This is a genomic window from Streptomyces griseochromogenes, from assembly GCF_001542625.1.
GTDB lineage: Bacteria > Actinomycetota > Actinomycetes > Streptomycetales > Streptomycetaceae > Streptomyces > Streptomyces griseochromogenes.
On the sequence record NZ_CP016279.1, the window covers coordinates 4,569,437 to 4,627,107 of the forward strand.

Genomic DNA, 57,671 nt, shown 5'->3' on the forward strand with positions numbered 1-57,671 from the left:
CCGCGGCCCAGGGCCCCGGGATCGACGACGGCCCGGTAGCCGGCGATGACGCCTGCCTCTTCCAGTCGCTTGACCCGGCGCAGGCACGGCGGCGGCGTCAGCCCCACCCGCTGGGCCAGCTCGACGTTGGTCAGCCGCCCGTCCTGACGCAGGTGAAACAGAATGTCCCGATCGATGGCGTCGAGTTTCACTTCATTGCGCACCAAGCCATCGTACGGACATTATCGGCAACCATATGACATGACATTCTTCCTAAAATGTCTCCATGCGAACATCCCTCGCCGTCGCCGACAACCCGGTCCGGACCGAGCCCACCCCTCCACATGGAAGACTCTCCGAGGCGCGGGCCGCGTTCAGGGACTCGGCCTCCGTGGGGCTCGGCTTCGTCCCGCTCGGCATCGCCTTCGGGGTGCTCGTCACCCACTCCGGTGTCGACTGGTGGTGGGCGAGTCTGTCCAGCGCGCTGGTCTACGGCGGGTCGTTCGAGTTCCTGCTGATAGGCCTGGTCACGGCGGCCACGCCGCTGGTCTTCGTCGCCGTCTCCGCGCTCCTGGTGAACCTGCGGCACGTCTTCTACGCCCTGTCCTTCCCGCTCGACCGGGTGAAGGGGCGGCTCGGGAAGACGTACAGCACGTTCGCGCTGTGCGACGAGGCGTACGCCCTGACTGTCGGGCACCGGGCCCGTTCCTGGTCCGGTGCGCGCATCCTCTGGCTGCAGCTCTTCATGCAGCTGTACTGGGCCGGGGGAGCCACCGCGGGAGCGCTGCTCGGGTCCGTCGTCCCCCGGAGCGTCACCGGGCTGGATTTCGCGCTGACCGCTCTGTTCACGGTGCTGGCCCTCGACGCCGTCCGTGACCGGCGGGGCGATCTGCCCACACCGCTGCTCGCGCTGCTGAGCGCCCTCGCCGCCCGGCTGCTGTTCCCGAGTCAGCTGCTGCCGGTCGCTTTCGCCCTGTTCACCGCCGGGCTCCTGGCCCGGTACCGCACCGCCCGCAGGAGGCCGAGCCATGTCTGAGACGACCTACCTCGTCGCCGCGATCCTCGTCTCCGCCGCGGTGACCTGGGCCCTGCGCGCCCTGCCGTTCGCGGCTCTCGCCCCGCTGCGCGCGAGCGGGACCGTCCAGTACCTCAGCACACGCATGCCCGCCGGGATCATGGTGATCCTGGTCGTCTACTGCCTGCGTGACGTGCCGCCGGACCACGCGCGCGCCCTGGCCCCGTTCGCGGCCCTGACCGTCACCGTCGGGCTGCACCTGTGGCGCCGCAACGCCCTGCTGAGCATCCTCGGCGGCACAGCGGTCCACGTGGCCCTGGCCAGCACGGTCTTCGCCCACTGAAGAGTCGACGCCCGGTGACACAGCCGGTCAGGAGTGGACCGACCGGTGTCGTCACCGGGCGTTGTCGTCACCCGCTGTGCGCGGGCGAGCGTCGGTCAGACGGTGCCGCTCTTGGCGATCGAGACCTTCGCGCTGGTCTTGCCGCTCTGGCTGCCCAGCTTCTCGATGGCGTCGACGACGTCCTGGCCCTCGACGACCTCACCGAAGACGACGTGCTTGCCGTCCAGCCAGTTGGTGACGATCGTGGTGATGAAGAACTGCGAGCCGTTGGTGTTCTTGCCCGCGTTCGCCATGCTCAGCAGGTACGGGCGGGTGTGCTTGAGCTCGAAGTTCTCGTCGGCGAACTTCTCGCCGTAGATGCTCTTGCCGCCGGTGCCGTCGCCCCGGGTGAAGTCACCGCCCTGCAGCATGAACTGCGGGATGACGCGGTGGAAGGAGGAACCCTCGTATCCGAAGCCGTGCTTGCCGGTGGCCAGCTCACGGAAGTTCTTCGCGGTCTTGGGGACCACGTCGTCGTACAGCTTGAAGACGATCCGGCCGGCCGGCTGGTCGTTGATGGTGATGTCGAAGTACACGTTGTCACTCATGGCGATCAACTTACCGTTGACCAGTGCCGCGATGTACAGAAGGGTCGGTTTGGACGTCTGTGTCGTGCGGTGGGCCCGGGAACGAAGAGGAGGAGCCCGGCGTGATCGAGGGCTGGGAGTGGGACGAGACCCTGTTCGAGGGGACGGCCGCCCACTACGCGAGAAGCCGGCTGCCGTACGCTCCCGGCCTGGTGCCCAAGCTCGCCGACGTGCTCGGCCCGGACGGGACCGGGCGCCTCATCGACGTGGGCTGCGGCCCCGGCACCCTGACCCTGCCCCTCTCCCGTCTGTTCGACGAGGTCGTCGGTGTGGATCCCGACCCCGGGATGCTGGAAGAGGCCGCACGCCGGGCCGCCGCGACAGGGGCGGGGAAGACGCGCTGGGTGGGGATCCGTGCCGAGGATCTCCCCGCGGACCTGGGCACCTTCACCGCGGCCGTCTTCGCCCAGTCCTTCCACTGGACGGACCGCGACCTCGTGGCGGCCACCGTGTACGACATGCTCCGGCCGGGTGGCGCGCTGGTGCACGTCTCCGACCTGAAGGGTGAACGGCTCGACACCGAGGGCCTGTCGTGTCCGGTCGCGCCGTACCCGGCCATCCGTGAACTGATCCGGAAGTACCTGGGGCCGGTGCGCCGCGCCGGGCGCGGAGTGCTGGTGAACGGGACGCCCGGCGGCGAGGCGGCGGTGTTCCTCCGGGCCGGATTCCTGGGTCCCGAGCGGTATGTGGTCCCCGGCGGGCAGGCGCTGGAACGCGGTGAGGACGATGTCGTCGCCTGGGTCTTCTCGATGTCGTCCTCGGCTCCCGGCCTGTTCGGGCCGCGCCTCGCGGCCTTCGAGGCCGACCTGCGCGGGCTGCTGCGCGCGGCGTCCCCTACGGGCCGGTTCAGCGAACGCGGGCCCAGCACCGAGGTGTTCGTGTGGCGCAAGCCGTCCGCGTCCATCCCGGCCGACCTGCCGGACAGGCTCTGACCGGACCGGGCCGCGATTCCCCCCCCAGCGGGCAATCGGGCCCGGTTCGACCTGTGTTCCCGTCGAGCGGCGCCGCTTCGGCCGACAGGAGACAGGGAGTGCTGGACGATGGACGGCGTCGCCGTCAGGTGGTCTTGCGGGCCACGCCTCCGTAGAAGCCGATCTCGTGCGACCTCGGCGGTGGCGTGGTGTCCGGGCGCCAGAACGGGACCTGGGCCAGGCCGGGTTCGATGAGTTCGAATCCGTCGAAGAAGCGCTCGACCTCGGCGCGGGAACGCAGGTTCAGGGTGGCGGTGGCCTTGTTGTAGACCGCCTGGGCCGCGCTGCGGTCGGCGAAGTCGCCGGTGGCGTGGGAGAGCACCAGGAAGCTGCCGGCCGGCAGCGCGTCGCGCAGCGCGGCGACGGCCTGCGCGGGCTGTTCCGCGTCGGTGAGGAAGTGCAGCACGGCGACGAGGAGCAGGGCGACCGGCTCGTCGAAGTCGATGGTGCGACGGACATCGGGGTGGTCCACGACGGCCCGCGGGTCACGCAGGTCGCCGAGCACGACACTGGTCGCCCCGGAGCTGCTGAGCAGCGCGTTGGCGTGAGCGGCCACGATCGGATCGTTGTCGACGTACGCGACACGCACGTCCGGCGCCGTCTCGTGGGCGATCTCGTGCACGTTCGGAGAGGTGGGCAGCCCGGTGCCGATGTCGAGGATCTGGCGTACGCCGCCGGCGACGACGTCGCGGACGGCACGTTGCAGGAAGGCGCGGTTGGCCCGCACGCCGATGCGCACCTCGGGTGCGGCGGCGGCGAGTTCGTCACCGGCCAGCTGGTCCACCTCGTAGTTGTCCTTGCCGCCCAGCAGGTAGTCGTAGATGCGCGCGGGGTGCGGCCTGCTGGTGTCGATCTCCGCGGCCCGGAAGCCGTCCTGTGCCACGCTCTGCTCCTCTCGGCGGCCGTGACGGACCCATCCGAGACCGGCCGACGACAGCTTCTCACATCAACTTCCATGCTTTGGCCAGAAGTTGCCGATGCCGGGGCGGCGTCGGCGCCTGCGATGCCTCCACTCCGTGACCGCCCATGCGCCGAGTGTCGTGTCGCGTTGCGTCACCGGTCCGCGCTGACCCGCCCGGACGCAAGGGACTGCCTTGGCAATGATCCACATCGGGCATATCGTCCCGATATGGGCATCTCTGAGTCGCCCGGTCGGCTCTCTGGCGACGGTGGGTCACTGGACGACGCCCTGGGGGCGGGCCTGACGGACGTCGTGCGCTGTACCGGGGCGTCGATCGGCGGCCTGTACCTGATCGAGGAGCGGAGACCGGTGCTGCGCCTGGTGGCTCTGTGCGGTCTGCCGGTCGAATTCTCCGCGCCGTGGCAGCGGCTGCCGCTCACCGCTCCCGTTCCGGTCGCCGACGCGATCCGGCAGGACCGCCTGGTATGGATCGGAAGCCATGACGAAATGGCGCGCCGCTACCCGCGCACCGCGGCCGTCCTGCCCTACCGGTTCGCTCTCGCCGCGATCGCGTTGACCGGCGTGAGCCGGTGCTGGGGAGGCATCGTACTGATGTGGCCCGCCGGCCATCCGCGGGAGGCGTCCTCGCGTGAACGCGGGAACCTCACCGCCAGCGCACATCGCCTGGCGCGGCTGCTGGACGAATCGCCCCGGCCGCTCAGCCTGCCCGAACAGCCCCGCCTCTTCGCCGTCGGCAGGCCAAGCCATCCCGTCCAGACCGGTATGGCCGCCGCCGACTACCTCGAACGCCTGCCCGAGGGTGCCGTCGCCCTTGATCTGGAAGGCAGGATCACCTTCGTCAGCACCGCCGCCGCGCGGATGCTCGGGCGTGAACCGGAAGGGCTGCTCGGTACGCGGCCCTGGCAGGCGCTGCCGTGGCTGGACGATCCCGTGTACGAGGACCAGTACCGCACGGCGGTCATCAGCCGGGCGCCCGCCGCCTTCGACGTCCTCCGACCCCCCGACCAGTGGCTGACCTTCCGGATCCACCCGGACAGCAGCGGCATCAGCGTCCGCATCACCTCACGGGGAGAGCAGGCCGCTCCCTCGGCGGCGCCCGCCGGACCGCGAGCCTCGCAGGCCCCGACAGGGCGCCTTTACCAGTTGGTCCACCTCGCGGCCGCGCTCACCGAAACGGTCACCGTACGTGACCTCGTCGCGCTCGTGGCCGACCAGGTTCTGCCCGCCTTCGGCGCCCAGGGTCTGGTCCTCTCGGCCGTCGACGCCGGCCGGCTGATGATCACCGGGCACCACGGCTATCCCGCCGACGTCATGGAACGCCTGGACGCGCTGCCGTTCGACACCTCCCTCACCCCTGCCGGAGACGTCCTGGCCAGGGGCACCCCCGCCTTCTTCGCCAGCCGGGCCCAACTCGCGGACGCCTACCCCGAAGCGCCCCGGATGAGCGACAAGCAGGCCTGGGCCTTCCTGCCGCTGCTCATCACCGGCCGCCCCGTCGGCTGCTGCATCCTCTCCTACGACCGCCCGCACGCCTTCACCGCCGACGAGCGCGCGATCATGACCTCGCTGGCCGGCCTCTTGGCCCAGGCGCTGGACCGCGCCCGCCTGTACGACACCCAGCACCGCCTCGTCCACGAACTGCAACGGGCACTCCTGCCGCGCACCTTGCGCACCGTGCCGGGTCTGGACGTCACCGCGCTGAGTCTGCCGGCCGGGCACGGCGTCGAGGTGGGCGGAGACTTCTACGACCTGCTGAGACTGGACGACAGCACCGCCGCCGCCGTCATCGGCGACGTGGAGGGCCACAGCGTCGCCTCGGCGGCACTCATGGGACAGGTCCGCACCGCCATCCACGCCCACGCGAGCGCCGGGGCGACACCGGATCTGGTCCTGGCCCGCACCAATCAGCTCCTGGTGGACCTGGACTGCGAACTGCTCGTCGCCTGCCTCTACGCACAAGTCGACCTGATCGGGCACCGGGTGACGCTCGCCAGCGCCGGTCATGTACCGCCGTTGCTCCGGGTGGCTCCGCACCACGCGCACGTCCTGGACGTCGAACCGGGGCCGCTGCTGGGCATCGGGGCGGCCGTCCGCTACCCCGTCACCGCCGCCACACTCCCGGACCAGGCCATCCTCGCCCTCCACACCGACGGGCTGGTGGAACTGCCCGGATCCGATGTCGCCCGAGCCACGTCCGCACTGGTCGGACACCTCGCGGACGCGGACGACCGCGACCTCCGGCGCCTCGCCGACAGCCTCGTCCGGCACGCCTGGCCCACCGGCCAGCACACCGACGACATCACCGTCCTGCTGCTGCGCGCCATGCGGGAGCGGACCTAGGGACGCCCGAGTCCCTTCCCCGCCCTCAGGGCAGTGTGCGGCACAGCAGTGCGTCGGGCCCCGGACGGCTGCCCACCCGGGTGGTGAAGGCGATCCCGGCGGCGTACTCGTTCGCCGCGCACTGGCCCTTGTAGTCGCCGTAGGCGAAGTCCCCGCCCGCCGCGTCGACGGGACGGTTGTCGGACCGGTCGAACCACACGGTGCGCCCGGCCCCGGACAACGGGACGCGACCCGGCACGCACAAGGCCGCCGACAGCCGCTCCCCGCGTACGCTGTAGCCGATGAGGAAACCTCCTGGCGGACACTGGAGTTTGGTGTAGCCGGACGCCCAGTCGCCCCCTGCCGGGACATGGCGCTCGTCGACGACTACCGTCTGATCCGCACCCGAGGTCCGCAGGTCCGGCGCGCCGCCGTCGGTGCACAGACCCCGACCGGCGGTGTGGCTCAGGCCGGCCAGACGCAATCCGTCGGGGCAGACGGCCTTGTGGGCCCCGGGATCCCAGTCTCCCGTCTCTCGTACGCGCAGCGACTCCACCGCGTCGCCGTGGTCGGTGCTGAGCATGCGCCAAGTGGCAACGTCCGGCACGGGACCGGCGGCGCTCGGTGCGGTCATGAGGTGCTGCCATGCCGCGGCGCGCCAGTCGCCGGAGTCGAGGATGCCGGTGCGGTGCCCTGCGCTGTCATAGCGCAGCAGAGCCCAGTCGTCGTGGCCCTCGAAGCCGACGAGCGGCCAGTAGGCGAAGTCGGCGTCATGGCCGGCGAAATAGTCGGTGATGTCGCCGAACCAGGCACGGGCGGCCGCGTTCGTCTCAGCGGCCCCGATACCGAACTCGCTGACCCAGACGGGTGCGGTGAAGTGCCGACCGCTCTCCTCGACGAAGAACGCCTCGTCGTCCAGAGCCGTGGCCAACTGGTCGCGGGTCAGGTCCTGGTAGCGCGGATCGTGGGTCTCGCCGATACCGGTGGCGCCGCTGTGGTGCGGGCCGGTGTAGCCGTAGAAGTGGGCGGAGTACACCAGTTTGTGGGCATCGACGATGGTGTGCGAGAGGGTGCGTACGGGCGTGAGCATCGGCCGGCCGTGCGGAAGCCCGTCCACCGGCACGCCAGTCCAGTTGATGCCCTCGACGACGATGAGCAGACGGGGGTTGGCCTCGGTGAGGATGCGGTCGGCGGCGAGCTGGGCCGCGGCGTACCAGTCGTGGTCGTCTCCGAGGCCCCAGTTGGGGTCGTCCAGGACGTCGCGCCGTACCTCGTTGTACAGGTCGGCCCCGACCACACGGGGGACAGCGGCATAGCGGCGGGCCATGAAGACCCAGTCGTCGGCCCACTGCCGCGTGGACATGCCGCTGTTCCAGCGCTCGTTGCCGTCGATGCCGCAGCACCATCGGGAGGTATGGGTGTGGTTGTTGAGGATGACGGCGAAACCGCTCCGGCTGAGCGCGTCGACCACGGCGTCGAAGATCTGCAGGGGTGTGTGGCCCCGCAGCTGGCGGTTGGCCCCCACCGCGATGTCGGGGACGGGGGTCGTGCTGTGGATCATGTCGTTGGAGAACGGCAGCCGGACGGTGTTGATGCCCAGTCGGTGGAAGTCGGCGAGCAGCCCGTCCAGTGGGACGCGGTCCAGACCGAGGGGTATGCCGTAGGAGTTCTGACCGGCGTGATGGTCGGCGGGGTCGGTGACGCTGCCGCTGCCCGTCCACGATCCTTGTGCTCCGTCCCAGTTGGCCGCCTTCAACCGGAAGCGGTCGCCGTGGGCGTCGACGATGTAGCGGCCTCGCGTCGACAGGGGCGCGGACCAGGTGTCCGCGGCCGGGACCGGGTCCGTGGTTGCGACGGCTCGCGACGGGAGGGGAGGAGCGGCGGACGCCGTTGTGGTCTGTGCGGCCAGGAGCAGGAGACACACGGCCGTTCCGGTCAGACGCAGCGCGGCTGGTGCGATCGACATGGGGGAGCCCTCGGTTGTCGGGGGAGTTCGGGTGACGGTGGAGATGAGCCGCGCTGGGCGGGCGGTGTGTCTCCGGATCAGTACCGTGCACGGTGGGGCTGAGAAGATCCAGCCTTTCGGCAAGAATCGGTAGAACAGGAGCTGACGGCCGAACAGGCGGGCTGACGGCCACCGTTCGATTTCCAACGAGTCGCATTGTCCATGTCCTCCGCGCCCTCGGCACGCCCTCTCGTCGCCCTCTGCTCACCGGAAGCGCCGACTTGGCGCCGGCGGCATCCGCCGGGGCATGGGCTTCCGCGTCCCCGGCGGTCGCTGCCGGCAGGCGACCGCCTCTTCAGGAGGACACGATGGGTGGGCCCGCAGCAGGGTTGTGGCTACCGCGGGAGCAAAGCGCGCTCGATGCCCTGCCCTGGCTGGAGAGCTTCTGCGAGGTGCGGATCGAGAGCGGCGATTCCCTGGAATTCCACGTGCGCGACCCCGCGGTGCTGGGCCTTCCTCGCCCGCGACGGGACCGATCCTGCGCGTTCAGTCTCGGACCGGAGTCCCTGGAGGACTACCGAGAACTGGGTTTCCCGGGACTCGGCCGGTGGCCGGCCGCCGAGCTGTGTCTGCTGGCCCATTGTTCGGGGAAGGACGATCACCTGCTGTTGGGCCGTCTCGCCCTGTCGCTTGCCGAGCGTTTCGGTGCACTGATCGATTTCGGCGGCCTGCTCGGGTATCGATACTCGCTGTACGGGGTCACCGATGAGGAGCGGGCCGTCTGCCTTGCCCGGTCGCGCGGTCTGGTCGCCTCGCTGCCGGGCCGCGTCTGGGAGATGCCCTATGCCACCGGTGACGGAGTCTGCGGCTACAGCCACGTCGCTGATCGCGAGTTCCTTGCCGCCTGGCTGGGCCACCGGGAGTTCCGGATGATCAAATAGGGGTGGCTGACAGGTGGTGGCATGATCCGAGGGTCTGTCAGCGCCTCCGTCAGTGCCTGTCCCCTAGGGGACGACTCAGGTCTGAACGAGGGATGATCCCGATGGTGCGGGCGCGAGCTCGGCTTGCAGCATGGGGCTATGACAAAGGCACAGCCGATCGAGCACCGAGTCGGGCGGAAACGCGGCCTGCGGGCCGTGGCCGTCGGCGCGGCCCTGCTCATGAACTTCCTGATCGCCGCTCTTCCCGCTCAAGCCGCACCGTCCGGGTTACCGGCCGCACATCCGGCCCGGATGCGGCTGCCGGTCCCGACGGGCAGGTTCCCTGTCGGAGAGGTGACGCTGCACCTCGCCGACACCTCCCGCCACGACCCGTGGCACCCCGCCCAGGACGACCGCGAGTTGATGGTCAGCGTGTACTACCCCACGACACGCGCGGCCGGCCGCCCCACCGCGCCCTACATGCTGCCCCGAGCCGCGGCGCACTTCGACTCGGTGACCGCCAACGACTACCTCGGCATGGACGTGCCGAGGGGGCGGGCCGACTGGGCGGCCACCGTCACGCACGCCGCGCAGGGTGCCCCGGTCGCCCACGGACACCGGAAGCGGCCGGTGCTGCTCTACGCCCCGGGGCTGGGCGAACCCCGGACCTGGGGCACCACACTGGTGTCGGACCTGGCGAGCCGAGGCTACGTCGTGGTCACCGTCGACAACACCTACGAATCCCCGGAAGTGGAGTTCCCCGACGGTTCGCTGGCCACCATGGTCACTCCCGGCGGTCCCGATGCCTTCATCAGGAAGGCCCTCACGATCCGGGACGCCGACACCAGCTTCGTGCTGGACCAGTTGGGCTCGGTCGACTCCGGACGGAATCCGGACGTGGACGGCCGCCCCCTGCCCCGCGGCCTCGTCGGCACGCTCGATCTGTCCAGGGTCGGCATGTTCGGCCACTCGCTCGGCGGCACGGCCACCGCCACGGCCATGGACGCCGACCCACGGATCAGCGCCGGCATCAACATGGACGGCAACCTCACCAACTACGACGGCACACCGATGCCCGTGGCCGAGCACGGGCTCACCCGCCCGTTTCTGCTGATGGGGAAAGACGGACAGACGGACACGGGCCCCGGCTGGGCCGCGTTCCGGGCCCACACGCCCGGCTGGAACCGCCAGCTCAGACTGCGCGGCTCCGAGCACGCGTCCTTCACGGACGCGGAGTCCCTGCTGCCGCAGCTGGGCCTGGCGCCGGTCACCCTGAAGCACGACATCGGCACGATCGCTCCGGCCGCCGCCGTTCGCACCAACGAGGCCTATGTGTCGGCGTTCTTCGACCACTGGTTGCGCGGTACCCGCGGCCACTTGCTGGACGGCCCTTCGCCCAGGTACCCGGACATGGAGTTCGTCGACTGATCCACCGGGTGGCTCATCCCGACGGGGCTCACTTGAAGTAGACGAGGATGCGCCCGGTGTTGCCGGAGTCGACCTCCCGGCGGACGTACAGCTTCCGGATGTGCTTCTGGTCGAGGAACGCGAGGACACGAGCCTTGAGCCGCCCGGACCCCTTGCCCGGAATGATCTCCGCGACGGACTCGCCCGAGTTGTTGGCCCGGAAGAGGAACTGACGCAGCGCCAGTTCGATGTCGCGGTTGTTGCGGAAGATCGGGTGGAGGTCGAGCGACATCATGCGGCGCCTCCGATCGGCGCGGCCTGCGCCCGCTCTCTGCGGGCGCGGCAGGCGGCCGCCTTGATCCTTTGCCCGCAGGACTCCATGTCGCACCACTGTAGGCGCATGCCGCGGGAGCGGTCGATGCCGATCCGGGTGCATTCGGGGTTGCCGCACGCCTTGAGCGGTCACGCGTCCGGCCCGCTCGGCGGTGCCAGGGCTTCGTCGTCGCACGGCCCGCCGAGGCGGCGGGCGGTGATCAGCCGGTGCGGGGCCTCGCGCACGGCGATGGCCTGCCGGACGTCGCTGTCCTGGCTGAGGGGGACGGCGTCGACGATGCCGGACTCCACGTACCACGCGTCCAGACGCTCGGGCGAGATGAACATCTCGAAGCCCACGGTGCGATGTGCACGGAGGGGCGCGGCGAAGGTCAGGGCCGGAGTCCCGCGGACGAAGACATGCCCCGGGTTCGCGTCACCACCTTGACGGCTGACGATTGGGGCTCGCGAGAACCGTCAGAGGCGGTCGGCGTCGACCACGGCCTGTGCGAAGGCCGCGGGTGCCTCCTGAGGCAGGTTGTGGCCGATGCTTGTGAGAGTGCGATGGTCGTACGCGCCCGTGAACCTGTCCCGGTACGCCGCACCGTTTCCCGGAGCCGTGAACGGATCACGGTCGGCGTCGAGGGTGATGGTCGGCACCTCGATGACCGGCTGTGCGGCAAGCCGCTTATCGATGCCGTCGTAGCGTCGCTCGCCCTCGGCGAGGCTCAGCCGCCACCGGTAGTTGTGGATGACGATGTCGGCGTAGTCGGGGTTCTCGAAGGCCGCTGCCGTGCGCTCGAACGTGGCATCGTCGAAGGGCCAGGTCGGGGAGACGGTGTCCCAGACGAGCCTGGTCAGCTCGTGGCGCTTGGTCCTGTCCTGCATGGCGAGCCGGCCCCGCTCCGTGGCGAAGTAGTACTGGTACCACCAGGCGTACTCGACCTTGGGTGCCAGCGGCCGCAGATTCGCCTCCCGGTCGGTGATGAGGTATCCGCCCACCGAGACCAGGGCGTTGCAGCGCCGGGGCCAGAGAACCGCGACGATGGCGGCGGTCCGTGCGCCCCAGTCGAAGCCCGCCAGAACGGCCTTCTCGATCTTCAGGGCATCCATCAGGGCGACGATGTCGAGCGCGAACACCGCCTGCTGGGCGTTCCGGAACGTCCGGGCGGACACGAACCGCGTCGAGCCGTGCCCCCTCAGATAAGGCACGATCACCCGATAGCCCTCGGACCCCAGCAGGGGAGCCACGTCCACGAAGCTGTGGATGTCGTACGGCCAGCCGTGCAGGCAGATCACCACGGGGCCGTGCGCGGGGCCCGCCTCGGCGTAACCGACGTCCAGCAGCCCGGCCCTGACCTGCTTCAGCGAGTCGAACGACGTGTGTGTGCCCGGGGCGACCGTGGGCATCGTCGGTGTCGCGGATCCGTCGTGCGCGGCGGCGGAGGCGGCGGGGAGTCCCTGCCGGCCGCCCAGTGAGGCGGCGGTCGCGCTCGTCCCCACGCCGAGGAGCTTGCTGAAAGTACGCCTGTTGATCATGCGAAGCCCTCCCGTGTCTCCGTTCACCAGCCTGCGCGCAGCAGGGCATGCCGGCCATTCGACGGTGCGCGTGCTTGTCATGGTGTGCGTGCGTGACGACTGCGCCACATGAGTCGTTGCTGGTCAAACGGGCGATTCTGGCCGGCTGACGGCTGCGGCTGGTCGTCGCCGCCCCGCATTCTGTGTGTCCTGGGGTCAAGTCGCCGGTCAGCGCCCTGTCCTCAGGCACCGGGGGATGTCCGGTGCCTATGGTGAAGTGTGATCAACAGCGACAGGGAGCCTCGGCTGGAGCGCCGGCGGCGGCCGGGATACAAGGCCGCAGCGGGCGTGTTCGCCGTCGGGATGATGGGGACCACCCTGCCCACACCGCTGTACGGGCTGTACCGGCAGCAGCTCGGGTTCTCCGAACTGATCGTGACGGTCGTGTTCGCCGTCTACGCGGTGGGTGTCATCGCCGCCCTCCTGGTCGCCGGCGGGTTCTCGGACGTGCTGGGGCGGCGACCGGTGCTGCTGGCGGCGCTCGGCCTGGCCGCGCTCAGTGCGGTCTGTTTCCTGGCCGAGGGCGGCCTGCCGCTGCTGTACACGGGCCGGGTGCTCTCGGGCTTCTCGGCCGGCCTGCTGAGCGGCACGGGCACCGCAGCCGTCCTCGAGCTCGCGCCGCCCGAAAGGCGAGGCCGTGCCGGACTGGCGGCGACCGCGGCCAACATGGGCGGGCTGGGCCTCGGCCCGCTCGTCTCCGGCCTTCTGGCCGAGTACGCGCCCTGGCCGCTCGAACTGCCCTTCGTCGTCCATCTGGTGCTCTTGGCGGCCGCCGTGTCGGTCGTCTGCCTGCTGTCCGAGACGGTGCCCCGCTCCGACCCGCGACCGCCGCTGCGGCCGCAGGGCATGAGGATTCCGCCGCAGGTGCGTGGAGTGTTCGGGCCCTGCGCCCTCGCCGCCTTCGCGGGCTTCTCCATGCTCGGCCTGTTCACGGCCGTGGCCCCCGCCTTCCTCACGCAGACACTCGGGGAGCGCAACCTGGCGGTCGCCGGTGCCGTCGTCTTCTGCGTGTTCTGTGCCTCGACCTGCGGGCAGGTGCTCATGGGACGGATCGGCCCGCGCCGAGCCCTGCTCCTCGGATGTGCGGTGCTCGTCGCCGGACTTCTCCTCATCGGGGCCTCGTTGCTCCTGAAGGCCTTTCCCGTCCTGCTGGCCGGTGCGCTGACCGGTGGAGCCGGCCAGGGGATGGCGCTTCGCGCGGGGCTGACCGAAGTGAGCGACGCGGCGCCCGGGGCGCACCGGGGCGCCACCATCTCGGCGTTCTTCGTCGTCGCGTATGTCGGGATCTCCCTGCCGGTCGTCGGGGTGGGCGCCCTGACGGTGGCACTGGGGCTGCGCACCGCCGGTGTGGTGTTCACGGCGTGTGCGGTCCTGCTCGTGACGGCGGTGGGCGTGCGCGTGAGACGGAACCTCTCCGAGGCAGCTGCCCGTTCGTGAGCGACGAAGACCGTCCTCGTCCGGCTCCCTGAACGTCCGGCCGCACTCCGGCGTCGAAGGACTGACAGCCGGCGAAGGCGAAAGGTCCGCACATGACATCCGTACGATCCGTTCCGCGTCCGCGCTCCCCGCTGCCGCGCATCGCACTGCTGGCAGGGCTGGTGTGGGCTGTCGCGGCCTGCGGAGACGAGTCCTGGTCGGGCAGAGCCGCGCAGTCGAGCAGCACCGCTTGGAAGGAGCCGTCCGCATACACGTACACCCTGGACTCGACCGGGGGAGAGCGGCTCTTGACCGGTACGTTCCGGGTGAGCGTACGGGACGGGAAGGTGACCCACGCGGTGGGGCTGGACGAGGAGAGCCGCAGGGTGGTCCAGCGGTCACCCGGAGCCGTGCCGACCATCGGCCGGCTGGTGAAAGAGCTGGAGCAGGCGCGACATGACGGCGCGGACACGGCCGAGGCGGAGTACTCGACCGTCGGCCACCCGCTGCGGATCACCCTGGATCCGGATGCCAACGCCGTTGACGAAGAAGCCCGTTACGTGATCCGCGACTACACGCCCGGACCTGCCTAGCACCGCAGGTGCCGACCCGGTCGGTGCCTGACGCTGAGCGGAGAGGGCAGGATTCGAACCTGCGTGGGCCTTGTGGGGCCCGACCTCGAGGCGTGCTCGCTGGTCCCCGATCAACCACTCCGGGCACCTCTCCCAGCTCCCGGCTTCCGGTTTCCCGTGCCGTTCACATGCACAACAGTGACAGCCGCTGCTGATACGGGCCTGACGCGCCGCTGACACGCCGTCGGGCGGGGCCGCCCCGAGGGCACGCCCGTGCGCCTTCCGCGCGCGGGCGAAGTGATGTGAGCCGGGACAATCATCGCCATGAGCGATGACATGGACGACGCCGAGAGCCGCTTGGTCAGGATCGAGCGGCTGCTGCAGAGCAGGGAGCATGAACTCGTCCCGGCGTGGCGGCGGGCGACGCACGGCGAGCCGCGCTGGGCGGTGACCGCCGTGATCCTGGTGGCGGTGGCCCTCCAGCTGACGCTGCCGCACCGGCTCTCGCTCCTGCCGTACTGGGCGCTTCCGGCACTGGAGTTGGTGTTGCTGGCCGGCCTGACCGCCGCGAACCCGCGCCGGGTCGAGCCCCGGACACGTCGGCTGAGGTTGCTGGGGCTGGGCCTGATCTTCGTCATCAGCGTGGCCAACGGCCTGGCGGCCATCCGGCTGGTGGCGGACCTGGTGAACGGCAGCGCGGGGTCCGACGCGGTCCCGTTGCTGCTGGCCGGCGGAGGCGTCTGGCTGACGAACGTCATCGTGTTCGCCCTGTGGTACTGGGAGTGGGATCGTGGCGGCCCGATGGCGCGGGCCCTGGGCGAGAGGCAGTTCGCCGACTTCCTCTTCATGCAGATGCAGAGCCCGGAGGTCGCCCCGCCGGACTGGGAACCGTCGTTCCTGGACTACTTGTACCTGTCGTTCACCAACTCCACGGCCTTCAGCCCGACCGACGTGATGCCACTGTCGCGGTGGGCCAAAATGCTGATGATGCTGCAGTCCTCGGTGTCCTTGGTGACCGTTGTCCTGGTGGTCGCCCGGGCCGTCAACATCCTGAAGTAGCGGGGCGAGCCGGGGGAGTTGCGGCCGGTCCTGATCCCAGTGCCCCTGCAAATGACATGTCTTCACTTCTCATGATGCCCTGTGGAATGATGAGTGGTATGGAGATGGACGGGCAATCGTACCCCGGGACAGGATGGAAATGACCGTAGTTTTCGATCCGCGAGATCCATCAGTACGCACCGACCCCTACCCGATCTATCGACGCCTGCGTGAGGCGGATCCCATCCACCGATCGAACTTCGGTTACTGGGTTCTTTCGCGTTACGCAGATGTGGATGCCGTACTGCGCGCCCCCGAAGCGTCGAGCGAGTTCTATCGGAACACCACCTGGGCCAACCGCCGTGGCGGCCCCGAGAGTCCGCTCGTCCAGAGCGTGCAGAATTGGATGCTGATGCTCGACGGGCCCGCCCATCGGCGGATCCGCAGCGTGATCAGCAAGGTTTTCACCCGTGCCTCGGTCGAACGATTGAGGCCGCGCATCGCCGCGGAGACCGAGCGGCTGCTCGACGCCGTGGGTGAGGGTGACACCGACCTGATCCAGAGTCTCGCTCTCCCCCTCCCCGTGACCGTGACCTGCGAACTTCTCGGCCTGCCCACGCGTGACCGGGACCAGTGCCGACGCTGGACGGAGCACATCAGCCGTGTCATCGACCCCTCGATAACCGACGAGGACGCGGCCGACATGAATGCTGCGGAAGTGGAGTTCAGGGAATACGTATCCGGTCACATCAAAGAGCGCAGGGCCACGCCACGCGAAGACATCCTGTCGCTCCTGGTGCACGCCGACGTCGACGGGGAGCGGCTGACCGACGCGGAGATCATCGCCAATATTCAATTCCTGTTCGTCGCCGGACACGAGACAACGGTCAACCTGATCGGAAACGGCCTCCTGGCCTTGCTCCGGCACCCCGAACAGCTGCGGATCCTGCGCGAGAATCCGGAATTGATCGCCAACTCCGTCGATGAGATATCCCGCTACGACACTCCGGTGCAGATCGTCTCAAGAATTCTGGGCGGAAGCGTCGAACTCGGTGACGTCACGCTCCCCGAGGGAGCCAAGGTAATGCTCCTCTTCGGGGCGGCCGGCCGTGACCCGGAGCGTTATCCCGATCCCGACCGAATCGATGTGACGCGCACCGGAACGAAAACGCTGGCTTTCAGCGGTGGCCCCCACTATTGCCTGGGCGCCGGGCTCGGAAAGATGGAAACCGCCATCGTGCTGACCGAACTGCTGCGCCGGTACTCGAAGATCGAACTCACCGGCGAGGACCTGGTCTGGCGACCCAACGTCAGCTTCCGGGGGCTGCGGGAACTGCCCCTCAGACTCATCCGCTGACCTGCGCCGGCGAACGAGGACCGGCCGGGGGACGGTGCACCGGACCCCGGCCGACCGGCATCAGTCGAAGGTCCCCCGCAACCAGTCGCGCATCAGGCCCGCCGTGTACGGGGCCTCGTCCTCCATCATGGTGAAGTGGTTGCCGCGAGTGACCACGGCGGAGTGGTCGAACGGCCAGACGGGTGCCCAGTCGGCGGGCCAGCCCTCCAACGGGGAACCCGCGCGCACGAACAGCACCGGGACCGGCACGTCGTGGAACGGCCAGTCGAACGTGGCGTAGTGCAGCATCGCCGTGATCCAGGCGTCGTCGGCGGGTATCGCCACGTTCGGGTCGTCGGCCCGATCCTGCAACTCGCCCCGCAGGCCGGGGGCCAGAAAGGCGAGCCGCTCGTCATCACCGGGGGAGTAGCTGTCCAGCAGGACGACACCGGCGGGCGGAGAGCCCTGGTCGTACAGGTATCGGGCGAGCATATGAGCGATCAGCCCGCCGGAGGACAGGCCGGCGAGGACGAAGGGGCGCTCGCCCAGCTCAGCCCGCAGAACGGCGGCGTGCGTCTCCAGCAGCACTGCCGGGTCCTTCGGGAGCGCATCGCCGCCGCGGAAGCCCACTTGGCGCAGCGCCCAGACGTCCCGCTCACCCTGGAACGCCTTCGCCACACGCGCGTACTGCACCGGATCCGAGGTGCCCACGGCCGACGTGACACACACCAGGGCCGGCCCGTCCGGGCCGCCGGCGAGTCGGGCCAGCCGTGGGAGGTCCGGCAGCTCGTCCAGCGAGGTGTAGTAGGTGCGCCGGCGTGCCCAGTCGGTGGCGGCGATCCGGACGAGCATCTGGCTGATGGTCTCGCGCGCCTCCTCCTCCGCGGCGTCGTCCTGCGGCCGGGCCAGCGCCTCCGTCAGATGCCTGACCAGCGACACCGGATTCTGATGGTCGAAGACGACGGTCGGCCGCAGCCGCACATCGAGTGCCTCGCTCAGATGGTTGCGGATACGGACGGCGGCCAGTGAGTCCACGCCCATCTCCAGGAACCCGGCGTGCGCGCCGAGTTCGTCCGTGCCGTCGTGTCCGAGGGCCAGCGCGGTCTTGCTCAGTACCAGGTCGAGCAGTGCCTGGTGCCGCTCCGGTTCGCCGAGGCGGCCGAGCAGTTGACGCAGACCGGTGTCCGGGGTTTCCGGCCGGGTCACCAACTCCCGCAGCAGTGGCCTGTCCTGGGCGTGCAGGTCGAGCCGGGCCGGAACCAGCACCGGATCGCCGAGCGCGAGCGCGGCGTCGAAGAGCGCCAGCGCCTCCTGCGTGGACAGGGAGTGCGCCGTCGTGTCGAGATGACGGGTCATGTCACTGCGTTCCGCCCACAGCCCCCAGGCGAGCGAGAGCGCGGGCAGCCCCCGCGCGCGCCGGTGGTGTGCCAGCGCGTCGAGTACGGCGTTGGCGGCGGCGTAGTTCGACTGGCCCGCGCTGCCCGCGGTGGCGGCAGCCGAGGAGAACAGCACGAACGCCTTCAGCCGCAGGTCCTCGGTCAGCTCGTGCAGGGCAAGCGCGGCCTCCGCCTTCGGGCGCAGGACAGCGTCGATACGGTCCTGCGTCATGGTCGTCACCACGCCGTCGTCGAGCACCCCAGCGGCATGGACGACAACCGTCGGCCGGTGCGCGGCGAGGAGTCCGGCCAGCTCGGTCCGGTCCGCGATGTCGCAGGCGGCCACCGTGACGGCGGCGCCCAGCGAGGCGAGTTCGTCCGGCAGCCCGGACGCCTGTCCGCGGCGGCTCACCAGGACCAGGCGCCGCACCCCGTGTGCGGTGACCAGATGGCGCGCCAGCAGCCGGCCGAGCGTGCCGGTGCCGCCGGTGATCAGCACGGTGTCCTCGGGCCCGCCGATCGTCCTGGCGCTCCGCGGGGTGGCCCGAACCAGCCTGCGGGCCAGCACTTGACCGCCCCGCAGCGCGACCTCCGGTTCGTCCGCCGCCAGGGCGGCGGCCACCGTCTGCGGGGTGATCTCGTCGGCGTCCAGCAGGACGAACCGCCCCGGTTCCTCGGTCTGCGCGGACCGGACCAGACCGATGACGGCCGCACCGGCCAGGTCGGGCACGTCCTCGCCGGACCTGGCGGCCACGGCGCCCGAGGTGAGGAACACCAGCCTGGAATCGGCGAACTCCGGGCTCGCGATCCATCCCTGGACCAGACTCAGCGCGCGGTGCGCGGATTCCCGTACCGTACCGGCGGAGCCGGCCACGAGCACCGCGCCAGGCGCCGGCAGACCCGAGGACATGGCCTTCTCCAGGGCGCGCAGATCCGGGAAGGCGGGGAACCGGTCGGTCTCGAATCCCACGGCCGCGACGCTCTCCGACGCGACACCGCTCGCGGGGTGCACCTCGACCCACTTGTTCCGGAAGAGCGCGTCCTTCGGGGCGTCCATCCGAACCGATGCCGGACGCAGCACCAGTGAGTCCGCCGACAGCACCGGCACACCCTCGCCGTCGGTGACGGTCAGTCGTACGCCGTCGTCGAATGATCCCCTCAACCGCACCCGCAGCAGGGACGGCTCCGCCGCCCGCGCGCTCACACCGGTCCACGCGAACGGGAGCAACGGGCCGTCGGAGGCCGGGGTCCCGGCACCGAATCCCAGAGCGTGCAGAGCGGAGTCCAGCAGCGCCGGATGGACCACGAAACCGCGGGTGTCCACCGGGCAGGCCACCTCGGCGAAGACCGTGTCGCCGCGCCGCCACACCGCCCGCAGCCCCTGGAACGCCGGGCCGTAACGCAATCCGCGGTCCACGAGCGAGGAATAGAGACCGGCGTGCGCGACCGGCTCCGCACCGGCAGGCGGCCACTCCTCGAGAACCTCCGGCGCCGCGGACGCCGGGCTCAGCACCCCTTGACCATGACGCACCCAGTCCGCGCCGTCCACGCGCGCATGGAGGTCCAGGCGGCGCCGCCCGGTGCGATCCGGTGCGCCGACGCGCAGCTGTACCGTCGCGGAGCCGTCGTCGTCGGGCAGGACCAGCGGCCGTTCCAGGGTCAGTTCCTCGACCGTGGCACAGTTCGCCGCCGCCCCCGCGTGCAGCGCGAAGTCGAGCCAGGCGGTACCGGGCAGGATCACCTCGTCCAGCACCCGGTGGTCGGCCAGCCACGGGGACGCGGCCACCGACAGACGGCCGGTCAGCACGAACTCGTCGCTCTCCGCCAGCTCGACGGCCGTTCCCAGGACGGGATGACCGGCACTCCTGGCCTCACCCGGCATCAGCCAGTACCGCTTGCGCTCGAACGGATACGTCGGCAGCTCGGCGAACATCGGTGTGCCCGGCGCGGCCCATGCCGTCCAGCGCGGGCCGAGACCGCGGACGTACAGCTCGGCCAGGGACGCGAGCAGCGCCCTGCGACCGTCCTCCTGGCGACGCAGCGATCCGACGGCCAGGGCCTTGTCGCCGACGGCCTCCAGCACGGCCGGGACCAGCACGGGATGCGGGCCGACCTCCACGAAGAACGAGTGCTCGGGCACCGCCAGCCCCGCGACGGCGTCGTAGAACCGTACGGGCAGACGCAGGTTCCGGTACCAGTACCCGGCGTCCAGCTCCGTCCCGGCGAGCACACCGCCGGTCACCGCGGAGTGGAAGGGGATGTCCGTGGCCTTCGGCGACACCGGCGCCAGCTCGGCGAGGACACGCTCGCGGACGAGCTCCACCTCCGGCGAATGGGACGCGTAGTCCACCGCCAGCCTGCGCACCCGCACACCCGCCTCGGCCAGGTCGGCGAGCAGCGCGTCGAGCGCGTCGACGGCTCCGGCGACCACCGTCGATCCCGGCCCGTTGACCGTCGCGACCGACAGCCGCTCGTCCAGCCGGGACCGCAGCTCCGCCTCGGGGAGTTCCACCGAAGCCATGCCGCCGCGGCCGGACAGCTCCGTCAGCGCCTTCGCGCGCCGGGCGACCACCAACGCGGCATCCTCCAGGGACAACGCGCCCGCGACATGCGCCGCCGCGATCTCCCCCTGGCTGTGGCCCACCACCGCGTCCGGCTCGACACCGCAGGCGCGCCAGAGGCCGGCGAGGGAGACCATGACCGCGAACAGCGCCGGCTGCACCACGTCCACGCGCTCCAGCGAGGGCGCCCCCGGCCGCTGCCGCAGCACCTCCGTCAGATCCCAGCCGACATGCGGGGCCAGCGCTCGTGCGCAGCGGCCGATGTGTTCGCGGAACACCGGCGACGACTCCAGCAGGTCGGCCGCCATCCCCTCCCACTGACCGCCCTGGCCGGGAAAGACGAACACCACCTTGCCCGTCAGGTCGGCCGTGCCCGTGACGAGGCCCGGCGTCGTGCCACCCCGGCTCAGCGCGGTCAGACCGGTCAGGGGATCGGCGTCGAGTACGACCGCACGGTGATCGAACGTGCTGCGGGAGGTCACCAGCGCATGCGCGAGAGCGGCGGGTTCCCCGCCGCCCAGGTGCGACAGCAGCTGTCTGGCCCGGGCGCGCAGCGCGGAGTCGGTCCGTGCCGACAGCACCCACGGCAGCGGCTGAACGTCGACGGCCTCCGGCGCCTCGACGGGCTGCGCCTCTTCGAGGATCACATGGGCGTTGGTGCCGCTGATCCCGAACGCGGACACCCCGGCGCGCCGGGGCCGGTCCGCGCTCGCCGGCCAGGGGCGGCTCTCGGTGAGCAGCTCCAGCGCGCCCGAGTCCCAGTCCACCTGTGACGACGGGCTGTCCACGTGCAGCGTCCTGGGGAGGGTCCGGTGCCGCAGCGCCAGTACCGTCTTGATGACTCCGGCGATGCCGGCCGCGGCCTGGGTGTGCCCGATGTTCGACTTCACCGACCCGAGGGCGAGCGGGGTCTGCCGGTCGCGGCCGTAGACGGCCTGCAAGGCCGATGCCTCGATCGGGTCGCCGAGCCGGGTCCCCGTGCCGTGCGCCTCCACGGCATCCACGTCCTGGCCGCGCAGCCCGGCGTCGGCCAGCGCGTCGCGGATGACCCGCTGCTGCGAGAGTCCGTTCGGCGCGGTCAGCCCGTTGGACGCGCCGTCGGAGTTGATCGCGGTACCCCGAATGACCGCCAGCACCGGGTGACCGTGGGCGAGGGCGTCCGTCAGCCGCTCGACGAGCACGACCCCGGCGCCCTCGCCCCAGCCGACCCCGTCCGCGGCCTCGGCGAACGCCTTGCAGCGGCCGTCCGCGGCCAGCCCGCCGTTGCCGTGGAAGGCGGCGAACACACCCGGCGTGGACATCACCAGGACGCCCCCGGCCAGGGCGAGATCGCACTCCCCGGAGCGCAGCGACCGCACGGCCAGGTGCAGGGCCACCAGCGAGGAGGAACAAGCGGTGTCGATCGAGAGCGAAGGGCCCCGCAGACCGAGCAGGTAGGAGACCCGCCCGGACAGCACGCTCGCCGCGGTGGCCGTCGCCAGATGGTCACCGTGCTCGTTGTGGTTGCTGACCTCGCCCAGCAGCCTGCGGTAGTCGTGGTCGCTGGTGCCGGTGAACACCCCCGTACGGGAGTCGCGCAGGGACACCGGATCGATTCCGGCCCGCTCCACCGCCTCCCACGAGATCTCCAGCATCAGCCGCTGCTGCGGGTCCATCGACAGGGCCTCACGTGGACCGATCCCGAAGAAACGGGCGTCGAACCAGGCCGGATCCGACAGGAACGCCGCCGCGCCGGTGAACTCGTCCGGCCATCCCCGGTCGGCGGGGAACTCCGTCACCGCGTCGCGACCCTCGCTCAGCAGCCGCCACAGCCCCTCCGGGTCGCTCACGCCGCCGGCGTACCTGCAGCCCATGCCCACCACGGCGATCGGCTCGTGTGCGCTCGCCTCGGCCACCCGCAGCCGCTCCCGGGTCTCCCGCAGCGCGGTGGTCAGGCGCTGCAGGGTGTCGAGCACCTTGCCGTCATCAGTCATCGACGCGGTCCTTCAGCATCAAGGAGAGCTCTTGTTCGGCGTGGTTCAGCAGGGTGTCGAGATCCGCCGTCTCGGACTCCGGCTCCGCGGTGTGCTCGGGCTCCTCGGAGGCCGGGGCGAGCGCCGTGTCGAGATAGCCGGCCAGCGCGGTGGGCGTGGGATGGTCGAACAGCGCGTTCGCGGGCACCCGCAGCCCGGTCTCCGTGCTGAGCTGGTTGCGCAGCTCCACGACGCCCAGGGAGTTGAGCCCCTGTTCGTGGAAGGGCCTGCCCGGCCGTATCTGCGCGGAGGAGTCGTGCCCGAGCACCCGGGCGGCGTGCCGGCACACCAGGTCGCGCAGCGCGCGGGCCCGCTCGGCCGAGGACATCCCGGCAAGCCGCCGCACGAGCGAGGAGACCTCCTCGGGCGGCGTGGCCTCCTTGCTGTGCTGCACTTCGGGCAGGTTCGCGAGCAGGGGGCTGTGCCGGGTGGTGGCGAACACCGACAGGAAACGCGCCCAGTCCACGTCGGCGATCACCAGGCCGGACTCGTCCTGTGCGAAGGCCAGCTCCAGAGCGTCGATCGCCAGGTCCGGGTCGAGCACCGTCATGCCGTTGCGGCGCAGCCGCGCGCCGACGACGTCCGCGTCCGCCCCGTCCACCGCCATCCCGCCGGCTCCCCACGGCCCCCAGGCCACCGACGTGGCCGCGAGTCCGTCGGCGCGCCGCTGTTCGGCCAGCGCGTCGAGGTACGTGTTCGCGGCCGCGTAGTTGGCCTGGCCCGCGTTGCCCACAGCGCCGGTGGCCGAGGAGAACAGCACGAACGCCGCGAGGTCGCCCGCGAGTTCGTGGAGGTGCGCGGCGCCACCGACCTTGGCGTGCAGGACGCGCTCCAGCCGCTGCGGATCCAGCGCGTCGATCACGCCGTCGTCCAGGACCCCGGCCGCGTGCGCGACCGCGGTCAGCGGACGGTCCTCGGGGATCCGGGCGAGCAGGGCCGCCACCTGTTCCCGGTCGCCCACGTCACAGGCGGCCACGTCGACCTCGGCGCCGAGCGCGGTCAGTTCGGCCACCAGCTCGGGATCACGCGCGTTCCTGCCCGTCAGGAGCAGCCGCTCGACGCCCGCCCGGGCGAGCCAGAGGGCGACCCGCCTGCCCAGCGCGCCGAACGCACCGGTGATCAGCGTCGTACCGCGCACGGGCCAGTCGCGGCTGGAGCCCGCGCCGACCGGTGCGTGCAGCAGACGCCGCACGAACACTCCCGAGGCGCGCACGGCGACCTGGTCCTCCGCGTGGGACAGCGCCCCGGCCAGCCGTTCGGCCGCCCGTGCGTCCACCGTGGCCGGGAGATCGATCAGCCCGCCCCACCGCTGGGGGTGCTCCAGTGCCGCGACCCGGCCGAGGCCCCACACCATGGCCTGCGCCGGGCTGCCGAGCCGGTCGCCGTGGCCCGTGGACACCGCCTGCTGCGTCGCGCACCACAACGGCACTTCGAGTTCGGCATCCCCCATGGCCTGGACCAGTGCCGTGGTCAGCGCGAGCCCCGCCGGTACCCCGGCGGTTCCGGGACGCTCTCGCTCGTCCAGCGCCAGCAGGGACAGCACCCCGTCGACGGCGCCGCCCTCGCCGTTCGCCAGGGCGGCCAGCCGCTCGGCGATCTCCGCGCGGTCCGCTCCGGTGCCGAGGGGCAGCGTCCGGTCGCCGAGCGCGGCCCTGAGCGGCTCCGGTACGGGCAGGTCAGCGCTGTGGACGAGCAGCCAGTTCCGCCGGTCGGCGACCTGGTCCACGGCCGGCTGCCAGCTGATCCGGTACCGCAGCCCGTTCATCGCCGCTTCCCGGTCACGGGTGCGCCACCACTGCGCCAGCGCCGGCACCAGCTCGCTGAACTTCCGGTCGGTGCTCGTGCCCAGCAGTTCGGCCAGCAGCTTCAGGTCATGGCTCTCCACGGCCGCCCAGAACGCCGAGTCCGGCTGCCGGGATCGCCCGTCCACCGCGTCGGGCAGCAGCCAGAACCGCTTGCGCTGGAAGGCGTACGTGGGCAGATCCACCCGGCGCGCCCCGCTCCCGGCGTACCACAGCCGCCAGTCGGGTCCGTGGCCACGGACCTGCAGCGCCGCGACGGTGTCCAGCACGTCGTCCTGCCGCAGGACGGGGATCACCGTCGCCTCGACGGTCTCGCCGAGACAGTCCGCGGCCATCTCGGTGAGCGTCGTCTCCGGTCCCAGCTCCAGGAACGTGGTGACGCCCTCGTCCTGCAGTGTCCGCATCCCGTCGAAGAACCTGACCGTGCCGCGCACATGCCGCACCCAGTACTCGGGGGAACACAGCTCGTCGGCGGTGGCCGGACGCCCCGTCACATCGGACACCACGGGGATCTCGGGCGGCTGGTAGGCCAGGCTCTCGGCGACCGCGCGGAACTCGTCCAACAGCGGGTCCATCAGGGACGAATGGAACGCGTGGCTGACCCGCAGGCGCTTGGTCCGCCGCCCTTGCGCACGCAGGCGCTCGGCCAGCGCGACGACCGCCTCCTCGACACCGGAGAGCACCACGGAACGGGGCCCGTTCACCGCGGCCAACGACACCCCGGCAGGCAGTGGTTCGACCTCCTCCGGCGCCGCCGCCACCGCGTACATCGCGCCTTCCTCGGGCAACGCCTGCATGAGCGAGCCCCGCGCCGCGACCAGTCGACACGCGTCCGGCAGGGACAGCACCCCGGCCAGATGGGCGGCGGTCAGCCCACCGATCGAGTGCCCCAGCAGCAGGTCAGGGCGGATGCCCCAGCTGTCGAGCAGCCGGAACAGCGCCACCTCGAAGGCGAACAGTCCGGTCTGTGCGAACTCGGTGCGGTCGAGGGCCGCCTGATCCGCGCCGAACACGGTCTCCTTCACCGGCAGGCCCAGCTCGGCGCACACCTCGTCGAAAGCCTCGGCGAAGACCGGGTAGGCCGCGTGCAGGGCGCGCCCCATGCCCAGACGCTGGCTTCCCTGACCGGTCAGCAGGAAGGCCAAGCCTCCCTCGGCCACCGCGCCGACGGTGAGCGCGGGGTCGGACCGGCCCGCCGCCAGCGCGGTCAGCGAGTGCCGCAGCCGATCCGGGTCACCGGTGAGTACGGCCCGATGGGTCAGCGCGGACCGGGTCGTGGCCAGTGAGAACCCCAGGTCGTGCGCGGTGAGACCGGCATGGGCGTCCCAGTGCGCGGCGAGCCGTCCGGCCTGGGCGCGCAGAGCCGTTTCCGAGCCGCCGGAGACCGTCAGCACAGGCGGTACGGTCTTCGTGGGCTCGGCCGCACCCGCCGCCCCGGCGGGCGGCTGCTGAAGGATCACGTGCGCGTTGGTTCCGCCGATCCCGAACGAGGAGACGCCCGCCCGTCGCAAGGGGCCGGCATCGGGCCACGCGGTCCGCTCGGTCACCAGCCGCAGCCCCGCGTCCCAGTCCACATGCGGGCTGGGCCGGTCGACGTTGAGGGTCGCCGGGATCACCCCGTGCCGCATGGCCAGCACCATCTTCATCACACCCGCCGCGCCGGCCGCGGCCTGAGTGTGCCCCAGGTTGGACTTCACGGAGCCCACGAGCAGCGGCCGGGCCGGCGGCCGGTGCGCCCCGTACGCCTCCAGCAGGGCGCCTGCCTCGATCGGATCGCCGAGCTTCGTGCCGGTACCGTGCGCCTCCACCACGTCCACGTCGGACGGCTGCAGCCGGGCGTCGGCGAGCGCGGAGACCAGCAGCCGGTGCTGCGCGGCCCCGTTGGGCGCGGTGAGCCCGTTGCTCGCTCCGTCGGAGTTGACCGCCGAGCCCGCGATCAGGGCGAGCACCGGATGGCCGTTGCGGCGTGCGTCGGAATACCGCTCCACCAGGAACATCCCACCGCCCTCCGCCCAGACGGTGCCGTCGGCATCCTCCGCGAACGGCTTCAGCCGCGCGTCCGGTGCGAGCCCGCCCTGGCGGCTGAACTCGATGAACACCTTGGGCGACGACAACACGGTCACCGCGCCCGCCAGAGCGAGCGAACATTCGCCACGGCGCAGCGCGGCGGCGGCCAGGTGCAGGGCGACCAGCGAGGACGAACACGCCGTGTCGATCGAGAGATTGGGCCCCTCCAACCCGAACGCGAACGAGATCCGGCCGGAGGCCACACTGGCCACGGTCCCGATCGCCAGATGCGGCCGTACGGCGCTGTCACCGTGCCCGGGTCCGGTGCCGTAGTCACCGTGGGACAGGCCCGCGTAGACCCCGGTGTCGCTGCCGCGCAGCGTGGCCGGGTCGATCCCGGCCCGTTCGCACGCCTCCCAGGACAGTTCGAGCAGCAACCGCTGCTGCGGGTCCATGTCGAGCGCCTCGTGTCCGCCGATGCCGAAGAACGCGGGGTCGAAGTCCGCGGCGTCGTGGAGGAACCCGCCCCGGCGGACGTAGCTCGTGCCCGGCCGTTCCCGTTCCGGGTCGTACAGATCGGCCAGATCCCAGCCGCGGTCCTCCGGCATCGCCGAGATGGCGTCACGGCCCGAGACGATCAACCGCCACAGATCCTCCGGCGAGTGCACCCCGCCGGGGAAGCGGCAGCTCATCCCGACGATGGCGATCGGCTCGTCCGTACCGGTGCGGCGGGGGAGCGCGGGCACCGGGCGGGGCGTGCGGTTCTCCAGGTGTGCGGCCAGCCGGTTCGGGGTGGGGTGGTCGAAGAGCGCGGCAGTGGCGATCTTGAGCCCGGTCCGTTTCCGCAGTCGTTTCACCAGTTCCACGGCGGCGAGGGAGTCGAGCCCGAGCTCGAAGAACGACCGGTCCGGACCGTAGCCGCCCGCGATCATCGACTCGGTCTCGGTCCGGATCACCCGCCGCAGGTCCGCCGGCCGGGACGAGGAGCGGGAGGGCGGCTCGGCCACGTCGGCCGGCAGATGGGTGCGCCGGCCGCCCCAGCCCCGGAAGACCGAGGGCCACCGCACCGGGACGCCATGGGTGTGCAACTCGCCCAGCGTGCCGAGGACGGCGTGCAGGTCAGACTGCTCGGCGCCGCCGCGCAGGGCGGCGGTGACCAGCGCGGTCGCGGCGGCCGGCTCGGGCAGTGTCTCCTCGACCAGCGCGGCCAGCACCCCGTTGGTGCTCATGTCCACGTAGGTGTCCACGCCCGCCGCGTGGAGACCGGTCACACAGCCGAGGAAATGCCCGGTACCGCGCACCTGCGCGCCCCAGTACTCGGGCAGGCCGACGACCCCGGGATCCGATCCGAGCCCGTTGTGGACGGGCACGAGGGGGATGTCCGGCGGCCGCCGGGACAGACCGCGGGCGAACTGCTCGAACTCCTCGGCCATGGCGGCCATGTGCGGCGAGTGGAAGGCCCGGTCGACCGGCAGCCGCTTCACCTTGCGCCCGCGCTCCGACCACACTCCGGCGATCCGCAGCACCGTGTCGCGGTCGCCGGAGATCACCACGGAGTTCGGGGCGTTGACCGCGGAGATCCCGGCCAGGTGCTCCACCCCGGCCAGCGACTCCAGCGCTTCCGCCTCCGAGACGCGCATCGCGACCATCGCTCCGCCGACTGGCGTCTTCTCCCGGAACAGCCGGATCCGTTCGGCCAGCAACGCGCAGACGTCGGGCAGGGAGAACACCCCGGCCACGGTGGCCGCGGCCAGTTCCCCGACCGAGTGCCCCACCACGTAGTCCGGGCGCACTCCCCAGTCCTCGAACTGCCGGAAGAGCGCCACCTGGAGGGCGAACAGCGCGTCCTGGGTGTAGAGCGCCCGGTCGGCCGGTGCGACCTCGGTGGGGGCGTCGCCGAGCAGCAGGTCACGCACCGACCAGGTGGAGACCGCCTCCATGTGGGCGCACACATCGTCCAGGGCGTCGGCGAACACGTCGAACAGCGGATACAGCTCGCGTCCCATACCGGGCCGCTGCCCGCCCTCACCGGGAAAGAGGAAGGCCACCTTGCGCCCGGTGCCGGCCTTTCCCGCGCCGCCCCGGCCCGCGGCGAGCTCACCGAGCCCGTCGGCGAGCTCGCCGCGGTCGGCGGCAAGGAGCACCGCCCGGTGCGGCTGGTGCCGCCGGGCGAGGGCCAGGGTGTGCGCGGTGTCGAGCAGATCCGGGGCGTCGGGCCCGGCAAGGCGCAGGCTCTCCGCCTTGCCCCGCAGCGTCTCCTCACTGTCCGCCGACAGCAGCACCGGCAGCGTCGGGACCGTGGTCCTCGTCGACCGCCGCGGCCGTGCGGGCGGTTCCGACAGCACCAGCGCACACGCCGTGCCCGCCCCGTCCACGCAGCCGAACAGGGCGGTCAGGCGGCTGTCCGGGCCGAGCGGAACGCCTGGTACGGGAACCTCTCTGCGGCCGAGCAGCACGGGCAGGTCCAGCAGAGCCGCCACCGCGTCCTGCTCCTCGCCCGGCTCGGTGCCGTCGAGGAGCCCGTCCAGGGGAGCCTCGGCCGGATGGTAGCCGCGCCGCCAGACGAACCGGATGTCGTCGTGGCCCACGTCGGCGCGCGCACAGGCCTGCCGTACGACGTCACCCCGGCCGAGCGCGCTGCCGTCGATCACACAGTGGATCGGGTCGTCTTCGGCCACCGCGGCCGTAACCGGCTTGAGCACCAGGAAAGCGCCGCTCCCGTCGGGCGCGACGACCCCGGCGAGCGCGAGCGCCGACTCGCCGGCGCGGATGCTCTGGCAGGCCAGGTGGATCACCCCGGCGGGCAGGGTGTCCAACGTCAGTGCCGGCCCGAGCACGCCGAGTTCGGCGGCGATCGGGTCGGCCTGCGCCATGCTGAACACCCCGGCCGCCGTGTCCCGCAGCCGCTCCGGCACGACGCCTGCGTTCTCCAGCGCCCGCAGCGCCGCTTCGGCCGGTGGCACCGCAGCGGAACGAGGGGATATGCCGATGACCGCGACTGGCGCCGGACCGGCAGTGCTGCTCGGTTGCATAGGACCCTGTCCTGTAGTGGTTGGTCAGATCCCGCGGATCCGGTGGACGAACTCGGCCAGGTCGGCCGCCGAGGCCCTGCCGCTCGACGTGGCGAATCCGTTGACGAGCCGGACCAGGGCGTCATAGGCCTCGGTGTGGTCGTAGGACGTGGCGTCCGTGATCTTCAGTGACCACCGCCAGTACCCGTTCAGCGTGTCCGCGAGCGGCATCCGGAAGGTGGACAGCACGTCCTTGAGGTCCGGCACCGTCGCCGCGAGCCCGTGCCGCCTGATGTAGGCCTCGACGAGCTCGCTGTAGAAGGCGAAGTGCCGGGCCTCGTCCCTGGCCAGCCGGTGCAGCAGATCGCACAGCACCGGCTCCTTCGCCACCGCCTTGAACCGCTGGTAGAAGAGCTGGGTGGCCTTCTCCTGCACGAGTGTGTAGGTGAACGCCTGCACCGGGTTCTCGTAGGGCAGGGCGAACTTCTTGCGGCCCTCCTCGGCCAGCTCCAGCATCAGCGTCTCGGGGTCGCTGATGCCGGCCTCGACCTGGTACCTGGTGAGCACCGACGCGTGCCGTTCCTCCTCGTTCGCCCAGGAGATCAGGAACCGGAAGTACTCCCGGTTGAAGCAGAACTCCTCGATCGCGAGGTCGGTGCCGGACACGGGGAAGGCGTCCAGGAAGTAGGTGAGGTACCCGGGGATGTGGTCCTCGATGAACGTGATGAACCGCACCACCGACCGGTCGGTGTCGGTGAGTTGCTCCGGCCGCAGGCTCGCCCAGGACAGCTCGTCGACCGACCACTGACGCGTCGCCGCGCGACCGACCGCGTTCCGGGTCAGCTCTCGCATCTCCCCGGGCTCGATGGACTGCCGTAACCGCTCCCCGTCGGCCTCGATCAGGGTTTCGTTCACGGTGCCTCCGTCGGACCCATCCGGGACTTCAGCGCGCTCAGCGCGTAGTGCTTCGTGGTGTAGCCCCAGCCGGCGTTGGCCGTCCGGAGATACCGGACGAGCGGCTCGCTCATGCCCGGCGCCACCATCTCGACCCGGTCACGCGAGGCTTCCACCCGCCGCTCCCATTCCTCGATGGTGCGGTGGTAGTGCGCGGTGAGGTCGGTGAGTCCGGTGAGGCTGAAGCCGGCCGATTCCACCGCCTCGACGAGCACCGACAGCGGCACCATGTCGGCGAACCCGAAGATTCCCTCGGTGACGTGCTTGGTGCCCGGCCGCCGCGAGAACTCCTCGTAGGCCGCGTGGTCCCGGAAGCAGCTCTCCGACAGGTACATCGAACCGCCCTGCCCGAGCAGCCCGTACGCCTTGCGCAGCACCGCCGTTCGGTTCGGCATGTGCACGATCGACCCGAGCAGGGTGACCGCGTGGAACCGTCCGGTCACCTCGATGTCGGCGAACGACCCGAGCTCCAGCGTCACCAGGTCGGCCACGCCCAACTTCTCCGCCTGCGCCCGGATGTACTCGGACTGCGGGCGCGAAGGAGTGACGCCCGTGACACGGCAGCCGTACTCCCGCGCCATGAACAGCGTCAGGCTGCCCCAGCCGCACCCGATGTCGAGCAGGCGCTCACCGCCGGTGAGGCCGAGCTGCCGCGCCACGAAGTGCAGCTTGTTCGTCTGCGCCTGATCGAGGTCGGTGTGCTCGTCGGTGTACAGCCCGGAGCTGTACTTGAGCCGCTGGTCGAGGTAGATGCCGAACAGTTCGGCAGGCAGCTCGTAGTGCTGGTTGGTGGCCTGATAGGCCTCTTGCGGGGTGATCGAGGTCATGACGTCGCCGGTTCCTCACCGATGTGCTTCTGCACCAGCGTGATCAGGTCGTCGACCGTCTCCGCGCCGAAGATGGCCTCGTCGTCGAACTCGGAGTCCCACTGGCGCTCCAGCTTGGACACCACCCTCAGCAGCTTCATCGAGTCGGCACCGGGCAATCCCTTGAGCACGTCGAGGACGTCGATGTCGGAGGGGGAGATCTCCAACTCGGTGGCCAGGCACTCGATGGTGATTTCGGCGATCTGCTCGCGGCTTATGGGCTCGCTGGTCATGATTCTCCTGTTCCGTGGTCGAAGTAGTGCCGGACGCGGCCGAAGGCGGCATCGTCCAGTTCCATGAGGGCCTTGGCCTGCTCGGAGCGGATGGGCTGGTAGGTACCGGTGGCCATGACGTGCAGCTCGTCCCCGGGGCCGATGATCTCGGCTTCGGTGCGCAGCACCCCGTTGCCCCGGCCGCTGATCCGCGCGACGGTCAGATACGGCTCGCCCACCCGGAGCGGCAGCAGCATCTTGGTGCGCAGGGTCACGGAGAACGCGAGCAGACCGTGGACCAGCGCGAGGGCGTCGCCCATCACCTCGTCCACCAGCACGTTCACGATGCCGCCGTGCACGATCCCCGGGTAGGAGGCGTAGTTCTCCGAGAACGTCGTCTCGGCCGCGTAGTCGCCGTTCGGCAGCTGCTTCAGGCTGAGTTTGAGACCGATCGGATTGCGGGGCGAGCAGCCGAAGCAGTTGAAGGACGGCTCCGCGTGCCAGGGAAGTTCGATCGTTTCGTCGGTGGTGTGCGCGGGAGTGCTCACGCGGAGACCTTCTCCCGCGACGACTCCTCGGCAATGGCCCGCCGCACGTCGGACATCTTCGTCAGCTTGTAGCCGGTGAGCGCGGAGAAATACTTGAACAACTGCTCACAGCACTTGGCCCATTCGCTGCCGTCCTCGTCCACCTCGGCGAAATAGGCGAACATCTCGTCGATGGTCTCGTGGTTCTCCAGCTCGGGCAGATTCCCCTTGAACCGGCTGACCGGATGGCGGTAGAGGTCGCGGGTGGTGCCCATGTAGATGTACAGGGTCTCCACCACGGACGCGCATTCCTCCGGCCGCTCCGCCAGCTGCTGCGCGGTGTAGTGGACGAATTCGCGCGCGTGCCGCGCCTCGTCGCCGCTGGCCTTCTTCAGGATCGCGGCGAGGACCGGTTCCTGCATGCTGCGGGCGACGCATTTGTACGCGTGCGTGGCGAGGACCTCGCAGATGACGTTGGTGGCCAGTGTGGCCGCCCGGGTCACCCCCGGCGGGTACGCCCCGCGCATCGAGGCGATCGTGCTGTGGTCGATGCTGTGCCCGGCCAGCTGGAGCCAGGTCTGGAAGGCGAGGTGGTGCTGGATCTCCTGGTAGCCCCAGATGGTCGCGAACTGCGAGAAGTCGTAGTCGTCGGAGAACTCGTTGAGCAGGCCGTGGGTGGCGGCGACGACGTTCGACTCGCCCACGATGGCACCCTTGGCGAACACGATGTGCTCGGGCAGCACACGATCGGCCCGGAACTCGTCCCACGGAATGTGGTGCATCTCCCAGGTCGCATGCTGATATCCGGCGAACACCCGCGCGCTGTGCATGCGCTCGTCCGCGAGGAGCGGGACCCCGGCAGCCGATTCCGTTTTGCTGTTCACACCCGTTCTCCTTGGTCAGTGCTTGTGGTGGTGGGGAACACCCGTGCGTCGAGATCGGTGGTGACGCGTCGCGCGGCCAGTCCCCGCTGCCACTTGCCGCTCGTGGTGCGGGGGATCCACCGGGGTTTGACCACGTAGACCTGCACCTGGGACAGATCCAGCTCGGCCGCCACCCGTCTGCGGACCTCCCCGTACACCGTGGCGGGATCGTCACCGGCCTCCACGATGACGCCGATCCGCTCGCCGCCCTCGGCATCGTTGTCAGCGAAGGCGACGCAGCGGCGGCGGTACACGCCCGGCACGGCGCGCGCCACCCGCTCGACGTCGTCGGGGAAGAAGTTCTGGCCGCGCACCACGATCATCTCCTTGCGCCGCCCGGTGACGTACAACTCGCCGTCGAGCAGGAAACCGAGGTCGCCGGTGCGCAGCCAGCCGCCGTCGAACGCCGCCTTCGTCGCCTCGGCATCGCGGAAGTACCCGGTGGTCACCGATCCGCCGGCGATCTGGATCTCGCCGAGCACTCCGTCCGCGGCAACCGCCCCGCCTTCGTCGACGATCCGGAGGTCGATGCCGTGCACCGCCCGTCCGACCGAGACGACCGGTTTGGCCGTGGGCGCGCTCTCGTCGACGGTTCGTGCGGTGCCGGTCCTGGCGAGTTCGCGGCGGTCCACCGCGCGGATCGTCGCGGTGTCACCGGGGCTGGGGTAGCTGATCGACAAGGTGGCCTCGGCCATGCCGTACACCGGGTACATCACCGACGGATCGACGCCGCTGGGCGCCAGGGCCTCGGTGAACCGTCGTACGGTGGCCGCGCTGACCGGTTCGGCGCCGTTGAACGCCAGCCGCCAGCTGGACAGATCGAGCGCGGCGAGCCGCTCCGCCGGCACGCTGTCGAGCAGGTGGTCGTAGGAGAAGTTGGGTCCGGTGAGCACCGTTGCGCGGTGTGCGGCGAAGTGCTGGAGCACCTCGCCCGGGCGGCGGAGGAAGGACATCGGGGCGAAGACGTGGACGTCGGCGCCGTTGAGCCAGTGCGACTGCAGCCCGATCAGGCCCATGTCGTGGAAGGTCGGCACCCACTGCACGAACACGTCGTCCGGGCTGAAGGCGCCCGACACCACGCAGGAGCGCAGGCCGGCCATGGTGGTCCGATGCGGCAGCATCACGCCCTTGGGCAGGCTGGTGCTGCCAGAGGTGAACTGGACGACGGCCAGCGAGTCCGGCTCGACGGCGGGCAGGGTGCGCGGGTTGCCGATGCCACCGGGCGAAGGCGAGGGTACGAGGGTCAAGTCGGCCCGCAGGGTGGCCAGTTCACGGCCGAGCGTGTCGTAGTCGCTGTCCAGCACGAGGTGGCTGATGCCGGCGACGTCCGTGATGCGCGCCAGTCGCTGGGCGACCGCTCGCACGTCCGTGAAGCCGGCCTGGACGGGCAGCACGCTGATCGCCGCCCCGGCCCGCCAGAGCCCGAAGATCGTGGTGAAGAAACGGGCGGCGGTGGGCACCAGCACACCCACGATGTCACCGGGCCGCACCCCGGCGCGCAGAAACTCGTGCGCGGCCGCCGCCGATGCCGATTCGAGGTCCGCAGCGGTGATGTCGTCGCCGGCGGTGGGAAATCTCGCGCGGGAATCCGGTGAGGCCTTTGCTAATCGGGCCAGGCTTTCCCCCAGGGTCTCCCCGTCCAGGAGAGCTGGTCGCATGCGGCGCTGCAAGATGATTCCCCTCGGTGGTCAGTGGGATCGAGCCCTTGTCGACGGGTTATATCAAGTGGGAAGTAAAGACGCGCTGCGTATCACAGATATCGCAGATGGCATTGTTTATTTCGCGTCGAAAGATTTTAATAAATTAGTTGGAGGCTCTGACGGGTGTCAATGTCGCACTTGAACACCGAACGTGCGGCGTCCGACTCGACGCGCCCGTCGAGTGATGCACGTCACACTCATTGCCGTCACATCTCTCCGGGCCGTTCCGTCAGAGCGGTGTAGCCAACAGCAAGGGGACAGGAGTCACCATGGACGCTCGTTTGAACCTCTTCGGAAACCCGGTCGCGGGCAAGTTTCTGAGGTACATCAACTCGGCCGGCAAGGCGGTCTCGGACTCGGCCCTCCCGGCCGCGACGCAGGAACTGGTGAAGCTCCGCGCCAGTCAGATCAACGGCTGCGGCTTCTGTACCGACATGCACAGCAAGGACGCCGCCGCGGCCGGCGAGACCGCGGTGCGCCTCAATCTGGTCGCCGCCTGGCGGGAGGCCACGGTCTTCACCGACGCCGAGCGCGCCGCTCTGGAACTGACCGAGCAGGGCACCCGGATCGCCGACGCGGCCGGCGGCGTCACGGACGAGGCGTGGTCGAACGCCGCCAAGCACTACGACGAGGACCAGCTCGCCGCCCTGGTCTCGCTCATCGCTCTCATCAACGCCTACAACCGGCTGAATGTGATCGTTCAGCAGCCGGCCGGCGACTATCAGCCCGGTCAGTTCGGATAAGGATTCCACGTAGGTCCCGGCCGGGTCACTCACTTACCTGCTCACCAATAGTGACGCCGGCCGGCGACTGCGTGACCCATGGAACCCAGGATCCAGAAGATCGCGCCGATCACCAGCAGGATGACGCCGATGGTCCACAGGATGGATATGCCGGTCACGAAGCCGACAACGAGCAGGATGATGCCGAGGGCAATCATGATGTGCCTCCTGCCGTGGGGGATGGTTCTCCCTTCCTAGTGCCCCGAAACGGGACATATTCTCAATCCGCCGTCGTGCGGTGTGCCGCGCCCTCTGCCTCGTCGTGGGCGGGACGCCCGTACAGCACCGCCACTGCGACCAGCCCGCATGCGGCCCCGGTCAGCTGGGCCGCGATGAACGGGACGAGCGAGGCGGGGGCGATCCCGGCCGGGGTGTCGGTGAGGGAACGGCCGATGGTCATCGCGGGGTTGGCGAAGGCGGTCGAGGAGGTGAACCAGTAGGCCGCCCCGATGTAGGAGGCCACGGCGACCGGCGCCAGCCGGGCACGGCCGGTGCGCTCCAGGCCGAGGACGAGCAGGATCAGCCCGGCGGTGGCGACGGCCTCGCTCAGCCAGAGGTGCCAGGCGGACCGCTCGTGGGTGGAGAGCCTCACCAGCGGCCGCGCGAACATGGCGTCGGCCAGGATCGCTCCGCCGACCGCCCCGGCCACCTGTGCCGGTATGTACGCGCCGACCTCGCGCAGGGTCGGCCCGGGGCCGTGGCGGCGGCCGGCGTACCAGGCGGAGAGGGTGACGGCGGGGTTGAGGTGCGCCCCGGACACCGGCCCCAGCAGCGCGATCAGCACGCCCAGGCCGAAGACGGCGGTGAGTGAGGCGGCCAGCAACCGCACGCCGGAGTCGTGCGACAGCTGGGCGGCCTGGATCCCGGAGCCGACGGCGACAGCCACGAGCAGCCCTGTCCCTACGGCCTCGGCGGCGACGCGACGAGCCAGGGGCCGGGTCGTACGGTGTGATGCGCGGCCGGCGTGCACGGGCTGCCCGGCGGCATCCGACTCGCGGGGCGGCGCTTGACTGTTCATGAGTGGCAGTCTGTGTGTGCCCCGAGTCGCAGGACAGTGGAGGAACACCCCATCTTGGGCGGGGTTGTTCGTCGGTTGAACGGTGATCGGCCTTGCCTCTCTGTTCTGCGCGAAGTCTGATTTCTTCCGGTTCGGTCCGCAGGTGGGTCTGGGCCCACCCACCCGTATGTCCAGGCCCATACCGCAGCCCTGTCGCGCTTCGTAGTGTCGGTATCACGACGACACGGAAAGAAGAAGGACATGGCTACCACCAACCGCACCACGACCGAGACCGCTCATCTCAACGACCCTGAGATCCAGGGAGCGTTCAACAAGGTGAAGAAGCTCGCTGTGATCTACGGCGTGTTCGACGCCATCGTGCTCGCCACGGTCATCGGGCTTTCGGTCGCCGGGCACAAGGAGGTCGGATTCGTGTGGGGCCGGTCCTGCGCGGTGTTCGCGAGTGCCGTGGCCCTCTACTTCCTGACCAACAACGCTTCCCGTGGCGAGCGTTCGGCCTACAAGCGGATCCGCATCATCTCGACCGTCCTGCCGATCGCGATCGTCGGCGTCGACCTGATCCCCGGCATCTGCCCGCCCTGGTTCGCCGTGATGCAGGCCGTGTGCGCCGTTCCCCTCGCCATCGCCGGCTTCACCATCAACGGATCCAAGATGCGCGCCGCCTTCCCCAAGAACGCCTGAGCGAACTCCGGCCGGCCAGGACGCGGTTGAGGCCGACCGGAGACTTCGCGCGAGGCCGGGCCCGGCATATCGCCGGGCCCGGCCTTTGCCGTGTCCGGCCACGGCCGACGACTGGACGAGGTGGACGGCCGCACGCGCACCACCCGCCGAGAGCCTGCCGCAGGCCGTCCCGAACCCTGCGCCAGGACGTGCGCCGAGCCTGCCGGACCATCATGCGGGCCCACAAGGCACTGCCGGACGACGGGCCGATCCTCCCCTCGGCGATCCAGGTGGTCACACCGTTCGATCTGCCGCCCGACGTCGCCGCCGCGCCGTGCACGGAGTGACCTCCGGGGCCCTGGTGGGCGAAGGACGCTGGTCGGGAATCCTCGACCACTTCGCCTGGCGCTTGATCTACCTGCTGCCCATCCCCGCCTCGCTGCTCGCCGTGGCCTTCGCCGCGCGGCTGCTGACCGACTCGCGGGCACCGGGCTCGCGCCGGCTGGACCGGCCCGGCCAGATCACCGCCGCGCTGGCGATCACCGCGCTGGTCTACGGGATCATCCAAGGGGGAGCCGAGTCCTTCACCGAACCGAAGGTCATGGTCGTGCTGTCCACGGCCGCCGTAGCCGCCGTCGCGTTCGTCCTGCTGGAACGTGCCGGCTCCAGCCCGATGCCGGACCTGGCCCTGTTCCGCAGCCCGGCCTTCACCGCCACCGCCCTGATCGCCATGATCAGCTTCCTGGGCCTGATCGGCTTCTTCTTCGCCCTCAGCCTCTACTTCGCCATGGTCCAGCGGCTGTCCACCCTGGACGCCGCCTGGTGCCTGCTGTACCGGTATCTGAGCAAGCAGATCGGCGCACTCCCCGGAGTGCAGACCGTCGAGACGGCCCTCAGCCTGCGCCGGATCAAGCAACTGACCTACGAACCGACCCGCTGAGGCGGTCCGGCGGCGCTCCTCCTCCCGACGGCGGCATCGCCGCCCGGGTCTCCTCCGACGCCCCGGCCGCTCTCGTCGCTCCGGCCAACCGCACGCCTGCGACCAGCCGGCACAGGACACCCGACCGAGTCGGCTCACGAGCGTGCCCTCTACGCTTCGGTCATGATCACGCAGACCTACCTCTCCGAACTCTTCTCGCTGGACGGCCGTGTCGCCCTGGTGACCGGCGGCAGTTCCGGCATCGGCCGGGCCATCGCCGGGGCACTGGCGCGGGCCGGGGCGAGCGTGGTGATCGTGGCCCGCAAGGAGGCGGAGCTGGCGGCGACGGTCGACGAGCTGACGGCCGACGGGTGCCGGGCGGCCTGGGTCAGCGGCGACCTGAGCACGCGCGAGGGCGTGCGTGCGGCGGCCGACGAAGCGGCACGGACGTTCGGGGAGCCCGACATCCTCGTCAACTGCGCCGGAGTCAACCTGAGGCCGCCGATGGGCGAGCTGGGCGAGGACGTGTGGGACACCACCATGGCCCTGAACCTGGAGGCGCCCTTCCTGCTGGGCCAGAGGTTCGGGCCGGGCATGGCCGAACGGGGCTTCGGCCGGATCATCCACATCACCTCCCAGCAGGCACACCGGGCCTTCGTGCGGAGCGGTGCCTACGGCGTGTCCAAGGGGGCGCTGGAGTCGCTGGCCCGCTCCCAGGCCGAGGCATGGTCCCCCCACGGCGTCACCTGCAACACACTGGTGCCCGGCTTCGTGATGACGCCGCTCAACACACAGCTGTCGTCCGACCCCGAGAAGGTGGCGGCGCTGGCCGCGCGCACACTGATCGGGCGCAACGGGCTGGCCGAGGACTTCGCCGGCGCGGCCGTGTTCCTCGCCGGCCCCGCCTCCGCCTACGTCACGGGCCAGTCGATCTTCGTCGACGGCGGGTTCTCCGTCCACTGAGCCGCCTGACGTCGCGCGTGGCCGAGCAGGCGACCGTACCGGTCAGGAATCGAGAAGCGTGGTCCCCGGGCCGCCAGCTAGCGTGGCGGTCACGGACATCACGACGCACCCGAGCCACCACCGAGCCGCCCGGTCACCACAGATCGGCCGGCCGGGACCGAACTGTGCCGGAGTCCGCGCGGACTAGGCGCACCGGACGTATTGTTCGGAGCCGGTCGGACCGAGCGAGGCGACACCGACGGAGACCGCGCGGGGCTCCCGCCCGAGAGACGGAGACACGATAAGCATGGCAACGAGGACGGACACCCGGTCGTCTGCGCCCCACGTCGCCGACAGCCACGATCTGATCCGTGTGCACGGCGCGCGCGAGAACAATCTCAAGGACGTCAGCATCGAGATCCCCAAGCGCAGGCTGACGGTGTTCACCGGTGTCTCCGGCTCGGGCAAGAGCTCCCTGGTGTTCGACACGATCGCCGCCGAGTCGCAGCGGCTGATCAACGAGACGTACAGCGCCTTCATACAGGGGTTCATGCCGAATCTGGCCCGGCCCGAGGTCGACGTACTCGACGGGCTGACGACCGCGATCATCGTCGACCAGCAGCGGATGGGTGCCGACCCGCGCTCCACGGTCGGCACCGCCACCGACGCCAACGCCATGCTGCGCATCCTCTTCAGCCGCCTCGGCACGCCGCACATCGGCTCACCCCAGGCGTTCTCCTTCAACGTCGCCTCGATCAGCGGAGCGGGCGCGGTCACCGTGGAGCGCGCCGGACAGACCGTGAAGGAGCGCCGCAGCTTCAGCATCACCGGCGGCATGTGTCCGCGCTGCGAAGGCCGGGGAAACGTCACTGATCTCGACCTCACCCAGCTCTACGACGACTCCAAGTCGCTCGACGAGGGCGCCATCACCGTCCCCGGTTACACGGGCGGCGGCTGGAACTCCCGGCTCTACAGCGAGTCCGGCTTCTTCGACGCGGACAAGCCGATCCGCAAGTTCACCAAGAAGGAGCTGCACGACTTCCTCCACCGCGAGCCGACCAGGATGAAGATCGCGGGCATCAACATGACCTACGAGGGTCTGATCCCGCGGATCCAGAAGTCGATGCTCTCCAAGGACAAGGAGGCGATGCAGCCGCACATCCGCGCGTTCGTGGAGCGGGCGGTCACCTTCACCGTCTGTCCCGACTGTGACGGCACCCGGCTCAACGAGGGCGCGCGGTCGTCGAAGATCAAGGGCATCAGCATCGCCGACGCGTGCGCGATGCAGATCAACGACCTGGCCGCATGGGTCCGCGGCCTGGACGACCCGTCGGTCGCGCCGTTGCTGACCGCGCTGCAGCACACCCTCGACTCGTTCGTGGAGATCGGCCTCGGCTACCTCTCGCTGGAAAGGCCCGCGGGCACGCTCTCGGGCGGCGAGGCGCAGCGCACCAAGATGATCCGCCACCTCGGCTCGTCGCTCACCGACGTGACGTACGTCTTCGACGAGCCCACCATCGGCCTGCACCCCCATGACATCCAGCGGATGAACGACCTCCTGCTGCGGCTGCGGGACAAGGGCAACACGGTACTGGTCGTGGAGCACAAGCCGGAGGTCATCGCGATCGCCGACCACGTCGTCGACCTCGGCCCCGGCGCCGGTACGGCGGGCGGCACCGTCTGCTTCGAGGGCACCGTCGAGGGGCTGCGGGCCGGCGGCACCATCACCGGCCGCCACTTCGACGACCGGGCCTCCCTCAAGGGGACGGTGCGCAAGCCCACCGGCACGCTGGAGATCCGCGGCGCGACGACGCACAATCTGCGTGACGTCGATGTCGACATCCCGCTCGGCGTGCTGACCGTCATCACCGGCGTCGCGGGCTCCGGCAAGAGCTCACTCGTGCACGGGTCGATCCCCGCCGACGAGGGTGTCGTCTCCGTCGACCAGAGCCCCATCCGCGGCTCGCGACGGAGCAACCCGGCGACGTACACCGGACTGCTCGACCCGATCCGCAAGGCGTTCGCGAAGGCCAACGGCGTCAAGCCCGCGCTGTTCAGCGCCAACTCCGAGGGCGCCTGCCCCACCTGCAACGGCGCCGGCGTCATCTACACCGACCTGGCGATGATGGCCGGCGTCGCCACCCCGTGCGAGGAGTGCGAGGGGAAGCGGTTCCAGGCATCGGTCCTCGAGTACCGCCTCGGCGGCCGCGACATCAGCGAGGTGCTCGCGATGCCGGTGGACGAGGCCGAGGAGTTCTTCGGCGCCGGGGAGGCGCGTACGCCCGCCGCGCACAAGATCCTCGAACGGCTCTCCGACGTCGGGCTCGGCTACCTCACCCTCGGCCAGCCGCTCACCACGCTCTCCGGCGGCGAGCGGCAGCGGCTCAAGCTGGCCACCCGTATGGGAGACAAGGGCGGCGGCCGATCCGTCTACGTTCTCGACGAGCCGACCACGGGCCTGCACCTCGCCGACGTCGAGCAGCTGCTCGGCCTGCTCGACCGGCTCGTGGACTCCGGCAAGTCGGTCATCGTCGTAGAGCACCACCAGGCGGTCATGGCCCATGCCGACTGGATCATCGACCTCGGCCCCGGTGCCGGCCACGACGGCGGCCGGATCGTCTTCGAGGGCACACCCGCCGACCTCGTCGCCGCCCGTTCCACCCTCACCGGCGAGCACCTCGCGGCGTACACCGGCAGCTGACCGAGACCCGCGCGGCAGTGTTCCGGGCCGGTGCTCACGCGCCCGCCCGGAACGCCGCCGACCGCGACGACGTATGCCCGCTCCAGCCCCTGCACGCGTTCCGCCGCCGACACAGGTCTCTCCGCGCCGCTTCACCTGAAGGTGTGGTGAGCGCGGACATACACGGACATATATCGAGAGGGCGGGAACCAGTAGCAGCCCGGCTCGGTACGTTGGCGTGGTGCGGCGGATCGGGGAGTTCACCGTGGAACGGCGCCTCGGCGCCGGCGGTATGGGCGTGGTGTACCTGGCGCGCAGCCCTGCCGGACGGCGGGTGGCGCTGAAGGTGATCCGCCCCGAGTACGCCGACGAGCCGCACTTCCGTGCCCGGTTCCGGCACGAGGTGGCGGCGGCCCGCAAGGTGAGCGGGGCCTTCACGGCGTCCGTGGTGGACGCCGACCCGGACGGCGATCCGCCGTGGCTGGCCACGCAGTACGTCGTCGGCGACTCGCTCGACGCGCGCGTGCGATCTCGCGGCCCGCTGCCCGTGGCCGACGTCGTCCGACTGGCCGGCCAGCTCGCGGAGGCGCTGCGCGACATCCACCGGCAGGGGATCGTGCACCGCGACCTGAAGCCCGCCAACGTCTTGCTCGCCGCCGACGGCGTACGGGTCATCGACTTCGGCATCGCCCGGTCCGTCACCCGGAGCCGGGCGCTGACGCGCAGCGGTGCCATGGTCGGCACCCCCGCCTTCATGGCACCGGAGCAACTGGACTCGGCCCGGGCGATCTCCCCGGCGACGGATGTGTTCGCCCTGGGGAGTGTGCTGGCCTTCGCCGCGCTGGGCCGCAGCCCCTTCGAGGACCCCGAGGCCGCCGGCCTGGAACCGATCGCGGTCGCCTTCGCGGTGGTCCACAAGGAGCCGGACCTGGCCGGTCTCCCCGCTTCGTTGCGCCCGCTGGTGGCCCGCTGTCTGTCCAAGCACCCTGCCCGCCGGCCGGACCTGGACGAGGTGCTGCGCCTGGCGACCTCGGTCGGCGGGGGATCCGACGACCGGGGCCGCGTGTGTCCGGCGCGGCGCCGGCGGCCGGTCCGGGCGGCGGTCGCCCCGCTCGCCGTACTCTGCGTACTCGCCCTCCTCCTTCTCGTGGGCGATGTGTCGCGGTCGGCCCCGTCGGCGGTGCTGCCCTGTGCCGACGGACTGAGCGCCCTGGGCGAGGGCCACATGCGCAGATGTGTCGGCCTGCTGGCGGCGAACGCGTCGGCGGCGGGGCTGCGGCGCTCGTCCAGCCGGGTCGCCGCACCGGTGCTGGAGCGGATCGCCGCGGAGAACCGGCGGGTCGTGACGGCCGCCGCGAAACCGGGCGGCAGGCCGTACGTGTCGATGGTGTACCTGACGCCCATCACCGAGGAGTTCGACGGGAGCGCCTCGATGGAGTCGGTCCGGCGCGATCTGGAGGGCGCCTACCCCGCCCAGGTCAGAGCCAACGGGAGACTGACCGACGTACATGCCGACGCGTCCACGTACCGCGGCCCGCCGGTCCGGGTGCTGTTCGGCCAGACCGGCGGCACCGCCGGGCAGCGGGAGCACACGGTCCGGCAGGTGCTCGGGGCGCGCCGTGCCGAGCGGATCGTGGCGGCGCTCGGCCTGGGCGGCAGCACCGCCTCCAGCCAGGACATGGTGGAGGAGCTGACGGCCGGCGGCCTGCCCGCCTTCGGCTCGGTCCTGACCGCCGACTCCTGGGCCGCCGTGCCCGGCCTGGCTCGGGTCGCGCCCGCCAACGCCGACCAGGCGGCGGCCGCCGTGCGCCACCTGTCGACCGGCGCGCTCGCCCGCGCGCGGGTCCTGTTCGTGCAGGACATCGCCCCCGGCGACCAGTACACCAGTACACTCGCCGAGCAGTTCCGCGCCCGGATGCCGGCCGGCCGGATGGTGCGCGCGGAACCCACTCTGTTCGACTCCTCGCGGCCCGGCCTGACCGACACCTTCCGCACCGAACTGGCCGATGTGTGCAGGGTGAAACCGGACGTCGTCTACTTCGCCGGCCGCGGCACCTCGCTTCCGGACCTCCTGACCGTCCTCGCCGCACGCCCCTGCCCGGACCACCGGATCACCGTGATGTCCGGCGACGACACCCTGATGGTCTGGCACGCGAAGGGCTTCGGCCCGCACGAACTGGCCGGCATCCTCGGCAGGGGCGGGATCGACCTCGTCTACACCGGCCTCGCCCATCCCGGAGCCTGGGACGTGGCGCCGGACGACTTCGATCCGGACCTCGTCGCGCCCTTCCGCGACGGCACGTTCGCGCACAGCTTTCCGCACAGCGACCTGGACGACGGACGAGCCATCATGATGCACGACGCCCTGCTCACCGCGGCCCGAGCCGTCCAGGAGACACCTGCCGTGCCCGATCCCACGGTCGCCGACGTCTACCGGACTCTGTCCCGGCTCCGGAAGACAGGACCGCTGCCGGGCGCGAGCGGCTGGATCGCCATCGGAAACGACGGTGCCCCGAAGGACAAGGCGATCCCCGTCCTGCGGATCACCCCCGACGGCCGCACCACCGCCATCACGGTCACCTCTGCGGACGGCACCCCGCAGGGCGGGACGGCACGGAAGGCTCGGTAGCCGGCGGGCGCGGCGGCGATCGTCTCAGGGAGGACGGCTCCAGGTGCCGAATTCCGTTGCTTCCCGGACAACCGGTCGCCTACGGTCCCGATCATGCTGCCCCTGGTGGAAACGGACGAGGAATGGGACGCGGTCGTCCCCCACGAAACGGTGATGCGCCCCGGAGTCGAGGACCTCTGCGCACGCCTCGGCCTCGCGGGCGCGCCCCTGACGCGTTTCCCGGACGGGTCGCAGCCGGTCTACGCGGTGGGCGAGACGCATGTGCTCAAGCTGTTCCCGGCGGTCGCCGCCCAGGAAGGCGCAGCCGAAGGGCGCGTCCTCGCCCACATCGAGGGACGGCTGCCGGTGCCGACCCCGCGGGTGCGGGACTTCGGCCCTTGCGAGAACGGCTGGCAGTACGTCCTGATGTCCCGCCTGCCCGGCGAGAACCTGGCCCGAGCGTGGGACCGGGTGCCGCGCGGCCACCGTGAGCGGCTCGTCACCGAGGTCGGTGAGACCCTCGCCGCACTGCACTCCCTGGACCCCCATCCCCTCGAAGACGTCCTCGGCCCGGGGGACTGGGGCGGCTTCCTGGACCGCCAGGCTGCTGGTGCCGTGGCGCGGCAGCGCGGCCACGGACTGTCCGCCGCCTGGCTGGAGCAGATCCCGGACTTCCTCGCCTCGGTGCCACTGCCACGTGCCCCGCACCGCTGTCTGCTGCACACCGAGGTCATGCGGCAGCACTTCCTCGTCGATCCCGACGGATGGCGCCTGACCGGCCTCTTCGACTTCGAACCGGCCATGATCGGTGACCGTGCCTACGATTTCGTGGGCGTCGGCCTGTTCGTCACACGCGGCGAACCGGATCTGCTCGCCCGGCTCACCGGGGCGTACGGACACGCCTTCGAGCCGTCCGAACTGCTCGCGTACACGTTGCTGCATGTCTACAGCAACCTCCCCTGGTACATGAGGGAACTGCGCGTACCCGCCGATGGAACGCTGGCGTCGCTCGCGGAGGCGTGGTTCGGCACGGAGTGACGCGATTCCGTTACATCCGTATCGCCGTACGGGCGAGTAACCCCAGATGAGACGTGTAATCAATAACGATCTTGGCTCAGGTCTTGTGTGATTCCTCGTCCCCTTTAGCCTCCCGTCATGGCATTTCTTTCAGGTCGCCGCAGAAGATCACGCCTTGCCCCGGAACTCGACGACCAGGAACTGGGCAAGCTGCTGAAGTCGTTGCTGGCGACCACGAGGACGGGAACGATCGCGACGACGGACTTGTGCGTGGCGCAGATCGCCCGTCTTCTCGACCAGGACCCGGGCGACTGGGACCGCCGGGCGCACCGCATGGGCGTCCTGGCGGACTTCCTGGCCGGATCGAATCTGCCGCGTTCCTGGGCCACGCGCGAGCCGCGCAACCCGAGCGCACTCACGCTGCACGCGTGGGCGCAGGTGGCGCGCGGCCGCTCCGAGGGGCACCTGGAGGACTCGGCCGGCGTCGTCGAGAGCTGTCTGCGAGCCGCCGAACTCGCCCCGCAGGACCCCACTCCCTGGGTCGTCCTCCTGGGGGCCGCGCGCCTGGAGCGCTGGCAGCAGTCGCAGGTCTTCGGAGCGTGGAACGAGGTGCTCGCGCGCGATCGCTGGAACCGTGAGGCCTACCTGACCATGCTGGGCTATCTCACCCCCGAGGAAGCGGGGTCACGCATCCAGGTCCTGGAGTTCGTGGACGCCCTGCGCGCCCGCATGCCCGCGAACATGCCCTGCGCGGCGACGGAACTCACCGCCCAGGTGTTCCAGTACCACTCCGTCCTCGGCCGGGGCGGCTTCGAAGCACTGACGGCGCGCAATCACTGGTCCCAGGCAATGGCCGCCCAGGCCCTCGAGCGCGTGGTCCACACCTGGGTGCAGCCCGGATTCCTCCGTCACGCCAGGGCCCTCGCCGATCTCAACGTCCTCGCCTACGCGCTGATGGCCGCCGACCGGCGCCACGAAGCCCGTCCGGTCTTCGAGGCGCTCGGCGGCATCGTCACCGCCTGGCCCTGGCAGGCCGGCGGCGACCCCTTGGCCGAGTACGACCAGGCCCAGCGCAGAGCCGCCGCCGGCGCGTGACCCTGCCGCCGGCGGCGGGTCCGGTCAGTCGAGGAGGAGGGGGTCGGGCAGCGACGCCGCGCGGTGCATGCGCAGCAAGGTGTGGACGACTCCCGACAGACCCGACATCAGACTGGGGGAGAAGGCTTCGCGGGCCAGCCCGCCGACCGGACCGCGCTGCTCAAGACCGGTGAGGATCTCAGCGTCGAGGGCGTCGGGGTCGCCGAAGTCCATGGACGTGAGGAACTGCCACAGGCCCAGGTCGCCGTGGCACAGCGTGTGGCTCCAGCCGAATCCCTCGGCGGCGCAGGCACGCGCGGCGCGCCGGGCCATGTCGAGTCGGGCGGGATCGCCGGTGCGCCGGTGGAGGTCGAGCATGCCGATCCCGACGCCCGCGCTGCCGTGGCACCAGCTGGTGAAGAAGTCCTCCTCGGCGCCGATGCGGACATCGAGCCAGTTGCCGTGCTCGGGCTGCCAGAGGGACTCCTGAAAGGCGAAGGCCCGTTCGGCCAGCTGGTTCCAGTCGCGCCGCTCGGTCGCGGAACCCGCCCCGCTGAGCGCGAGCCGGGCCAGCGCCCAGCCGACGCCGGTCGCGCCATGAGCGAAGCCGCCGATGCCCTCGGGGTTGAGCCGAGTCGTCCAGCGGGCACCGCCGGCCTCGACCGTGGCAACCCCGGCGAGCCGGTGGCCGATGCGCGCGGCAGCGCCCAGCCAGCGGTCCTGTCCGGTCGCTTCGGCCAGGCCGAGCAGCGGGACGATGCCGCCGGCCGCCCCGTTGAGGAGATCCACCTCCACGTCGTCGTCGACCAGCGGACCCGCGAGCAGGAGCGCCCTTTCGGCGGCCCGCTCCAGCAGCCAGTCCTCACCCAGCACCCGGTGCAGCGCCAGCCACGTCCACACCTGCGACGCGGCGCCGCTGAACGCCCCGGCCGACGGCGTCGGCGTGCGGTCCTCGGTGCCGATCAGCACACGCAGCGCGCCCTCGAAGGCCTCGGCCACCCCGGGCACCTCGTCCGCCCGACCCGCCCGCGCCTCGGCCACGTACTCCGCCAGCGTCAGCGTCACCCCGCCCTGCCCGGTGTACAGGTCGGCGGGCAGCACCCTGATCGACCAGCCCGCCGGGGTGAAGACCGGGCTGATCCAGGTGACCGTGCCGTCCTCGCCGCGAACCGCCCCGTCGCACAGCCGCCGCACCATCCGCGCGGCCAGCGCGCGGCGACGCCGCTCCCGGTCCCCGGCGTGCGGGTCACGGGCGGCTTCCTGCACTCGTGCGGGCAGTGAACGCTCATTGAGATACGCGCCCACCAGGGCGTCCTGGATCACCGACTCCTCCAGTGCGAAGTCGGCGGTGCGCCAGTCCTCGACCGTGTTCCGCACGGCGGTCGCGTCCACGGTGAAACCGAACATCGGTACGTCGCCGACCAGCAGGTCCGCGATCTCCGCGTCGATGGCCGCGCGGTCCGTCGGCGCGCCCGGCAGCACCTCGGCATTGCGCCGCAGGATGTCCCGGGCCCGCTCCACGGCCGCAGCCTCGTCGTGCAACGACGCCGGGTGCCAGAGCATCCTGCCGATGTCGACGTAGGCCTGCGTCGGCCGCAGGATCCGCCGGGCCCGGGCGCCTTCGAAGCGGGACAGCAGCCGGTACGGGTCGACGCCGGGCCGGCGCAGATGCGCGGTCATCTCGCGGAAGCCGGCCAGGATCCGGTCCCAGTACGCGCTCAGCACGGGGGCCGGGCTGGGGTGGTTGCCCGCGGTGGGCATCGCCACCAGATCGACCTGGAAGCGGGCGGCCGCGGTGCCGCCGTCGGCGATCACCGGGTTCGGGATCAGTGGCTGCTGACCTGGGAGCGCCCCCACACCGGAGATGTCCACGCCGCCGAGGGCGAATCCGGTGCCGCGTACCGGCAACAGCCCGGTGCGCAGGACCGTACGGCGGATGGCCGCGGCCGCCGTGTCCACCGCGTCGCCCCGGCCGCTGGGCGGGAAGGGCGCCGGGGCGTCGAAGAGCGTCTCGGCGTCCACGATCACCGGGACCGGGCCTGCGGCGATCATGTTCTCGGCATGCATGTCGGTGCCGCCGCAGAAGCGCAGGACGGCCAGCCAATGCCCCATATTGCGGTAGAACGCGGCCAGTTCGGTGTCATCGGCGCAGTAGCGGTGGTGGATGAACTCGGCCCAGCCGTAGCCCTCGCGGGTCAGCGTCCGAGGCACCCGGATGCGCTCGCCGGGCGCGGGGGCGCCGGGGAACTCCGCGAACAGCTCGTCGAGCAGTGCGCCCAGTGCCACGTCGGCCTCCGACGGCCGGGGCTTGTACATGACGCGCGCGTCGGCGAAGTCGACCCGGCTGACGGTGAGACCGCCCCGATGGCTGTCACCCGCCCCGAACGACACGGCACGGATCTGCCCCGCGGGTCCCCCGAGCAGCGGCCGCAGCAGTGCGCGGTCCGCGGCGAGCCGCTGCGCGAAGGCGGTCGTCGCCGCCACCGACAACCGCGCCACCGACGCGATCCGCGCACCGACGCTCGGATAGCGGCCGGCCAGCTTGTCGAGGTAGCCCTCCTCGCCGGCCAGCTCGATGAACGCCGCCCACGTCGCGGTGCCGGAGCCCTCCTCGGCATGCTCGGTGCCCGGCTCCGCGCCCTGGGCCATGCGCAGCGCGTGCAGTTCGATCAGGAACAGTCGGGAGAGCTTGGCGTGCAGTGACCTGAGCATCGCGGTGTGGCCCGCCTCCAGAACGGTTTCCCGTTCGTCCGGATGCAGAGCGTCGACGGCGGCCAGACGCCGGGCCAGCTCCCTGCGCCATGGACGGGCAAGGCTTCGCACGGGCCGTGCGAACCACTCCGACTCGCTCCCGTCCTCCGGCACCGAACCGCTCACCGTTCCCCCTCCCGTTCGCCGTACGTGCGCGCCTTGCCGGGCGCCCGGAGAAGACGCGCGGTGGAACTGCGTCAGCAGCAGTTCCACCGCGCTCAGGTCGTACGAACCTCAAGGCGCGACAGGGGATCAGCAACACCAGCTGCCGTGCGACCCGCTCGGGCTGGAGCAGAAGCCGTAGAGGGCGTCGCTCGGGTCGGTCAGTGCGGCCTCGGCGGCTCTGCCGCCGACGTAGAGCGGCCCTGCGGGGTTGAGCCGGCCGTAGGCGCTCTCGGCGCCCGACAGCCAGGCGTCGAGCACTGCGGTGGCGGGAACACTGGGCTGAGACATCGGCTGCCTCCGAAGGCGGGGAATCGGGGCGGATTGCCCAGCCCTGAGTATCGCCGCGCTCGAACGCCTGTCAGATGACATATCCGGCCACAGTGAGGTGCTCCTCGTGTGCCGTACGGGAGCCACCCGTGACCGTGGTCCCGGTGCGACGCGCGGTGTCGCCGAGGCGCATCGGATCAGCGACTCGACCGCTGCGCCGCCACGATGCCCTTCACGGTCTGGTCGGCGCCCGCCCGCCGTTGCACCCGCTCCGCGAACCCCGGGAACTGTGACGCGATCCTGGTGAGGAATTTCAACTCGAGCGGGGCCACGTTGATTTCCGCGACATCGCGCTCGATCGCGCGCGATACGCCCTTGACAACCTGCTCCGGTGAGACCGTGCGTACGCGACCGGGAGTCGGTGAACCCGTGTTCGCGAACATCCCCAGATCGCGGACGAAGCCGGGCTGGACGATCGAGACGCCCACGCCCGTGCCGTGCAGATCCTGGCGAAAGGCGAGCGAGAAGCCGCGAAGTCCGAACTTCGTCGCGGTGTACATGGACGACGACTTCGTGGCCGCCAGACCAGACAGCGATCCGACGAAGCAGATGTGTCCGCGCCCCTCGGCCACCATGCCGGGGGCGAGCAGCCGCGCGAGCATCGCCGGCGCGCGCAGATTCACCGCGAGCGCCCGGTCGATCTGGGCCGGCGTGTAGTCGAGGACGTCGCCGCTGGAGGGCAGGGCCGCGTTGGCGATGAGTATGTGCGTGCCGGCCGCTTCTCCGGCGAGGCGCTGCACATCGTCGGGGTCCGCGAGATCGGCCAGGATCGTGCGCGCGCCGTGGCGTTCGGCGAGGGGGTCCAGCGCCTCGCGCCGTCGCCCGGTCAGAATGAGATGCGCACCACGGGCGGACATCTCGGCGGCGATCGCGCCACCGATGCCGCCGGTGACTCCGGTGAGCAGAACAGTTGCCCCAGCGATGTGCACGACTATCCTCCAGTTCTGTTCGTTCGAACGAACAATAGGCAGGGCGGGAAGTCCTGTCCACCGAGCCGTCGATGAACGGAACACGGCCGCAAGGAAATTGCGCGACCGTCAGCAGGGCCGGCGGGCCCGACATCCGTGATGCGGAAGCGCGTGCGCGTGCTGGTCGTCGCGCTCGCGCTGCTCATCGCGTCCGGCGTCCGACACTGTTGCCTTGACAAGGGTTGTCGTGACAAGCATCATGGGGCGTGTGAGTGAGACAAGCGGACTCCACGACCACCTCGGATACTGGCTGCGTCGCCTGTCCGACGAGGTCCACAGCCGGTTCGAGGCCGAACTCGGCAAGCACGACGTCACCGTCTCCCAGTGGGGCGTGATGATCAGCGTCTTCCACGGCCACGACACCACCAAGGCCGTGGCCGCACACATGGACATCGACCCCGGAGCCGTCTCCCGGCTGGTCGACCGCCTCGCGGCCAAGAGCCTGATGCGCCGCGAGCCGGACGCCGCCTCACGGCGCACGGTCCGGCTCGTGCTGACCCGCGAGGGCCGGGCTCTCGTACCGGTCCTGGCCGAGATCGCCGACCGGAACGACGCCCACTACTTCGGCTCGCTCGACACCGATCAGCGTCGGCAGCTGGAGGAATGGATCCTGCGTCTGGTCGGCGAAACCCATCCCCCTGCAGCGCACGACACCCCCTGAAAGAAGCGCACGATGAGCATCGCGCCCTCCGTCACCAAGACCGTCAGCATCGACCGCCCCTACGCGCAGGTCTACGCCTTCCTGGCCGACCCCGCGAACTGGCCCAAGTGGGCCGTGGTCAACATCCGGTCCATCGAGCCCACCGACGACCCCGACCGGTGGCGCATGTCCACCCCGCTGGGCCCGGCCGAGCTGGGCCTGCGCCCCAACGCCGAGTTCGGGATCCTCGACCACGACTACGTCGACGACACCGCCTCCTGGCGGGTCCCGGCCCGCGTCGTCCCCAACGGCGACGGCGCCGAATTCATGATCACCTTCTATCGGCCGTCCACGCTCACCGAGGCGGTCTTCAAGGAACAGACCGACCTGGTCGACACCGAACTGGCCGCGCTGAAGAAGGTTCTCGAAACCGGCGAGGCGTGAGCCTTCCGCGCCCGAGCGGTGGGCCGGGCGCCCTCCTCCAGGCGGCGGCACGCGGCGTACCGCCGCCTGTCCGGCGTCACAGCATGACATGTTTGACCTGCGTGTACTCGAGCAGGCCGGTGAGGGAGAGATCGCTGCCGTAGCCGGAGTGGCGCACGCCGCCGTGCGGCATCTCCGAGACCGTCGTGCCATGGGTGTTGACCCAGACGATGCCGGTGCGCAGCGCGCGGCTCGCGCGCATGGCGCGGTCGTGGTCACAGGTCCAGACACTCGCGGCCAGCCCCTGGGGAACGGCGTCGGCCAGACGGAAGGCCTCGGACTCGTCGGCGAAGGGCTGGACGGTGACGACAGGGCCGAACACCTCGCTCTGCACGATCTCGTCCTCCTGCCGGACTCCGGCGACCACCGTGGCCTGGTGGAAGTAGCCGGGGCGGTCCAGGGCCGCGCCACCGGTGACGACTTCGGCATGGTCCGGCAGCCGCTCCAACAGGCCACTCACCGAGGCCAGTTGGGCAGCGTTGGCGAGCGGTCCGAACTCGGTCCGAGCGTCGTCCGGGGCTCCGGGCAGCCGCCTGGCGGCCCGGTCGGCGAAGAGGCCCAGGAAGGTGTCGTGGATCCGCCGGTCCACCAGGATCCTGGTGGGGGCCGTGCAGTCCTGGCCGGCGTTGTAGAAGGCCAGCGACGACAACTGCTCGACCGCGTCGCCGAGATCGGCGTCCTCGTGGACCAGTACGGGTGCGTTGCCGCCGAGTTCCAGATGAAGCCGCTTGAGGTCGACGGCCGCCGCCGCGGCGATCTCCTGCCCGGCGCGGACACTGCCCGTGACGGCCACCAGCCGGACGCACGGATGGGCGACGAGCAGGCGCCCGGTACCGCGGTCGCCGCACACCACGTTCAGCACACCGGACGGCAGATGCTCGGCGGCCAGCTGAGCCAGCAGCGCGGCCGACGACGGCGTGGTGTCGGACGGCTTCAGGACGACCGTGTTGCCGGCGGCGAGCGCGGGCGCGATCTTCCATACGGCCATCATCAGCGGATAGTTCCACGGGGTGATCTGGGCGCAGACGCCGACCGGCTCGCGCCGCAGCACGGAGGTGCGGCCCGGCGTGTACTCGGTGGCCGCGGCGCCCGGCAGATTCCGGGCGGCGCCGGCGAAGTACCGCAACACGTCCACGATCGCGGGCAGTTCGTCCGCCAGGAAGAGGGCGCGCGGCTTGCCCGTGTCGGCCACCTCGGCGCTCGCCAGGGCATCCGCCTCACGCTCCAGCGCGTCGGCGATCCGCAACAGCGCGGCCTGCCGGTGCGCCGGAGTCGAGGCGGACCAGCCGTGAAAGGCCTCCTGCGCGGCCCGGCAGGCCGCGTCCACATCCTGCGGACCGGAGAGCGGGGCCGTGCCGTGGGTGCGACCGGTGGCCGGGTCGATCAGCCTGAGAGTGGTGCCGGAGACCGCCGGCAGATCCTTGCCGTCGATGTGGTTGAGGACGGTCGTCAGGGGGTCGGTGTCAGCCACGGCGCAGTGCCTCCTCGGCGGCGGCCCGGCCGGTACGGACGGCGCCTTCCATGTATCCGGCGACCCACTGGTCCGAGCCGCAGACGTAGAACGGCGGTTCATGGGTGCCGTGCAGCGGGCCGACCGCCATGACCTCGCCCGGCGGCCACTGGGTGACGTAGCCCTGGGTCCACGGGTCGGTGCCCCACAGCCGCAGGTGACAGGCGGTCGGCCGGAGCGCCCGGTCACCGAACAGGGCGGCCATCTCGGCGAGCAGCTCGGGGGTGCGCAGATGAGGTGGGGTGCCGAGCAGGACGCCATAGCGCTCGGGCGGGATCAGTGCCGACAGCACGCCCTCGTTCTGCGGCCAGGTGCTGCCCAGGACCCCTTCGGACTCGGACAGGCCGTTGAGGCCGTCGGCGCGCCAGAAAGGACGGTCGTACACGGCGGCGAACTTCGCGGCCGTCGCCTGTCGTTGCCGGTGCAGCGAGGCCAGGCGGGCGTCGCTCACACCGGTGACGGTGACCGACCTGAGCGGCCCCACCGGCAGGGCGCTCACCACGGCCGCCGCGGTGAGGACTTCGCCGGTGACGAGGCGTACGGTGCAGTGGCCGGGGCGTCTGTCCAGCGCGGCGACGGGCGAGCCGAGGCGTATGCGCGGTCCCAGCTCGCGGCCCATGACCTCGGCGAGGGTGGCCGACCCTTCCGCCAGTCGCAGTCCCTCCCAGTTGTCGTAGTCGTAGTCGCCCGTACCGGGGACCGCCGCGCTCTTGCGCAGTGCGGCCAGCAGCGAGATGCGCTCGTACGATCCGCCCGCCAGGGCCAGTTGGCCCATCTCCCACAGCCGCACCACGGTGGGAGGGGCGTGGCAGGAGCGCAGCCAGTCGGCCACGGACAGCCGGTCCAGGGCGGTCGCCTCCGGGTGCGACCAGGGGTCGTCGGGGTCGACGGTGGCGGCGAGTTCACCGAACTCCTTGCCGAGTCGCTCGTGCTGGGCCATGTCGCCGGGGCCGAACCAGTGCGGTGGGTCGCCGGCCGAGAGACCCTCGGGGGTGGAACGGGTGATTCGGCCGGGTTCGGCGACATAGCTGGGAACCAGCTCCAGGCCGACTTCCTCGGCGAGCCGAAGATATGCGGTGTGGGCATGGCCGACCACTTCGCCGCCCAGCTGGACGGTGCGGCCGTCGGGCGCGCGGGTCTGTTCGACCCGGCCGCCGACACGGTCCCGGGCCTCCAGGACGAGCACGTCGGTGCCGGCGGCGGCCAGGTCCCGGGCGGCGGCGAGGCCCGCGAGCCCCGCGCCGAGCACGATCACGTCGTGATGCATCAGCTTCGCTTTCGTGAGTGAGACGGCCGGGAATCAGGCCAGGACCAGGCAGTGCTCGGGCCGCCAGCCGAACTCCACGGTCTCGCCACCGCTCCAGCGGTCCTCCATGCGGGCACGGTCCGTGTTCTGCTCCAGCACGGAGAGCGTCACGCCGGGGGCGAGTTCGATCAGATAGGTCGTGGTCGGGCCGCTGTAGACCGTCTCGCGGATCACCCCGCTCAGCATCGACATGCCCGGTTCGAAGTCCGACAGCCAGATCTTCTCGGGGCGCACGGACACGCTCACGGCGGTGCCGTCCGCGATGCCGGGCCGGGAGCCGACGGGCAGGGCGGGACCCCGGTCCAGGGCGACCTCACCACCCCGGTAGGTGCCCGCCATCAGGTTCGAGGTGCCCATGAAGGACGCGACGAAGCGGGTGGCGGGGTGTTCGTAGACGTCCTCGGGGGTGCCGCACTGTTCGATACGGCCCTCGTTCATCACCGCGATCCGGTCGGACATGGTCAGCGCCTCGTCCTGGTCGTGGGTGACGAAGACGAAGGTGATGCCGACCTCACGCTGGATCTGCTTGAGCTCCACCTGCATCTGCCGGCGCAGCTTCAGGTCCAGGGCGGCCAGCGGCTCGTCCAGGAGCAGGACGGCCGGACGGTTGACGAGCGCGCGGGCCAGCGCGACGCGCTGCCGCTGGCCGCCGGAGAGGGTACGGGGCTTGCGGTCGGCGAGCCCGGCCAGCTGCACCAGCTCCAGCATCTCGCCGACGCGCTGCCGTATCTCGGCCTTGGCGACGCCCTTGCGCTTGAGGCCGAAGGCCACGTTGTCGGTGATGCTCAGGTGGTCGAACAGCGCGTAGCTCTGGAAGACCGTGTTGACGTTGCGCCGGTTCGGCGGCAGCGCGGTCACGTCCTCGCCGGCGAGCAGCACCGACCCCTCGGAGGGGTCGCTGAACCCGCCGATCATGCGGAGCGAGGTGGTCTTGCCGCAGCCGGAGGGGCCCAGCAGGGAGAAGAAGTGGCCGGACTCGATGTCGAGGTCGAGACGGTGCACGGCGTAGGAGTCGGCGAACCGCTTGGAGACGCCGTCGAGCCGGACGGCGGGGGTCGCGTCCATGGATCACTCTCCGGAGAGGACGTCGAGGCCGCCGCGGCGGCCGAAGAGGCGCGGGATGAAAAGGGCCAGGGCGATCAGGCCGATGGATCCCGCGAGCATCAGCGTGCCGACGGCGTTGATCGTGGGCTGCACGCCGAAGCGGATCGCCGAGTAGATCCGTACGGACAGCGGCTGGGGGTCGACGCCGGTGGTGAAGTAGGCGAGGACGAAGTCGTCGAAGACGAGCGCGAAGATCAGTACGGCGGAAGCGAGCACGGCGGGCAGCAGGGCCGGCAGGGTCACCAGGCGGACCGCCTGCCAGCGGGTGGCGCCGAGGTCCATCGCGGCCTCCTCCACCTCCGGGTTCAGCGCGGCCACCCGGGAGCGGAGGACGACCGTGACGTACGAGATCGAGAAGGTGATCTCGGCGAGCATCACCGTGCCGGTGGACAGGTCCACTCCCAACCCTTTGAACAGCAGCATCGACGCGACACCCGTGACGATCTCGGGGGTGATCAGCGGCACCAGCATGATCAGGCCGGCCAGCGAGCCGAGCCGGGTGCGGCAGCGGACCAGGCCGAGCGCGAGCGCCACCCCGAGCACGACCGAACCGGCCATCGCCACCAGGGAGATCCGCAGGCTGGTGCCCAGCGAGGAGATGATGACGTCGTCGTGGACGAAGGCCCGGTACCAGCGCAGGCTGAACCCGCCGAAGACGGTCAGGGACTTCTTCGAGTTGAAGGAGAACAGGGCCACCACGGCGATGGGCAGGTAGAGCAGGGCGAAGAAGAGCGCGGTGACGGCGATGAGGAGGCGCGGCTTGCGGTCGGCGCGGCCACGCCGCGCGCGGGTCCCGGCGGCGGGACGGGTGGGAGCGGTGGCGGAGGGCAGACGCAGCAGGGTCATCGGCGGGCCTCCGCCTCGTCCTTGCGGGTGCGCCGCAGATAGCCGAACATCCCGATCAGCAGGACCAGCATCAGCAGCATCGTGAGCGCGGAGCCCAGTGGCCAGTTCTGGCCCTGGAAGAACTTGTCCTGGATGAGGTTGCCGATCATGATCTGGTCCGGTCCTCCCATGAGCTGTGCGCTGACGAAGTCGCCCATGGCGGGCAGGAAGACCAGGACGAGTCCGGCCGCCGCTCCCTGCCTCGTGGCGGGCAGGGTGACGTAGAAGAAGGTGCGGACCGGGCCGCCGTACAGATCGCGGCCGGCCTCGATGAGGGAGACGTCCAGCCGTTCCAGGGCCGCGTACAGCGGGATGATCATAAAGACGACGAAGCCGTAGACGAGTCCCGCGACCACGCCGACGCCGGTGTTGAGGATCTTCGTGTTCCCGTCGGCCAGCCCGACGGCACGCAGGGCGCGCAGCACGGGTCCGTCGTCGGAGAGGACCACCGACCAGCCGTACATCCGTACCAGGTAGTTGGCGAAGAACGGCACCACGATCGCGGCGATCAGCGCGTGCTTGTAGCGGCCGCCGTGCAGGGCGATGGTGTACGCCACCGGGTAGGCGATCAGCAGGCAGATCGCGCAGGTCAGCAGGGCGTAGCCGAGGGAGCGGACCAGGACCTCGGTGTAGGCGGGATCGGCGAGGGCGCGCACGCCGGACAGGTCGAAGCCGAAACGCGGGTTGCCGAGATCGTCGGTGGTCCCGACGGCGAGGACGGCGACGAGCACCAGGGAGGCGATCAGGAAGCCGGTCATCCACAGGGTGCCGGGCAGCATGAACCAGGTCCACATGCGGGTGTCGGTGGCGTCCCGGCGGCGGGTGCGCGAGGAGTGGCGGAGCAGTGCCATGTCAGCCCGCCTTCACATGGGTCCAGGCGGTGTCGCGGGCGTCCTCCGCCGCGCGGCCGCCGTTGCGGAAGAACAGGCCGGCCTTGAGGTCGTCCTGGGTCACGAGGCACTCGGGGAACGGCTTGACCAGCTCGGCATAGGTCTTCTCGGTGCCCGCCACCGGCATCGGGTAGCCGATGTACTCGATGTTCTTCTTCACGTTCTCCGGCCGCAGCATGTAGTCGATGAACAGCATCGCGGTGCCGGGGTGGGGGGCGTTCCAGGGGATGGCGTAGCAGTCGGAGTTGATCGGCGTGCCCTCCCTGGGGGCCTCGAAGCCGAACACGGAGGG

The 57,671-nt window shown here is 70.8% G+C and carries 43 protein-coding genes and 5 pseudogenes (2 of these 48 running past the window's edge); 21 read left to right on the forward strand and 27 right to left on the reverse strand.

The features are described 5' to 3' along the window. Positions 1-203, reverse strand: partial view of an Lrp/AsnC family transcriptional regulator gene (locus AVL59_RS19400; RefSeq protein WP_067305996.1) — the beginning only. The gene continues 256 nt to the left of window position 1, outside the view; 203 of the gene's 459 nt are visible here — the first part of the coding sequence; its start codon is at positions 201-203; the stop codon falls past the left edge of the window. Positions 204-265: 62 nt separating this feature from the next. Here AVL59_RS19400 and AVL59_RS19405 point away from each other — a divergent pair, with 62 nt between their 5' ends. Together AVL59_RS19405 and AVL59_RS19410 are read left to right on the forward strand one after the other, a co-directional pair. Beyond that, positions 266-1,015: an AzlC family ABC transporter permease gene (locus tag AVL59_RS19405; protein ID WP_079146796.1), complete on the forward strand. Its 750-nt coding sequence runs from the start codon at positions 266-268 to the stop codon at positions 1,013-1,015. Beyond that, entirely contained in the window at positions 1,008-1,337 is a 330-nt protein-coding gene (locus tag AVL59_RS19410) for a branched-chain amino acid transporter permease (RefSeq protein WP_067305998.1), read from the forward strand. The genes AVL59_RS19405 and AVL59_RS19410 overlap by 8 nt, the downstream gene beginning before the upstream one ends. A gap of 95 nt (positions 1,338-1,432) precedes the next feature. On the opposite strand, the gene AVL59_RS19415 is transcribed toward AVL59_RS19410, so the two are convergent. Further along, positions 1,433-1,924 carry a peptidylprolyl isomerase gene (locus AVL59_RS19415; protein ID WP_067306001.1) on the reverse strand — a complete coding sequence of 164 codons (492 nt, stop codon included), beginning with the start codon at positions 1,922-1,924 and terminating at the stop codon, positions 1,433-1,435. Positions 1,925-2,025: 101 nt separating this feature from the next. Between AVL59_RS19415 and AVL59_RS19420 the strand changes: the two genes are divergently transcribed. Beyond that, positions 2,026-2,895, forward strand: a complete 870-nt coding sequence (locus AVL59_RS19420) for a class I SAM-dependent methyltransferase (RefSeq protein WP_067306004.1) — start codon at positions 2,026-2,028, stop codon at positions 2,893-2,895. Between the two features lie 124 nt (positions 2,896-3,019). On the opposite strand, the gene AVL59_RS19425 is transcribed toward AVL59_RS19420, so the two are convergent. Continuing rightward, the gene (locus AVL59_RS19425; RefSeq protein ID WP_067306007.1) at positions 3,020-3,817 is read right to left on the reverse strand and encodes an SAM-dependent methyltransferase; all 798 of its coding nucleotides are present in this window, start codon (positions 3,815-3,817) and stop codon (positions 3,020-3,022) included. 246 nt (positions 3,818-4,063) lie between these two features. Between AVL59_RS19425 and AVL59_RS19430 the strand changes: the two genes are divergently transcribed. Next, positions 4,064-6,196, forward strand: coding sequence for a SpoIIE family protein phosphatase (locus AVL59_RS19430; protein ID WP_067306010.1), 2,133 nt, complete (start codon positions 4,064-4,066; stop codon positions 6,194-6,196). 25 nt (positions 6,197-6,221) lie between these two features. Here AVL59_RS19430 and AVL59_RS19435 read toward each other — a convergent pair whose 3' ends face one another. After that, positions 6,222-8,141 (reverse strand): glycoside hydrolase family 5 protein, encoded by a 1,920-nt coding sequence (locus AVL59_RS19435; RefSeq protein WP_067306013.1) that lies wholly within the window; start codon positions 8,139-8,141, stop codon positions 6,222-6,224. Positions 8,142-8,488: 347 nt separating this feature from the next. Here AVL59_RS19435 and AVL59_RS19440 point away from each other — a divergent pair, with 347 nt between their 5' ends. After that, complete coding sequence (locus AVL59_RS19440) at positions 8,489-9,061, forward strand: DUF6368 family protein (RefSeq protein WP_159399954.1); 573 nt, start codon at positions 8,489-8,491, stop codon at positions 9,059-9,061. Positions 9,062-9,199: 138 nt separating this feature from the next. After that, positions 9,200-10,468: an alpha/beta hydrolase family protein gene (locus tag AVL59_RS19445; RefSeq protein ID WP_067306019.1), complete on the forward strand. Its 1,269-nt coding sequence runs from the start codon at positions 9,200-9,202 to the stop codon at positions 10,466-10,468. Positions 10,469-10,496: 28 nt separating this feature from the next. On the opposite strand, the gene AVL59_RS19450 is transcribed toward AVL59_RS19445, so the two are convergent. From AVL59_RS19450 to AVL59_RS19460, 3 genes and pseudogenes are all read right to left on the reverse strand, one after another. Continuing rightward, positions 10,497-10,742, reverse strand: a complete 246-nt coding sequence (locus AVL59_RS19450; protein WP_067306022.1) for a Smr/MutS family protein — start codon at positions 10,740-10,742, stop codon at positions 10,497-10,499. After that, positions 10,739-11,218, reverse strand: a pseudogene (locus AVL59_RS19455) (CGNR zinc finger domain-containing protein). The gene AVL59_RS19450 and the pseudogene AVL59_RS19455 overlap by 4 nt, the downstream one beginning before the upstream one ends. Before the next feature lie 18 nt (positions 11,219-11,236). Beyond that, a complete protein-coding gene (locus tag AVL59_RS19460; protein WP_067306024.1) occupies positions 11,237-12,298 on the reverse strand; it encodes an alpha/beta fold hydrolase in 1,062 nt (353 codons plus the stop codon). 258 nt (positions 12,299-12,556) lie between these two features. Between AVL59_RS19460 and AVL59_RS19465 the strand changes: the two genes are divergently transcribed. Then, positions 12,557-13,774: an MFS transporter gene (locus tag AVL59_RS19465; RefSeq protein ID WP_335743746.1), complete on the forward strand. Its 1,218-nt coding sequence runs from the start codon at positions 12,557-12,559 to the stop codon at positions 13,772-13,774. Positions 13,775-13,866: 92 nt separating this feature from the next. After that, positions 13,867-14,346: a DUF6174 domain-containing protein gene (locus AVL59_RS19470; RefSeq protein ID WP_067306026.1), complete on the forward strand. Its 480-nt coding sequence runs from the start codon at positions 13,867-13,869 to the stop codon at positions 14,344-14,346. A 38-nt stretch (positions 14,347-14,384) separates the two neighbouring features. Here the strand turns inward: AVL59_RS19470 and AVL59_RS52225 are convergent. Further along, positions 14,385-14,479 (reverse strand): annotated as a pseudogene (locus AVL59_RS52225). 170 nt (positions 14,480-14,649) lie between these two features. Between AVL59_RS52225 and AVL59_RS55855 the strand changes: the two are divergent. Together AVL59_RS55855 and AVL59_RS19480 are read left to right on the forward strand one after the other, a co-directional pair. Further along, positions 14,650-15,384 carry a DUF1345 domain-containing protein gene (locus AVL59_RS55855; protein WP_067306029.1) on the forward strand — a complete coding sequence of 245 codons (735 nt, stop codon included), beginning with the start codon at positions 14,650-14,652 and terminating at the stop codon, positions 15,382-15,384. 139 nt (positions 15,385-15,523) lie between these two features. Beyond that, entirely contained in the window at positions 15,524-16,720 is a 1,197-nt protein-coding gene (locus tag AVL59_RS19480) for a cytochrome P450 (RefSeq protein WP_159399955.1), read from the forward strand. 99 nt (positions 16,721-16,819) lie between these two features. Here AVL59_RS19480 and AVL59_RS19485 read toward each other — a convergent pair. From AVL59_RS19485 to AVL59_RS19520, 8 genes and pseudogenes are all read right to left on the reverse strand, one after another. Beyond that, positions 16,820-22,609: pseudogene (locus AVL59_RS19485) on the reverse strand (SDR family NAD(P)-dependent oxidoreductase); the annotation flags it as partial. Continuing rightward, a complete protein-coding gene (locus AVL59_RS19490) occupies positions 22,602-29,420 on the reverse strand; it encodes a type I polyketide synthase (protein WP_067306047.1) in 6,819 nt (2,272 codons plus the stop codon). The gene AVL59_RS19490 and the pseudogene AVL59_RS19485, both read right to left, overlap by 8 nt. Positions 29,421-29,513: 93 nt before the next feature. After that, positions 29,514-30,383, reverse strand: coding sequence for an acyl-ACP desaturase (locus tag AVL59_RS19495; protein ID WP_067306049.1), 870 nt, complete (start codon positions 30,381-30,383; stop codon positions 29,514-29,516). Further along, positions 30,380-31,249, reverse strand: coding sequence for an SAM-dependent methyltransferase (locus AVL59_RS19500; protein ID WP_067306051.1), 870 nt, complete (start codon positions 31,247-31,249; stop codon positions 30,380-30,382). Before AVL59_RS19500 ends, AVL59_RS19495 begins: the two co-directional genes overlap by 4 nt. Beyond that, positions 31,246-31,521, reverse strand: coding sequence for an acyl carrier protein (locus AVL59_RS19505; RefSeq protein WP_067306052.1), 276 nt, complete (start codon positions 31,519-31,521; stop codon positions 31,246-31,248). Before AVL59_RS19505 ends, AVL59_RS19500 begins: the two co-directional genes overlap by 4 nt. After that, positions 31,518-32,048, reverse strand: coding sequence for a PaaI family thioesterase (locus tag AVL59_RS19510; protein WP_067306053.1), 531 nt, complete (start codon positions 32,046-32,048; stop codon positions 31,518-31,520). Before AVL59_RS19510 ends, AVL59_RS19505 begins: the two co-directional genes overlap by 4 nt. Then, positions 32,045-32,911, reverse strand: a complete 867-nt coding sequence (locus AVL59_RS19515) for a ferritin-like domain-containing protein (protein WP_079146798.1) — start codon at positions 32,909-32,911, stop codon at positions 32,045-32,047. Before AVL59_RS19515 ends, AVL59_RS19510 begins: the two co-directional genes overlap by 4 nt. After that, complete coding sequence (locus AVL59_RS19520; protein ID WP_067306056.1) at positions 32,908-34,608, reverse strand: AMP-binding protein; 1,701 nt, start codon at positions 34,606-34,608, stop codon at positions 32,908-32,910. The genes AVL59_RS19515 and AVL59_RS19520 overlap by 4 nt, the downstream gene beginning before the upstream one ends. Before the next feature lie 311 nt (positions 34,609-34,919). Between AVL59_RS19520 and AVL59_RS19525 the strand changes: the two genes are divergently transcribed. Beyond that, positions 34,920-35,393 carry a carboxymuconolactone decarboxylase family protein gene (locus tag AVL59_RS19525; protein ID WP_067306059.1) on the forward strand — a complete coding sequence of 158 codons (474 nt, stop codon included), beginning with the start codon at positions 34,920-34,922 and terminating at the stop codon, positions 35,391-35,393. 41 nt (positions 35,394-35,434) lie between these two features. Here AVL59_RS19525 and AVL59_RS53250 read toward each other — a convergent pair whose 3' ends face one another. Together AVL59_RS53250 and AVL59_RS19530 are read right to left on the reverse strand one after the other, a co-directional pair. Beyond that, positions 35,435-35,590, reverse strand: a complete 156-nt coding sequence (locus tag AVL59_RS53250; protein WP_099053086.1) for a DUF6131 family protein — start codon at positions 35,588-35,590, stop codon at positions 35,435-35,437. A 62-nt stretch (positions 35,591-35,652) separates the two neighbouring features. Continuing rightward, entirely contained in the window at positions 35,653-36,450 is a 798-nt protein-coding gene (locus AVL59_RS19530; protein WP_079146799.1) for an aquaporin, read from the reverse strand. Positions 36,451-36,690: 240 nt separating this feature from the next. Here AVL59_RS19530 and AVL59_RS19535 point away from each other — a divergent pair, with 240 nt between their 5' ends. The 8 genes and pseudogenes from AVL59_RS19535 (at position 36,691) to AVL59_RS19565 (ending at position 46,371) form a co-directional block, all read left to right on the forward strand. Then, positions 36,691-37,131, forward strand: coding sequence for a hypothetical protein (locus AVL59_RS19535; protein WP_067306064.1), 441 nt, complete (start codon positions 36,691-36,693; stop codon positions 37,129-37,131). 176 nt (positions 37,132-37,307) lie between these two features. Beyond that, a pseudogene (locus AVL59_RS50495) lies at positions 37,308-37,457 on the forward strand (LacI family transcriptional regulator); the annotation flags it as partial. Positions 37,458-37,495: 38 nt separating this feature from the next. Next, a pseudogene (locus AVL59_RS19540) lies at positions 37,496-37,942 on the forward strand (hypothetical protein); the annotation flags it as partial. Positions 37,943-38,212: 270 nt separating this feature from the next. Next, the gene (locus tag AVL59_RS19545; protein WP_067306069.1) at positions 38,213-38,992 is read left to right on the forward strand and encodes an SDR family NAD(P)-dependent oxidoreductase; all 780 of its coding nucleotides are present in this window, start codon (positions 38,213-38,215) and stop codon (positions 38,990-38,992) included. A gap of 286 nt (positions 38,993-39,278) precedes the next feature. After that, positions 39,279-41,672 (forward strand): ATP-binding cassette domain-containing protein, encoded by a 2,394-nt coding sequence (locus AVL59_RS19550; protein ID WP_067306070.1) that lies wholly within the window; start codon positions 39,279-39,281, stop codon positions 41,670-41,672. Between the two features lie 220 nt (positions 41,673-41,892). Continuing rightward, positions 41,893-44,280, forward strand: a complete 2,388-nt coding sequence (locus tag AVL59_RS54420; protein WP_237281556.1) for a serine/threonine-protein kinase — start codon at positions 41,893-41,895, stop codon at positions 44,278-44,280. 93 nt (positions 44,281-44,373) lie between these two features. Beyond that, entirely contained in the window at positions 44,374-45,297 is a 924-nt protein-coding gene (locus tag AVL59_RS19560; protein ID WP_067306076.1) for an aminoglycoside phosphotransferase family protein, read from the forward strand. A gap of 117 nt (positions 45,298-45,414) precedes the next feature. After that, entirely contained in the window at positions 45,415-46,371 is a 957-nt protein-coding gene (locus tag AVL59_RS19565) for a hypothetical protein (protein ID WP_067306085.1), read from the forward strand. Positions 46,372-46,395: 24 nt separating this feature from the next. Here the strand turns inward: AVL59_RS19565 and AVL59_RS19570 are convergent, their stop codons facing one another. From AVL59_RS19570 to AVL59_RS19580, 3 genes are all read right to left on the reverse strand, one after another. Beyond that, a complete protein-coding gene (locus AVL59_RS19570) occupies positions 46,396-49,227 on the reverse strand; it encodes a type 2 lanthipeptide synthetase LanM family protein (protein ID WP_208870404.1) in 2,832 nt (943 codons plus the stop codon). Positions 49,228-49,353: 126 nt separating this feature from the next. After that, positions 49,354-49,554: a DUF6229 family protein gene (locus AVL59_RS19575; RefSeq protein WP_067306088.1), complete on the reverse strand. Its 201-nt coding sequence runs from the start codon at positions 49,552-49,554 to the stop codon at positions 49,354-49,356. Between the two features lie 176 nt (positions 49,555-49,730). Next, on the reverse strand, positions 49,731-50,522 hold the full coding sequence (locus AVL59_RS19580; protein ID WP_067306094.1) for an SDR family NAD(P)-dependent oxidoreductase: 792 nt from the start codon (positions 50,520-50,522) through the stop codon (positions 49,731-49,733). A 247-nt stretch (positions 50,523-50,769) separates the two neighbouring features. Between AVL59_RS19580 and AVL59_RS19585 the strand changes: the two genes are divergently transcribed. Both AVL59_RS19585 and AVL59_RS19590 read left to right on the forward strand, forming a co-directional pair. After that, complete coding sequence (locus tag AVL59_RS19585) at positions 50,770-51,222, forward strand: MarR family winged helix-turn-helix transcriptional regulator (RefSeq protein ID WP_159399956.1); 453 nt, start codon at positions 50,770-50,772, stop codon at positions 51,220-51,222. Between the two features lie 12 nt (positions 51,223-51,234). Further along, entirely contained in the window at positions 51,235-51,645 is a 411-nt protein-coding gene (locus AVL59_RS19590; protein ID WP_067306098.1) for an SRPBCC family protein, read from the forward strand. 76 nt (positions 51,646-51,721) lie between these two features. On the opposite strand, the gene AVL59_RS19595 is transcribed toward AVL59_RS19590, so the two are convergent. The 6 genes in view from AVL59_RS19595 to AVL59_RS19620 are tightly spaced (at most 33 nt apart) and all read right to left on the reverse strand, a layout consistent with a single transcriptional unit that may run on beyond the window. Beyond that, a complete protein-coding gene (locus tag AVL59_RS19595) occupies positions 51,722-53,155 on the reverse strand; it encodes an aminobutyraldehyde dehydrogenase (protein WP_237281557.1) in 1,434 nt (477 codons plus the stop codon). Further along, positions 53,148-54,461 carry a flavin monoamine oxidase family protein gene (locus AVL59_RS19600; RefSeq protein WP_067306100.1) on the reverse strand — a complete coding sequence of 438 codons (1,314 nt, stop codon included), beginning with the start codon at positions 54,459-54,461 and terminating at the stop codon, positions 53,148-53,150. Before AVL59_RS19600 ends, AVL59_RS19595 begins: the two co-directional genes overlap by 8 nt. Before the next feature lie 33 nt (positions 54,462-54,494). Next, positions 54,495-55,565, reverse strand: coding sequence for an ABC transporter ATP-binding protein (locus AVL59_RS19605; protein WP_067306103.1), 1,071 nt, complete (start codon positions 55,563-55,565; stop codon positions 54,495-54,497). 3 nt (positions 55,566-55,568) lie between these two features. Beyond that, positions 55,569-56,450, reverse strand: coding sequence for an ABC transporter permease (locus AVL59_RS19610; RefSeq protein ID WP_067306106.1), 882 nt, complete (start codon positions 56,448-56,450; stop codon positions 55,569-55,571). Beyond that, complete coding sequence (locus AVL59_RS19615; protein ID WP_067306107.1) at positions 56,447-57,340, reverse strand: ABC transporter permease; 894 nt, start codon at positions 57,338-57,340, stop codon at positions 56,447-56,449. Before AVL59_RS19615 ends, AVL59_RS19610 begins: the two co-directional genes overlap by 4 nt. A 1-nt stretch (position 57,341) precedes the next feature. Beyond that, positions 57,342-57,671, reverse strand: partial view of a polyamine ABC transporter substrate-binding protein gene (locus AVL59_RS19620; protein WP_067306110.1) — the 3' end only. It continues 795 nt past the right edge of the window; 330 of the gene's 1,125 nt are visible here — the last part of the coding sequence; the start codon falls outside the window, past its right edge; it ends in the stop codon at positions 57,342-57,344.

What these genes read in the sequence shown, in the direction of transcription:
- AVL59_RS19560 (WP_067306076.1), top strand. Translation starts at nt 44,374, where the DNA reads ATGCTGCCCCTGGTGGAAACGGACGAGGAATGGGACGCGGTCGTCCCC.
- AVL59_RS19615 (WP_067306107.1), bottom strand. Translation starts at nt 57,340, where the DNA reads ATGGCACTGCTCCGCCACTCCTCGCGCACCCGCCGCCGGGACGCCACC.
- AVL59_RS19430 (WP_067306010.1), top strand. Translation starts at nt 4,064, where the DNA reads ATGGGCATCTCTGAGTCGCCCGGTCGGCTCTCTGGCGACGGTGGGTCA.
- AVL59_RS19460 (WP_067306024.1), bottom strand. Translation starts at nt 12,298, where the DNA reads ATGATCAACAGGCGTACTTTCAGCAAGCTCCTCGGCGTGGGGACGAGC.
- AVL59_RS19505 (WP_067306052.1), bottom strand. Translation starts at nt 31,521, where the DNA reads ATGACCAGCGAGCCCATAAGCCGCGAGCAGATCGCCGAAATCACCATC.
- AVL59_RS19605 (WP_067306103.1), bottom strand. Translation starts at nt 55,565, where the DNA reads ATGGACGCGACCCCCGCCGTCCGGCTCGACGGCGTCTCCAAGCGGTTC.
- AVL59_RS19480 (WP_159399955.1), top strand. Translation starts at nt 15,524, where the DNA reads ATGACCGTAGTTTTCGATCCGCGAGATCCATCAGTACGCACCGACCCC.
- AVL59_RS19610 (WP_067306106.1), bottom strand. Translation starts at nt 56,450, where the DNA reads ATGACCCTGCTGCGTCTGCCCTCCGCCACCGCTCCCACCCGTCCCGCC.
- AVL59_RS19565 (WP_067306085.1), top strand. Translation starts at nt 45,415, where the DNA reads ATGGCATTTCTTTCAGGTCGCCGCAGAAGATCACGCCTTGCCCCGGAA.
- AVL59_RS19590 (WP_067306098.1), top strand. Translation starts at nt 51,235, where the DNA reads ATGAGCATCGCGCCCTCCGTCACCAAGACCGTCAGCATCGACCGCCCC.
- AVL59_RS19415 (WP_067306001.1), bottom strand. Translation starts at nt 1,924, where the DNA reads ATGAGTGACAACGTGTACTTCGACATCACCATCAACGACCAGCCGGCC.
- AVL59_RS19550 (WP_067306070.1), top strand. Translation starts at nt 39,279, where the DNA reads ATGGCAACGAGGACGGACACCCGGTCGTCTGCGCCCCACGTCGCCGAC.
- AVL59_RS19405 (WP_079146796.1), top strand. Translation starts at nt 266, where the DNA reads ATGCGAACATCCCTCGCCGTCGCCGACAACCCGGTCCGGACCGAGCCC.
- AVL59_RS19600 (WP_067306100.1), bottom strand. Translation starts at nt 54,461, where the DNA reads ATGCATCACGACGTGATCGTGCTCGGCGCGGGGCTCGCGGGCCTCGCC.
- AVL59_RS19450 (WP_067306022.1), bottom strand. Translation starts at nt 10,742, where the DNA reads ATGATGTCGCTCGACCTCCACCCGATCTTCCGCAACAACCGCGACATC.
- AVL59_RS19470 (WP_067306026.1), top strand. Translation starts at nt 13,867, where the DNA reads ATGACATCCGTACGATCCGTTCCGCGTCCGCGCTCCCCGCTGCCGCGC.
- AVL59_RS53250 (WP_099053086.1), bottom strand. Translation starts at nt 35,590, where the DNA reads ATGATTGCCCTCGGCATCATCCTGCTCGTTGTCGGCTTCGTGACCGGC.
- AVL59_RS19440 (WP_159399954.1), top strand. Translation starts at nt 8,489, where the DNA reads ATGGGTGGGCCCGCAGCAGGGTTGTGGCTACCGCGGGAGCAAAGCGCG.
- AVL59_RS19535 (WP_067306064.1), top strand. Translation starts at nt 36,691, where the DNA reads ATGGCTACCACCAACCGCACCACGACCGAGACCGCTCATCTCAACGAC.
- AVL59_RS19525 (WP_067306059.1), top strand. Translation starts at nt 34,920, where the DNA reads ATGGACGCTCGTTTGAACCTCTTCGGAAACCCGGTCGCGGGCAAGTTT.
- AVL59_RS19545 (WP_067306069.1), top strand. Translation starts at nt 38,213, where the DNA reads ATGATCACGCAGACCTACCTCTCCGAACTCTTCTCGCTGGACGGCCGT.
- AVL59_RS55855 (WP_067306029.1), top strand. Translation starts at nt 14,650, where the DNA reads ATGAGCGATGACATGGACGACGCCGAGAGCCGCTTGGTCAGGATCGAG.
- AVL59_RS19520 (WP_067306056.1), bottom strand. Translation starts at nt 34,608, where the DNA reads ATGCGACCAGCTCTCCTGGACGGGGAGACCCTGGGGGAAAGCCTGGCC.
- AVL59_RS19410 (WP_067305998.1), top strand. Translation starts at nt 1,008, where the DNA reads ATGTCTGAGACGACCTACCTCGTCGCCGCGATCCTCGTCTCCGCCGCG.
- AVL59_RS19530 (WP_079146799.1), bottom strand. Translation starts at nt 36,450, where the DNA reads ATGAACAGTCAAGCGCCGCCCCGCGAGTCGGATGCCGCCGGGCAGCCC.
- AVL59_RS19445 (WP_067306019.1), top strand. Translation starts at nt 9,200, where the DNA reads ATGACAAAGGCACAGCCGATCGAGCACCGAGTCGGGCGGAAACGCGGC.
- AVL59_RS19500 (WP_067306051.1), bottom strand. Translation starts at nt 31,249, where the DNA reads ATGACCTCGATCACCCCGCAAGAGGCCTATCAGGCCACCAACCAGCAC.
- AVL59_RS19435 (WP_067306013.1), bottom strand. Translation starts at nt 8,141, where the DNA reads ATGTCGATCGCACCAGCCGCGCTGCGTCTGACCGGAACGGCCGTGTGT.
- AVL59_RS19575 (WP_067306088.1), bottom strand. Translation starts at nt 49,554, where the DNA reads ATGTCTCAGCCCAGTGTTCCCGCCACCGCAGTGCTCGACGCCTGGCTG.